Annotated in this window: 51 protein-coding genes and 1 pseudogene (2 of these 52 only partly in view); 24 read left to right on the top strand and 28 right to left on the bottom strand. The window is 63.2% G+C overall.

Translation table 11 applies throughout. The features are described 5' to 3' along the window. The 6 genes in view from LDZ26_RS23120 to LDZ26_RS23095 are tightly spaced (at most 10 nt apart) and all read right to left on the bottom strand, a layout consistent with a single transcriptional unit that may run on beyond the window. Positions 1-261, bottom strand: partial view of a DUF1989 domain-containing protein gene (locus LDZ26_RS23120; protein WP_244851631.1) — the beginning only. The gene continues 438 nt to the left of window position 1, outside the view; only the first 261 of its 699 coding nucleotides appear in the window; its start codon is at positions 259-261; the stop codon falls past the left edge of the window. 10 nt (positions 262-271) lie between these two features. Then, the gene (locus tag LDZ26_RS23115) at positions 272-1,507 is read right to left on the bottom strand and encodes a M20 family metallo-hydrolase (protein WP_244851630.1); all 1,236 of its coding nucleotides are present in this window, start codon (positions 1,505-1,507) and stop codon (positions 272-274) included. Continuing rightward, positions 1,504-2,313, bottom strand: coding sequence for an amino acid ABC transporter ATP-binding protein (locus LDZ26_RS23110; RefSeq protein ID WP_305038327.1), 810 nt, complete (start codon positions 2,311-2,313; stop codon positions 1,504-1,506). Before LDZ26_RS23110 ends, LDZ26_RS23115 begins: the two co-directional genes overlap by 4 nt. Beyond that, the gene (locus LDZ26_RS23105) at positions 2,313-2,963 is read right to left on the bottom strand and encodes an amino acid ABC transporter permease (protein ID WP_244851629.1); all 651 of its coding nucleotides are present in this window, start codon (positions 2,961-2,963) and stop codon (positions 2,313-2,315) included. The genes LDZ26_RS23110 and LDZ26_RS23105 overlap by 1 nt, the downstream gene beginning before the upstream one ends. 9 nt (positions 2,964-2,972) lie before the next feature. Beyond that, the gene (locus LDZ26_RS23100; RefSeq protein WP_244851628.1) at positions 2,973-3,635 is read right to left on the bottom strand and encodes an amino acid ABC transporter permease; all 663 of its coding nucleotides are present in this window, start codon (positions 3,633-3,635) and stop codon (positions 2,973-2,975) included. 7 nt (positions 3,636-3,642) lie between these two features. Continuing rightward, positions 3,643-4,497: a transporter substrate-binding domain-containing protein gene (locus tag LDZ26_RS23095; RefSeq protein ID WP_244851627.1), complete on the bottom strand. Its 855-nt coding sequence runs from the start codon at positions 4,495-4,497 to the stop codon at positions 3,643-3,645. Between the two features lie 534 nt (positions 4,498-5,031). On the opposite strand from LDZ26_RS23095, the gene LDZ26_RS23090 reads away from it, so the two are divergent. The 20 genes and pseudogenes from LDZ26_RS23090 to LDZ26_RS22995 all read left to right on the top strand — a co-directional run bounded on the left by LDZ26_RS23090 (position 5,032) and on the right by LDZ26_RS22995 (position 26,536). After that, positions 5,032-6,159: a sugar ABC transporter substrate-binding protein gene (locus LDZ26_RS23090; protein ID WP_370650774.1), complete on the top strand. Its 1,128-nt coding sequence runs from the start codon at positions 5,032-5,034 to the stop codon at positions 6,157-6,159. A 36-nt stretch (positions 6,160-6,195) separates the two neighbouring features. Next, complete coding sequence (locus LDZ26_RS23085; RefSeq protein ID WP_244851625.1) at positions 6,196-7,767, top strand: sugar ABC transporter ATP-binding protein; 1,572 nt, start codon at positions 6,196-6,198, stop codon at positions 7,765-7,767. Next, positions 7,764-8,744, top strand: coding sequence for an ABC transporter permease (locus LDZ26_RS23080; protein ID WP_244851624.1), 981 nt, complete (start codon positions 7,764-7,766; stop codon positions 8,742-8,744). The genes LDZ26_RS23085 and LDZ26_RS23080 overlap by 4 nt, the downstream gene beginning before the upstream one ends. Then, positions 8,741-9,726, top strand: a pseudogene (locus tag LDZ26_RS25705) (ABC transporter permease). Before LDZ26_RS23080 ends, LDZ26_RS25705 begins: the two are co-directional and overlap by 4 nt. 264 nt (positions 9,727-9,990) lie before the next feature. Further along, the gene (locus LDZ26_RS23070) at positions 9,991-11,082 is read left to right on the top strand and encodes an ABC transporter ATP-binding protein (RefSeq protein WP_244851623.1); all 1,092 of its coding nucleotides are present in this window, start codon (positions 9,991-9,993) and stop codon (positions 11,080-11,082) included. Beyond that, a complete protein-coding gene (locus LDZ26_RS23065) occupies positions 11,069-12,193 on the top strand; it encodes an ABC transporter ATP-binding protein (protein ID WP_244851622.1) in 1,125 nt (374 codons plus the stop codon). The genes LDZ26_RS23070 and LDZ26_RS23065 overlap by 14 nt, the downstream gene beginning before the upstream one ends. Next, the gene (locus LDZ26_RS23060) at positions 12,190-13,086 is read left to right on the top strand and encodes a carbohydrate ABC transporter permease (protein WP_244851621.1); all 897 of its coding nucleotides are present in this window, start codon (positions 12,190-12,192) and stop codon (positions 13,084-13,086) included. Before LDZ26_RS23065 ends, LDZ26_RS23060 begins: the two co-directional genes overlap by 4 nt. After that, positions 13,076-13,888 (top strand): carbohydrate ABC transporter permease, encoded by an 813-nt coding sequence (locus LDZ26_RS23055; RefSeq protein WP_244851620.1) that lies wholly within the window; start codon positions 13,076-13,078, stop codon positions 13,886-13,888. The genes LDZ26_RS23060 and LDZ26_RS23055 overlap by 11 nt, the downstream gene beginning before the upstream one ends. Next, on the top strand, positions 13,888-14,169 hold the full coding sequence (locus LDZ26_RS23050) for a DUF2160 domain-containing protein (protein ID WP_244851619.1): 282 nt from the start codon (positions 13,888-13,890) through the stop codon (positions 14,167-14,169). The genes LDZ26_RS23055 and LDZ26_RS23050 overlap by 1 nt, the downstream gene beginning before the upstream one ends. 102 nt (positions 14,170-14,271) lie before the next feature. Next, positions 14,272-16,011: an ABC transporter substrate-binding protein gene (locus LDZ26_RS23045; RefSeq protein WP_244851618.1), complete on the top strand. Its 1,740-nt coding sequence runs from the start codon at positions 14,272-14,274 to the stop codon at positions 16,009-16,011. A 634-nt stretch (positions 16,012-16,645) separates the two neighbouring features. Continuing rightward, a complete protein-coding gene (locus tag LDZ26_RS23040; RefSeq protein WP_244851617.1) occupies positions 16,646-17,743 on the top strand; it encodes a BMP family ABC transporter substrate-binding protein in 1,098 nt (365 codons plus the stop codon). 24 nt (positions 17,744-17,767) lie between these two features. Next, positions 17,768-18,883: an ABC transporter permease gene (locus LDZ26_RS23035; protein ID WP_244851616.1), complete on the top strand. Its 1,116-nt coding sequence runs from the start codon at positions 17,768-17,770 to the stop codon at positions 18,881-18,883. Then, positions 18,876-19,802, top strand: coding sequence for an ABC transporter permease (locus LDZ26_RS23030; protein WP_244851615.1), 927 nt, complete (start codon positions 18,876-18,878; stop codon positions 19,800-19,802). The genes LDZ26_RS23035 and LDZ26_RS23030 overlap by 8 nt, the downstream gene beginning before the upstream one ends. Before the next feature lie 32 nt (positions 19,803-19,834). Next, the gene (locus LDZ26_RS23025; protein WP_244851614.1) at positions 19,835-20,533 is read left to right on the top strand and encodes a cysteine hydrolase family protein; all 699 of its coding nucleotides are present in this window, start codon (positions 19,835-19,837) and stop codon (positions 20,531-20,533) included. Next, positions 20,530-22,122: an ABC transporter ATP-binding protein gene (locus LDZ26_RS23020; protein ID WP_244851613.1), complete on the top strand. Its 1,593-nt coding sequence runs from the start codon at positions 20,530-20,532 to the stop codon at positions 22,120-22,122. The genes LDZ26_RS23025 and LDZ26_RS23020 overlap by 4 nt, the downstream gene beginning before the upstream one ends. A gap of 18 nt (positions 22,123-22,140) precedes the next feature. Beyond that, positions 22,141-23,139, top strand: a complete 999-nt coding sequence (locus tag LDZ26_RS23015) for a formamidase (protein ID WP_244851612.1) — start codon at positions 22,141-22,143, stop codon at positions 23,137-23,139. Between the two features lie 4 nt (positions 23,140-23,143). Further along, on the top strand, positions 23,144-23,803 hold the full coding sequence (locus LDZ26_RS23010) for a cysteine hydrolase family protein (protein WP_244851611.1): 660 nt from the start codon (positions 23,144-23,146) through the stop codon (positions 23,801-23,803). Between the two features lie 9 nt (positions 23,804-23,812). Then, complete coding sequence (gene hpxZ / locus LDZ26_RS23005) at positions 23,813-24,211, top strand: oxalurate catabolism protein HpxZ (RefSeq protein ID WP_244851801.1); 399 nt, start codon at positions 23,813-23,815, stop codon at positions 24,209-24,211. Positions 24,212-24,265: 54 nt separating this feature from the next. Then, positions 24,266-24,976: a GntR family transcriptional regulator gene (locus LDZ26_RS23000; protein ID WP_244851610.1), complete on the top strand. Its 711-nt coding sequence runs from the start codon at positions 24,266-24,268 to the stop codon at positions 24,974-24,976. 327 nt (positions 24,977-25,303) lie between these two features. Then, positions 25,304-26,536: an FAD-binding oxidoreductase gene (locus LDZ26_RS22995; protein WP_244851609.1), complete on the top strand. Its 1,233-nt coding sequence runs from the start codon at positions 25,304-25,306 to the stop codon at positions 26,534-26,536. Between the two features lie 46 nt (positions 26,537-26,582). On the opposite strand, the gene LDZ26_RS22990 is transcribed toward LDZ26_RS22995, so the two are convergent. The 17 genes from LDZ26_RS22990 to LDZ26_RS22910 all read right to left on the bottom strand — a co-directional run bounded on the left by LDZ26_RS22990 (position 26,583) and on the right by LDZ26_RS22910 (position 45,698). Then, positions 26,583-28,079 carry an amidase gene (locus tag LDZ26_RS22990; RefSeq protein ID WP_244851608.1) on the bottom strand — a complete coding sequence of 499 codons (1,497 nt, stop codon included), beginning with the start codon at positions 28,077-28,079 and terminating at the stop codon, positions 26,583-26,585. Between the two features lie 27 nt (positions 28,080-28,106). After that, positions 28,107-28,772 (bottom strand): GntR family transcriptional regulator, encoded by a 666-nt coding sequence (locus tag LDZ26_RS22985; protein ID WP_244851607.1) that lies wholly within the window; start codon positions 28,770-28,772, stop codon positions 28,107-28,109. Between the two features lie 47 nt (positions 28,773-28,819). Continuing rightward, positions 28,820-30,130 (bottom strand): amidase, encoded by a 1,311-nt coding sequence (locus LDZ26_RS22980; protein ID WP_244851606.1) that lies wholly within the window; start codon positions 30,128-30,130, stop codon positions 28,820-28,822. 2 nt (positions 30,131-30,132) lie between these two features. Continuing rightward, positions 30,133-31,110, bottom strand: coding sequence for an ABC transporter substrate-binding protein (locus LDZ26_RS22975; RefSeq protein ID WP_244851605.1), 978 nt, complete (start codon positions 31,108-31,110; stop codon positions 30,133-30,135). Continuing rightward, positions 31,107-31,919, bottom strand: a complete 813-nt coding sequence (locus tag LDZ26_RS22970) for an ABC transporter permease (protein WP_244851604.1) — start codon at positions 31,917-31,919, stop codon at positions 31,107-31,109. Before LDZ26_RS22970 ends, LDZ26_RS22975 begins: the two co-directional genes overlap by 4 nt. Then, positions 31,912-32,775 (bottom strand): ABC transporter ATP-binding protein, encoded by an 864-nt coding sequence (locus LDZ26_RS22965; protein WP_244851603.1) that lies wholly within the window; start codon positions 32,773-32,775, stop codon positions 31,912-31,914. The genes LDZ26_RS22970 and LDZ26_RS22965 overlap by 8 nt, the downstream gene beginning before the upstream one ends. Positions 32,776-33,169: 394 nt before the next feature. Then, positions 33,170-33,901, bottom strand: a complete 732-nt coding sequence (locus LDZ26_RS22960) for a class II aldolase and adducin N-terminal domain-containing protein (protein WP_244851602.1) — start codon at positions 33,899-33,901, stop codon at positions 33,170-33,172. A 125-nt stretch (positions 33,902-34,026) separates the two neighbouring features. After that, entirely contained in the window at positions 34,027-34,869 is an 843-nt protein-coding gene (locus tag LDZ26_RS22955; protein ID WP_244851601.1) for an amino acid ABC transporter ATP-binding protein, read from the bottom strand. A 16-nt stretch (positions 34,870-34,885) separates the two neighbouring features. Continuing rightward, positions 34,886-35,548: an amino acid ABC transporter permease gene (locus LDZ26_RS22950; RefSeq protein WP_244851600.1), complete on the bottom strand. Its 663-nt coding sequence runs from the start codon at positions 35,546-35,548 to the stop codon at positions 34,886-34,888. A 28-nt stretch (positions 35,549-35,576) separates the two neighbouring features. Continuing rightward, complete coding sequence (locus tag LDZ26_RS22945) at positions 35,577-36,224, bottom strand: amino acid ABC transporter permease (RefSeq protein ID WP_244851599.1); 648 nt, start codon at positions 36,222-36,224, stop codon at positions 35,577-35,579. 10 nt (positions 36,225-36,234) lie between these two features. Beyond that, entirely contained in the window at positions 36,235-37,062 is an 828-nt protein-coding gene (locus LDZ26_RS22940; RefSeq protein ID WP_370650773.1) for a transporter substrate-binding domain-containing protein, read from the bottom strand. Positions 37,063-37,418: 356 nt separating this feature from the next. Then, entirely contained in the window at positions 37,419-37,742 is a 324-nt protein-coding gene (locus LDZ26_RS22935) for a hypothetical protein (protein ID WP_244851598.1), read from the bottom strand. 886 nt (positions 37,743-38,628) lie between these two features. After that, a complete protein-coding gene (gene hydA / locus LDZ26_RS22930; protein WP_244851597.1) occupies positions 38,629-40,092 on the bottom strand; it encodes a dihydropyrimidinase in 1,464 nt (487 codons plus the stop codon). Positions 40,093-40,112: 20 nt separating this feature from the next. Beyond that, positions 40,113-41,600, bottom strand: coding sequence for an NCS1 family nucleobase:cation symporter-1 (locus LDZ26_RS22925; protein WP_244851596.1), 1,488 nt, complete (start codon positions 41,598-41,600; stop codon positions 40,113-40,115). An 89-nt stretch (positions 41,601-41,689) separates the two neighbouring features. Next, the gene (preA, locus tag LDZ26_RS22920; protein WP_244851595.1) at positions 41,690-42,976 is read right to left on the bottom strand and encodes an NAD-dependent dihydropyrimidine dehydrogenase subunit PreA; all 1,287 of its coding nucleotides are present in this window, start codon (positions 42,974-42,976) and stop codon (positions 41,690-41,692) included. A 20-nt stretch (positions 42,977-42,996) separates the two neighbouring features. Then, the gene (locus tag LDZ26_RS22915; protein ID WP_244851594.1) at positions 42,997-44,331 is read right to left on the bottom strand and encodes an NAD(P)-dependent oxidoreductase; all 1,335 of its coding nucleotides are present in this window, start codon (positions 44,329-44,331) and stop codon (positions 42,997-42,999) included. 86 nt (positions 44,332-44,417) lie between these two features. Beyond that, positions 44,418-45,698 (bottom strand): Zn-dependent hydrolase, encoded by a 1,281-nt coding sequence (locus LDZ26_RS22910; protein ID WP_244851593.1) that lies wholly within the window; start codon positions 45,696-45,698, stop codon positions 44,418-44,420. Between the two features lie 378 nt (positions 45,699-46,076). Here LDZ26_RS22910 and LDZ26_RS22905 point away from each other — a divergent pair, with 378 nt between their 5' ends. Further along, on the top strand, positions 46,077-46,790 hold the full coding sequence (locus LDZ26_RS22905; RefSeq protein WP_244851592.1) for a TetR/AcrR family transcriptional regulator: 714 nt from the start codon (positions 46,077-46,079) through the stop codon (positions 46,788-46,790). Between the two features lie 181 nt (positions 46,791-46,971). Here LDZ26_RS22905 and LDZ26_RS22900 read toward each other — a convergent pair whose 3' ends face one another. Together LDZ26_RS22900 and LDZ26_RS22895 are read right to left on the bottom strand one after the other, a co-directional pair. Further along, entirely contained in the window at positions 46,972-47,115 is a 144-nt protein-coding gene (locus LDZ26_RS22900) for a hypothetical protein (RefSeq protein WP_244851591.1), read from the bottom strand. Next, entirely contained in the window at positions 47,112-47,822 is a 711-nt protein-coding gene (locus LDZ26_RS22895) for an MFS transporter (RefSeq protein ID WP_244851590.1), read from the bottom strand. Before LDZ26_RS22895 ends, LDZ26_RS22900 begins: the two co-directional genes overlap by 4 nt. Before the next feature lie 126 nt (positions 47,823-47,948). Here LDZ26_RS22895 and LDZ26_RS22890 point away from each other — a divergent pair, with 126 nt between their 5' ends. Next, positions 47,949-48,350, top strand: a complete 402-nt coding sequence (locus tag LDZ26_RS22890) for a heme-binding protein (protein WP_244851589.1) — start codon at positions 47,949-47,951, stop codon at positions 48,348-48,350. A 369-nt stretch (positions 48,351-48,719) separates the two neighbouring features. Continuing rightward, positions 48,720-49,202, top strand: coding sequence for a ProQ/FinO family protein (locus LDZ26_RS22885; RefSeq protein WP_244851588.1), 483 nt, complete (start codon positions 48,720-48,722; stop codon positions 49,200-49,202). Between the two features lie 128 nt (positions 49,203-49,330). Here LDZ26_RS22885 and LDZ26_RS22880 read toward each other — a convergent pair whose 3' ends face one another. From LDZ26_RS22880 to adhP, 3 genes are all read right to left on the bottom strand, one after another. Next, positions 49,331-51,364, bottom strand: coding sequence for a glycogen-debranching protein (locus tag LDZ26_RS22880; RefSeq protein ID WP_244851799.1), 2,034 nt, complete (start codon positions 51,362-51,364; stop codon positions 49,331-49,333). A gap of 49 nt (positions 51,365-51,413) precedes the next feature. Then, complete coding sequence (locus LDZ26_RS22875; protein WP_244851587.1) at positions 51,414-53,912, bottom strand: glycogen/starch/alpha-glucan phosphorylase; 2,499 nt, start codon at positions 53,910-53,912, stop codon at positions 51,414-51,416. Between the two features lie 119 nt (positions 53,913-54,031). Beyond that, positions 54,032-55,057, bottom strand: coding sequence for an alcohol dehydrogenase AdhP (adhP, locus tag LDZ26_RS22870; protein WP_244851586.1), 1,026 nt, complete (start codon positions 55,055-55,057; stop codon positions 54,032-54,034). A gap of 673 nt (positions 55,058-55,730) precedes the next feature. Between adhP and LDZ26_RS22865 the strand changes: the two genes are divergently transcribed. Next, positions 55,731-57,671, top strand: the 5' portion of a protein-coding gene (locus LDZ26_RS22865) for a type VI secretion system Vgr family protein (RefSeq protein WP_244851585.1). The gene runs 186 nt beyond the window's last position; the window shows 1,941 of its 2,127 coding nt (coding positions 1-1,941); it begins with the start codon at positions 55,731-55,733; its stop codon lies off the right edge, out of view.

Here is a 57,671-nt window from a genome sequence, read left to right as displayed (position 1 = left end):
ATGTTCGAACGACAGGAACTCGTTCAGATGCTGCGCGTTGAAGATCCACGTATCGCACACTTGCGTGCCGTGCGGATTGGCGATGCGGATAGTCTGACCCGCCTTCACGCGAACCGCGCGGCCGCAACGGGCGGGCACCGTGTAGGTCGTGCCGATTTCCGGCGTGCCGTCCGGCGAGATCGGTTCGTTCAGCGTGGCGTTCACGCCGGTTTCATGGCCGTTGTCGTCGGTGCTTGCGAGGGTGGTGCCGAGGGCATTCATGTCGGTTCCTTTAGTCGTTGCAGAGTGTGGTGAGGCAATGGGCGAGCACGCGTGCGCCGAGTACGAGATGTCCGGCGTCCGTTGCTTCGGCGGGGTTGTGGCTAATTCCGTCGATGCTCGGCACGAAGATCATTCCGGTCGGGCAATGCGTTGCGAGATACATCGCGTCGTGAAACGCGCCCGAGGTCAGATGCAGCGCGCGGGCATCGAGCGCGCGGCACGCTTGGTCGATGCACGACAACACCGACGCATCGAACGCGACAGGCGCATGCGTGAACAACGCTTCGATGCGCGCGCCATGACGTTGCGCGATGGCGTGCGCGTGCTGATCGAACGCGGCGAGCACGGTCGCGTCCGGATGACGAAAGTCGATGGTGAAGCTCACCGCCGACGGGATCGTGTTGATCGAATTCGGTTCGATGCTCCAGCGCCCGAACGTGACGCGCGTATCGGCGCGGCCGAGTTCGTGGGCGATCGCATCGAGTTCCTGACGCAGCGCGATGGCGAGCGTCATGGCGTCGCGACGTAGCGGCATCGGCGTGGTGCCCGCGTGGGCCGCGATGCCTTGCACGTGAAACGCATACCAGCGCACGCCCTGAATGCCGCTGACGACGGCAAGCGGCACATCGGCGTCTTCGAGTTGCGGACCCTGTTCGATGTGAAGTTCGACGAAAGCGTGTGCCGCTTCATCCTGCGCGCGTCGAGGCAACTCGGGAAACGCGCTGCTGTGATGGTCCAGCGCCGCGCTCAAGGTCATGCCGCTCGAATCTCGCGCATCCGCATAACGCGCCATGCGCGACGGCTCGACGAACGCGCTCGACCCCATCGCGCCCGGAGAAAAGCGTGTGCCTTCCTCGTTCGTCCAGATCGCGACTTCGAGCGGGCGGCGCGTGCGCACGTTCGCATCGTTCAATGCAGCGAGCACTTCGAAGCCCGCCAGCACACCGTAACAGCCGTCGAGCTTGCCGCCGGTCGGCTGGGTGTCGATGTGGCTTCCGGTCATCACCGGCGCGAGCGCCGCATCGCCTTCGCGGCGGAAGAACAGATTTGCGCACGCATCGACATGCACGCTGCATCCGAGCGCACGCGCACGGTCGATCAGAAAGCGCCGTGCTTCGATATCCCGTTCGCCGAGCGCGGGCCGGTCCACGCCGCCGTCGCCGCGCGCGCCGAAGGTGGCGAGCGTGTCGATCGATTCGAGCAGACGGTCCTGGTTCACGGTGTGCGCTATCTTTCTTGCGATCACGACGTCGCTCCTTCGCTTGCAATCGTCAAGCTGCGTTCGAGCCACGGTTTCAGGAACTGCTGCAACCGCGGCGTGCGGGTATTGCCGAACAACTGCGCGGGCGATCCGGCTTCGACGATCTTTCCCGCTTCCATGAACACGACCTTGTCGGAGATCTTCGCGGCGAAGCTCATCTCATGCGTGACCATCACCATCGTCATGCCCTCCTGCGCGAGCGAGCGAATCACGTTGAGCACTTCCTCGACGAGTTCGGGATCGAGTGCGGACGTAGGCTCATCGAGCAGAATCACTTCCGGTTCGATAGCCAGCGCCCGCGCAATCCCCACACGCTGTTGCTGTCCGCCGCTCAGTCGCGCCGGATATGCATCGGCCTTGTGTTCCAGACCCACGCGCTTGAGCGCAGCCTGCGCCATTTCGCGCGCTTCACGTCTCTTCATTTTTTTGGCGAGCACGAGCGGCGTCGCGACGTTGTCGAGCGCGGTCATGTGCGGCCAGAGGTTGAATTTCTGAAAGACCATCGATATGGGACGGCGCACCTCGGCGATGGTCGCTTCGCTGTCGCGGTCCTTCGCCGTGCGTCCTTCCGATCGATAGCCCAGCAGCTGGCCTTTGATCCAAACTTCGCCTTCGTCGTAGGCTTCGAGAAAGTTCATGCAGCGCAACGCGGTGGTCTTGCCGGAACCGGACGGCCCGATCAGCGTGACGATCTCGCCGCGCATCACGTCCAGGTCGATGCCCTTGAGCACGCGGTTCTCGCCGTACGACTTGCCGACGGCGCGCAGCTTGAGAATCGGAAGGTCGCTCATCATGTCTTCTTCAGAAACGAGATTCGGGATGTGGCCGCCTGCGCGATCAGCGAGACGGCTTGCGTGAGCAGCCAGTAACACGCGATCAAGAGCGCATAAGGTCCGATATACGTGTAGCTCGATGCGACGATATCGCTTGCCGTCAACGTCAATTCGGGCACCGTGATGATCGACGCGACCGCGCTCTCCTTGATGACGAGAATGGTCTGGTTCGCGATCAGCGGGGCGGCGAACGCGAGCGCCTGCGGTAACTCGATGGCGCGAAACGCATCGCGCCGGCTCACGCCGAATGCGGCGGCGGCTTCGAGCTGGCCGCGTGGAACGCTCGCCCATGCAGCGCGAAAGAGTTCTGCAAAATAGGCGCTCGAGTAGAACGCGAGCGAAAGAATCGTGGCCTGAACGGCCGTCAGCGTCATGCCGATGACCGGCAGCCCGAAATAGACGATCACGAGCTGAGACAGATAAGGCGTGCCGCGCACCAGCCAGACGAACGCGCCATATACGAGCCTGAACGGACGGCCGAGCGCGAGACGCATCGCGTTCAAGGCGAACCCCGCGACGATGCCGATAAGCGCCGCAAGCATGCTCACTTCGAGCGTAACGCCCATTGCTTCGATGAAGCGCGGAAAGAGCGCGATGAAGTCATGCATGCCGATTCCTCACGCACGCCGAGTTGCACGCAGCGCGTACACATGACCCGCGCCCGCAAGCAGCGACGTGATCGCCAGATAAAACACCGCGGCCAGTGCATACACCTCCAGCGGCCGGTACGTGGACGACGAAAGCTGCTGTCCCACGCGCATCAGATCCGTCACGGAAATGACCGACACCACCGCCGACGCCTTGACGATATCGATCATCTCGGACACCAGCGCCGGCAGCGTCGCACGCACGACCTGCGGCACTTCGATATGCCACAAGGTCTGACGCCGCGTGAGATTGAACGTCGATGCCGCCTCGATCTGCCCGGTCGCGATCGAGCGAAAGCCCGCGCCCAGAATCTGCGATTGATATGCGCCGGTATTGAGCGACAGCCCGATCACCGCTGCCGCGAGCCCCGGCAACGCAAGCCCGAGCGCGGACGGCACGTAATAGAACACCAGCAGTTGCGCGAGCACGGGCGTGCCGCGCAGCACGCTGACATACACGCGCGCCGTTGCGCGCATCAGGCGGCTGTCGCTGACCGACATCGTGTAGACGAACACGCCGACGAAGAAGCCGCAGCACACGGCGACCGCCGATAGCAGAAGCGTCGTCAGCGCGCCGTCGAGCAATTGCGGCAAGTAGCCGATTGAGCGCGTGAGCAGATCGGGACCGTTCATGGCGATGTCAGATGGAAGGCGCGGGGAGCGTCGCCGGAACGTCCATCGTCGAGCCGAACCATTTCTCCTGCAGCTTCTTCATGGTGCCGTCGCTGTTCGCTTTCGCGATGCCATCGCTGAAGAGCTTCAGCAGCGCGGCGCTGTCGGTGTCCTTGCGCGCGACCCACGCAAAGTAGCTCTTCGGACCGATGGTCTGCGGCAGCACCGCGAACACACCCGGACGCGACTTCATCAGCGGCCCGAGATTGGCGACGGATTGTGCGACGGCATCGAGCCGGCCGACGGCGAGGTCCGCATACGCTTCGTCGAACGCGACGTATTGCTTGATCTGCTTGAGACCCGGACCGCCCGCGTCCTTGAGCTTCTTGTCGAGCGCCATCAGCGCCTGCAACTGCGCGGAGCCGGTCTGCGAGCCGACCACCTTGCCGTTCAGATCGTTGGGCGCTTTGATCGATGCATCGGAGGCGCGGGTGAGCACGCCGGTCGTTGCATCGGCGACGGGCACGGTGAACGCGAAGTGATCCGCGCGGTCCTTGTTGACAGTCACCGCAGTCACGACGATGTCGAAGCGCTTCGCATCGAGACCGGGCAGCAAACCCTGAAAGGGCAAGTCGAGTTGCTTGACCTTTACGTCCGGTAGGGACTTGAGGACGTAGGCCATCAGATCGGCGTCATAGCCGACGATCTTGCCGTTATCGACGTATTCGAAAGGCGCGTAACGCGCTTCCGTCGCAATCGTGATTTCCTTGTTGGATTTGATGCGGCCGAGCAGATCGTCCGCGTGCGCGAATGACGGCGAAGCGGCGTTGAGGGCGAGCGCGCCCGTGAGCACGGTCAGCAAATGGCGAAGATGTTTGTTCATGACACTCCCGTTGCGGATAAACGATTTTGAAAACACCAGGAAGGATATTCAAGTAACGTGAATGGAATTCATTAGGCATGAAGCGTGCCAACGTGACACCCCAGGACGCACGGGCCTTCGCCTGCCGACATGCACTGGAAGAGGGGAGAAAGGGCTCGGCGGATGCACCGCCGCGTACCTCGTGCACCGGTTTGGAGTGGGCGGCGCGGTAATGCCTCGCCGGTACGAGCGAGAGCGGCTGCGGCTGCGGCTGCCGCGGTCCTGCGGAGCATCATCGAATGGACACGCCGATTCATGTGCAACGCAGCATTCCTTCAGCGCGGATGGATGTGAATCCACCACGGCTTCGGCAAGCATTGCGCACGCTCGTAAACCACTATCGCGCGTGGCTAGGTAAGTCAGTACTGTCAGACGCGAACGCGTACGCGCGTGCCGTTCTGGCCTCTCGCACGGGCCTCGCACACCGTGCCGCGCATCACGACGTGCCATGTGCGCCAGCAGCCGGTAAGTCCATTCCAACAAAGAGGAGACGCCATGCTTGCAGGAATCCAGGTGCTTCGAGTGGCAGTGACTACGGCGCTCGCGCTAGGCGCAAGCGCGGCCTTCGCGCAGGCATCGATTGTTTCGGGCCCGGCCAGCGACCCCACGTGCATGGTCCCGTGGAAGAGCGACACGAAGTTCATCAAGTATCCGAAGAAGAACGCGCCGTACCGCATCGCGCTCGTGAACGGCTATATCGCGAACACCTGGCGCATTCAAATGATCAAGACGGCCAAGGCCTACACCGCGCAACCGGCAGTCGCCGCGAAGCTGAAAGAGTTCAAGGTCGTCTCGACAGGCGAGGACGTGCCGGCGCAGATCTCGGCCGTCAACAACTTCATCGACGCGGGCTACGACGCGATCATCGTGGATGCGCAGAACCCGTCCTCGTTCGGACCGGCGATTCGCCGCGCGAAGAAGGCCGGGGTCGTGCTGATCGCATTCGACAACACGCTCGACAGCGAAGACGCGATCAACGTCGACGTCGATCAATACGGGCTCGGCGTGCTGTGGGCCAAGTGGCTCGCGGATCACGTGCCGAACGGCGGCAAGGTGCTCGAAGTTCGCGGCGTGGCAGGCACATCGGTCGATACCGACCGGCACAACGGCTTCCAGAAGACGCTGGACCAGACAGGCAAGAAGTGGAACATCGTCCAGGTCTATGGCAAATGGGACGACGGCGTCGCGCAGAAGGCCGCCGCCGACGCCATCGCGGTACAGGGCCATTTCGATGGCATCTCGGCGCAAGGCGGCGACACGGGTGTCGTGCGCGCGATGCTGGACGCGAAGCATCCGTTCGTGCCGTTCGGCGGCGAGACGGAAAACGGCTTTCGCAAGTTCTGCGCGCAGTATGGCAGCCAGGGCCTGAAATGCACGTCGGCGGGAAGCGGTCCCGCGCAGGTGGCCGTCGCGATCAAGACAGCGCTCGCCGCGCTCGACGGCCAGACGATACCGGTCGCGATCAAGCTGCCGCTCGACATCACGGACGACTCGAAGCTCAAGGCTGGCGTCAACTACTTCCCGAACGAGTCCGACAACTTCTTCGTCGGCAACTCGTTTCCGACGTGCGGCATCAACTTCTCGGCGCAAGAAATCATGAAGCAGAGTCAGGGTAATCAATAAGCGGATCATCGCCGACGAGAAGACGGGAGACGAAGCATGCGGCGGGATGCAGAGCAGCCGTTCTTTCAGATGTCCGGGATTTCGAAGAGCTATGGCGGCGCCGTCGCGCTGGATAACGCGGAGCTCGCGGTGCGCAGGGGACGCATCCACGCGGTCCTCGGCGAAAACGGCGCGGGCAAGTCCACGCTTTTGAAGGTGATGTCGGGCGTCGTGCAGCCGGACAAGGGCACGATGCATCTCGACGGCCGCGAAGTCTCGTTCGCGTCGCCGGCCGAAGCCAACGCGGCCGGCATCGTCTGCGTGTATCAGGAGCTGTCGCTGGTCCCCGATCTCAGCGTGGCGGACAACATCTTCGCGTCGAATCCGCCGCGCCGCTTCGGCATGATCGATCGCCGGGCGCAGCGCCGCCAGGCCGAGGCCGCGCTCGCTCGCGCGGGCGCGCACGACATCAATCCGCTCGCGAAAGTGCGCGACCTGCCGCTGTCGCGCCAGCAAATGGTCGAACTCGCGAAGGGGCTCGCGCACGAACCGCGCATCCTGATTCTGGACGAGGCGACTTCGGCGCTGACCGCAGCCGACGTGGCGCGCGTGATCGAAGTGCTCAAGCGCCTGCGCGAGGAAGGGCTCGCGCTGCTCTTTATCTCGCACCGGATGCACGAGGTGAAAGCGCTCGCGGACGAATGCACCGTCTACCGAAACGGCCGTCATGTGATGAGTTTCGAGGCGGGCACGCGCACCGACAACGAGGTCGTCGAGATGATGATCGGGCGGAAGTATCAGCACGTTTTCCCCGACAAGCCCGAACGCGAACCCGACGAAGCTACGCCAAACAGCGCAGCCAAGCCCGTGCTTGCCTGCCGCGATCTCGCATGGAACGACACGCTTCGAGGCGTCAGCTTTTCGTTGCGGCGCGGCGAGATCCTCGGGCTGGGCGGCCTCGACGGACAAGGCCAGCGCGAGTTGTTGCTCGCGTTGTTCGGCGTTCTGCGCGGTTGCGCGGGCGAGATCGAGATCGATGGCCGTGCTGTTTCCGTTGCGAGCCCCCGCGCGGCGCGCGCCGACCGGATCGGCATGGCGCTCATTCCCGAGGATCGCAAGACCGAAGGGCTGATGCTGCCGATGTCCTTGCGCGAGAACCTGTCGTTTGCCGCGCTCGATCGCATGTCCACGGCGGGCGTGATCGATCGCGGCCGCCAGCAGTCGTTCGTCGACCGGATGATGAGCCTGCTCGCGATCAAGTCGTTCAGCCTCGATGCCGCCGTGGACTCGCTATCGGGCGGCAACCAGCAGAAGGTGGTCATCGCCAAATGGCTGATCCGGCAGCCGAGAATCCTGCTGCTCTGCGATCCGACGCGCGGCATCGACGTCGGCACGAAACAGGAGATCTATCAGTTGCTCAGGCGCCTCGCCGACGAAGGCGCCGCCATCGTCTTCTATTCGACCGACTACGACGAGCTGATCGGCTGCTGCGACCGCGTGCTCGTGCTCTACGAAGGCAGGATCAAGAAGGAACTCGCAGGTTCGGCCATCACCGAGCAGAGCCTCATTGCGAGCGCGCTGGACTTGCCGGTCGGTCAAACTTCGGCTTCAGAAGGAGTCGCGCCATGAGCGGCTTGCGTTACTGGTATGCGGAAAATCGCGGGTCGGCGTTCGCATTCGGCCTCTTCGTGCTGATGTTCGCGATCTACCTCATCAACTATCCGTCGAGCCTGTCGGCGAACGTCGTGCAGACGGCGGCGAACAAGGCCGTGTTGCTCGCGCTGGTGTCGATGGGCCAGACGCTCGTCGTGCTGACGGCGGGCATCGACCTCTCCATCGGCATGATGCTCGTGCTCACGAACTGCCTTGCATCGTGGATGGTGACGGGCGACGCGTCGCACAGCGCGCTCGGCATCGCCGGCGTGCTCGCGGCGGGCGCGCTGTGCGGCGCGCTCAACGGCGTCATCATCATCTTCGGCCGTCTGCAGCCCATCGTCACGACCATCGCCACGGGCGCCGTCTATTACGGATTGGCGCTGCTGCTGCGCCCGGTGCCCGGCGGATCGATCAACGAGGATCTCGCCGACGCACTGACCGGCAAAGTCGCGGGCGTGGTGCCGGCGAGCCTGCTGATTCTTCTTGCGGCCGTGGTGATCGTCTGGGTGCCTTTCAAGCGTTCGGCCCTCGGGCGCGCGGCTTACGCAACCGGCTCCTCCGAGCCAGCGGCCTTTCTGTCGGGCATGCCTATCCGCCGGGCGAAGCTGGCGAGCTACACGCTCGCCGGACTGCTCGCCGCGATCGGAGGGCTGTTTCTGACGTTCTTCACGGACACCGGCGAAGCGAGCCTCGGCAGCGCTAATTCGTACACCTTATTTTCTATCGCGGCCGTGGTGATCGGCGGCGTGTCGCTGCTCGGCGGCCGGGGCAGCGCCATCGGCGCGATCTTCGGCGCATTCGCCTTCCGCTCGATCGGTGACTTGCTGTTCGTGTTCAACGTCGATGCGCTGTGGCAGCCGCTCTTTCAGGGCATCATCCTGTTGCTCGCCGTTTCTATCGGCGCGTGCGGGCTGTTCAGGGTCCGCAACCGCCTGGAGTGGTTCCAATGAGCGACGTTTCCGCAAACGGCCGGACGACGTTCGTGTCGAGGCTCGCGCGCAGAATCGACAAGCCGATCTTGATTGCGTTCGGATGCATCGTCGCGCTGCTGCTCGTCGGCGGCATGTTCTCGCGCAGCTTCACGTCGCCGGAGTACATCCTGTTGCAGCTGAAGGTCGGCGCGTTTCTCGGCATTATCGCGACCGGGCTGATGATGGTGATCCTGCTCGGCCATATCGACTTGTCGCTGCCGTGGACGATCACGGTAGGCGCAATGATGGCGTGCGCCGTCGCGGGACACGGCGAGCTCGGACGCGTGCTCGCGATTCCGGCCGGCATCGCTTGCGGCGTGCTGATCGGCATGGTCAACGGCGTGCTCGTCGCGCTGCTGCGCATTCCGTCGATGATCGCGACGCTCGCGACCAATGCCGTCGCGCAGGGCATCATGATCGTCTACACGGGGGGATCTCGCCGCAGGATTCCGCGCCTGACGTGATGCGATGGCTCGCGGCAGGCTGGCTCGTGCCGGGCGTGCCGAACGCGGTGGCGCTGTGGGTCGTGATCGGCGCGGCCACGATGTTCCTGCTGTCGCGCACGACCTTCGGCCGGACGTTGTACGCCATCGGCAACACGGAACGCGCGGCCTATCTTTCGGGCATCAACACGCGACTGGTCACCGTGGCCGCGTTTGCCGTGTGCAGCGGGTTCGCAGCCTTCGGCGGCGTGCTGCTGGCGGGGTACGCATCGAAGGCCGCGCAGTCGATGGGCGATGCCTACCTGTTGCCCGCCATCGCGGCGGTCGTGCTGGGCGGCACGTCGATTCTGGGCGGCAGGGGATCGTACCTCGGAACCGTGGCCGGCGCGATTCTCATCACGCTTCTACAGTCGATCCTTTCCGTCGCGCAGATGCCGGAGGCAGGGCGCCAGATCATCTACGGCGTGGTGATCGCGGCGATGCTGCTGCTGTACGGGCGCAGCAAGCGGCAGGCGTAGAAAGCGGGGCAATCGCTCGTCGCTGTAGGTCCGCAAATGCGAGTCCGTGCCGAGCCGGCGGTGCCTTTCTTCCGGCATCCAATGTCCGTGCCTCGTCCCTCGGCGTGTCCTTTTCTTCCTGTCGTAAGGTTTACCCCGATTTAAACGGAATCCAACAAAAGGGACATTCTGCCTGCTGCACGTAATCCAAGCGAAATCCAATCGACGCCGCACTGAAGCGCCGCCTCTGCGACTGGCGTCGCGCACGCCGCAAAGGAGAGCGATTTGGTTCTGGAACTGGAGCGAGTCAGTGTCGTTTCTGGCGGGCAACCGTATCTGTACGGCGTGGATTTGCGCCTCGTCCCAGGCGCCATCAATGTGCTTCTCGGACCCACGCAGGCGGGTAAAACCACGCTGATGCGGGTGATGGCGGGTCTCGACAGGCCGAACGAAGGCCGAGTGCTCGTTGACGGCCAGGACGTGACCGGCGTCAGCGTGCGCCGGCGCAATCTCGCGATGGTCTATCAGCAGTTCATCAACTACCCGGCGATGACGGTTTTCGAAAACATCGCCTCGCCTCTGCGCCTGCAAAAGACCGACGCTGCCGAAATCCGCCGGCGCGTGCACGAAGTCGCAGCCAAACTGCATATCGATCATTTGCTTGAGCGGCGGCCCGGCGAACTGTCGGGCGGACAACAGCAGCGCTGCGCGCTCGCGCGTGCGCTCGTGAAGCGTACGTCGCTGGTGCTGCTCGACGAGCCGCTCGTCAATCTCGATTACAAGCTGCGCGAGGAATTGCGCATGGAACTGACTACGCTCTTCGCCGACGGCAACACCACTGTCGTCTACGCGACCACCGAACCTCTCGAAGCGTTACTGCTGGGCGGCTATACGGCGATCGTCGATAAAGGCCGCGTCCTGCAGTTCGGTCCGACTCTCGACGTCTATAACGCCCCGATCGACGTCGCCGCCGCGGCTGTTTTCAACGACCCGCCGATGAACATGCTGACGAGCGACTGCGCCAACGGCCGCGCGCGTCTGCCGATCGGCGTGGAGGTTCCGGTCCGGCACGGTGACGCTGTGAACGGCGCGTGCCGCATCGGCATCCGGCCGGGGCATCTGCGTCTTCAGCCGAACGCCTCCCATGCGATCGCCGTTCGCTGCCGGCTCGAACTCGCTGAACTGAGCGGCTCGGAAACGTATCTGCATGTGCGCACGCTGACCGGCGCGGTCAATCTCGTTGCGCAGTTGCAAGGCGTGCATCAGATCGAGCTCGGCACCGAGCTCGACGTTTTCATCGACCCGCGAGAACTGTTCGTGTTCGGCGCGGATACCCGGCTGGTGTCCCGCCCGGAGGCCGCTCATGGCGCGCATTGAGTTTTCGAATCTCGCGCACGCTTACGGACCAGGACCCGCGACGCGCGACGACTACGCGCTTCAACCCATGAGCATGGTCTGGGACGACGGCGGCGCTTATGCGTTGCTCGGTCCATCGGGGTGCGGCAAGACCACGCTATTGAACATCGTGTCGGGGCTCGTCACGCCGTCCGAGGGGAAGGTGTTGTTCGACGGACGCGATGTGACGGCGCTTGGCGCACGTCAGCGCAACATCGCCCAGGTGTTCCAGTTCCCCGTGGTCTACGACACGATGACCGTCTTCGAGAACCTCGCGTTTCCGCTACAGAATCGCAAGCTGCCGGCCGCCGAGGTCAAGAAGCGCGTGCACGAAGTCGCGGACATTCTCGATATGACGCGCGATCTGCCGATGAAGGCAAGCAATCTGGCCGCCGACGCCAAGCAGAAAATCTCGCTCGGGCGCGGCCTCGTGCGCAAGGACGTCGCGGCGATTCTCTTCGACGAACCGTTGACCGTGATCGACCCGGCGATGAAGTGGATGCTGCGCCGTCAGCTGAAGAAGATCCACCAGCAACTCAAGCTCACGCTGATCTACGTGACGCACGATCAGGTCGAAGCGCTGACTTTCGCCGACGAAGTCGTGGTCATGACCAATGGCCGCGTCGTTCAGAAGGGAGGAGCCGATGCGCTCTTTCTGCGGCCGGATCACGCTTTTATAGGCTACTTCATCGGCAGTCCGGGCATGAACCTGTGTCCGATCGAACTCGACTCCGAAGGCGCCAGAATCGGCTCGCAGCGCTTGCCGCTCGACGCCCACACGCTTGCAACGCTACGGGCCGCGCATCAGCAGTCGAGCGGCGCGCTCAAGCTGGGGATTCGCCCGGAGTTCGTCCGCCTCTCGCAGCAAGGAGAAGCCGGCGCGGTCGCCGCGCAAGTGCTGCGCGCGCAACAGCTCGGCAACTATCAACTGGTCACTCTGCAATGCGACGGCCATGTTTTCAATGCCAAGCTGGAGCCGCATCTAAGGGTTGTCGACGGCCCTGCCTGGCTTCATCTCATCGCGCCTGAAACCGTGTTCTTCTGCAACGACGAAAGAATCGAAACCCGCATTCCGGAAGGGGCCGCGCGATGAACAAGCCCGTCAATCAGAAAGCATGGCTGCTGGTCATTCCGGTATTCATCTGCGTCGCGTTCTCCGCGATCCTGCCGCTGATGACGGTGGTCAATTATTCGGTGCAGGACATCATCGGGCCGACTCAGCACGTGTTCGTCGGTACCGAATGGTTTCGCAACATCATGACCGATCCAGATTTGCGCGAGGCGCTCGGCAGGCAGGTCATATTCTCCGCGTGCGTCCTGCTGTTCGAGATTCCATTGGGCGTGGGTCTCGCATTGTCGATGCCGGCTTCCGGATGGCGCGCATCGGCGACGCTCATCGTGCTTGCCATGCCGTTGCTGATTCCATGGAACGTGGTGGGCACGATCTGGCAGATCTTCGGTCGGCCGGATATCGGACTGCTCGGCTACTGGCTGAATAGTCTCGGCTTCGACTACAACTACACGGCGAGTCCCACGGCCGCATGGATCACCGTGCTCGTGATGGACATCTGGCACTGGACCCCGCTCGTCGCGCTGCTGTGCTATGCGGGCTTGCGCGCGATTCCGGACGCCTTCTATCAGGCCGCGGAAATAGATGGCGCGAGCCGCTTCGCGGTATTTCGCTACATCGAACTGCCGAAGATGCGCGGCGTGCTGATGATCGCCGTGTTGCTGCGCTTCATGGACAGCTTCATGATCTACACCGAGCCGTTCGTGCTGACAGGCGGCGGCCCCGGCAATTCCACTACATTCCTCAGTCAGTATCTGACTCAGAAAGCGGTCGGTCAGTTCGACCTCGGCCCGGCGGCGGCTTTCTCGCTGATCTATTTCCTCATCATTCTGCTGCTTTGCTTCATTCTCTATAGCTGGATGAGCCGCGTAGGCAAAGGCGGGATCGCCGCCCAAGGAGCCGACCATGCAGGATAAGCGCCGCTGGATGCGGACGTCGATGCTCGTCGTCTATGTGCTGTTCGCGCTCATTCCGCTTTACTGGATGGTTTCCATCTCGCTGCGCACGAACGAGGAAACCATGGCGACCTTCGCCACGCTGCCGCAGCACGCGACGTTGGCGAACTACAAGGTGATCTTCACCGATCCTTCGTGGTACTGGGGCTACATCAATTCGATCATCTACGTGTTGATGAACACGGTGATGTCGGTGCTGGTCGCGTTGCCCGCCGCGTACGCGTTCTCGCGATATCGCTTTCTGGGCGACAAGCACATGTTCTTCTGGCTGCTGACCAACCGCATGACGCCGCCCGCCGTATTCCTGCTGCCATTCTTCCAACTTTATTCGAGCGTCGGCCTCACCGACACGTACATTGCCGTCGCGCTCGCGCACATGCTGTTCAACGTGCCGCTTGCCGTGTGGATTCTCGAAGGCTTCATGTCGGGCGTCTCCCGTGAAATAGACGAAACCGCGTACATAGACGGTTATACGTTTCCCGCTTTCTTCGTGAAGATCTTTCTGCCGCTCATCAAGTCGGGCGTCGGCGTGACGGCATTCTTCTGCTTCATGTTCAGCTGGGTGGAACTGCTGCTCGCGCGCACGCTGACGTCGGTCAACGCGAAACCTATCGCTGCCGTGATGACGCGGACCGTGTCGGCGGCCGGCATGGATTGGGGCGTACTCTCGGCGGCGGGCGTGCTGACTATCGTTCCCGGCGCGCTGGTGATCTACTTCGTGCGCAACTACATCGCGAAGGGCTTCGCGATGGGGAGAGTGTGATGTTCACCTGGATGTACTGGACCCCCGAGGTCGCGATCTTCTTCGCCTGCATCGTCGTGATGCTGGGCGGCATGACCGTATGGGAACTGCGCTCGCCCACGCATGAACGCAAGGGCTTTCTGCCTATCCCGACGACTCGCGGTGACCGGCTGTTCATCGGCCTCTTGACTGCGGCGTATATCAATCTCGCGTGGCTCGCAATCAGCGCCGAGGGCTCCAGTTCATGGCCGGGCTTCGCGGCCTCCGTGCTGATATTGCTCGCGATCATGTGGAAGGGCTAGATAGCGGACGCATGCGATGAAGACGGGCAACTGCCGGTTCCGCTGATGCCCCCAGCGGGCGCCGACACGGTCGAAGGGGCACGGAAGAGACAGGAGAAGACCATGCATCAGAGGAGACGGATCGTCACGCTGGCATTGGCGAGCATCGTGTCAGGCGCCTTCGCGAATCAGGCGCTCGCGGGCACGCCCGAGGCGCAAAAATGGGTGGACAGCGAGTTTCAACCGAGCACGCTTTCGAAACAGCAGCAGATGGACGAGATGAAATGGTTCATCGACACCGCTGCGAAACTCAAATCGCAGGGCGTCAAGGAGATTCATGTCGTGTCGGAAACCATCGACACGCATACCTACGAATCCAAGACGCTTGCGGCCGCATTCAGTGAGATCACCGGCATTCAGGTGAAGCACGACATCATTCAGGAAGGCGACGTCGTCGAGAAATTGCAGACCTCGATGCAATCCGGGCAAAGCATCTACGACGGCTGGATTTCGGACTCCGACCTGATCGGCACGCACTATCGCTATGGCGTGATCGTCCCGCTGTCCGATTACATGGCAGGGGAGGGCAAGGAATATACGAACCCCGGGCTCGACCTGAAAGACTTCATCGGCACGAGCTTTACGACCGCGCCCGACAAGAAGCTCTATCAGCTTCCCGACCAACAGTTCGCGAATCTCTACTGGTTCCGCGCGGACTGGTTCGCACGCAAGGATCTGCAAGACAAGTTCAAGGCCAAGTATGGCTACGATCTCGGCGTGCCGGTCAACTGGTCCGCGTACGAAGACATCGCCGAGTTCTTTACGAACGATGTGAAAAACATCGACGGAGAGAAAGTCTACGGCCATATGGATTACGGCAAGAAGGACCCTTCGCTTGGCTGGCGCTTCACGGACGCGTGGCTTTCCATGGCGGGCGCAGCGGACAAGGGCATTCCGAACGGCATGCCCGTCGACGAATGGGGCATTCGCGTGACGCCGGACGGTTGTCATCCGGTGGGTGCGTCGGTGTCGCGCGGGGGCGGCACCAACAGCCCGGCAGCCGTTTACGCGACGACCAAATACATCGACTGGCTCAAGAAATACGCGCCGCCAGAAGCGTCGGGCATGACCTTCAGCGAGGCCGGCCCGGTGCCCGCGCAAGGCCGGATTGCGCAACAGGTGTTCTGGTACACCGCGTTCACGGCCTCGATGCTCAAGCCGGGCAACGTCACGAATGCGGACGGCACGCCGAAGTGGCGCATGGCGCCTTCGCCGCACGGCGCTTACTGGAAGGACGGCATGCAGAACGGCTATCAGGATGTCGGCTCGTGGACGTTCTTCAAGTCGACGCCGCCGAAGCAGCGAGCCGCCGCGTGGCTGTACGCGCAGTTCGTCACGTCGAAGAGCGTGTCGCTGAAGAAGTCGATTGTCGGTCTCACGTTCATTCGCGACTCCGATATTCATAGCGACTACTTCACGAAAAACGCGGACAAGTACGGCGGCCTGATCGAGTTCTATCGCAGTCCGGCGCGCGTCGCGTGGACGCCGACCGGCAACAACGTGCCCGATTATCCGAAGATGGCGCAGCTCTGGTGGAAGAACGTGGGCACCGCGGTCGCGGGTGAAAAGACTCCGCAAGCTGCAATGGACAACCTCGCGAAGGAAATGGATCAGGTGTTGGCCCGTTTGCAGCGAGCCGGAATGAAGGTTTGCGCGCCGGAATTGAATCCGCAAAGCGATCCGTCCAAGTGGCTGTCCGACGAGCACGCGCCCTGGAAGCGGCTTTCCAACGAGAAGCCGAAGGGCGAGACCGTGAAGTATGAGCAGTTGCTGTCGGCTTGGAAGGCGGGCAAGGTGCGGTAGCGGTTCTGCGGTGGTCGGTGCTTATGGATGGGCGGCGCTTGACGGTGCCGCCTTTTTTTTTGCGCTCTTGGTAACGGCGACCGCGCCGGAGGTACCGGTCACTAGACGGTCGAGTGTTCCTTCACGCCCGACTACTTCGACGCCGCGTGGCCCATATCTGCCTCAGTGCACCCTCAACGGGATTCGACGCACCATCGCTGGCCGCTTCGTGACCTCGAATGAGTCAGCGCGCGTCGACCTGTTTCGACTTGACTCCGGCAAGTCCTTGATTCGAAACCGACAACCTCGCTTGGCATGGACAGTGCGTTGCGAGTTCGACTTGTATTCAAGATTGAACTCATGCAGGCATCTGTGGCCGCTATGCCGATCACTGTCCGTTCGCTCGTCGAGACGTACGCACGCGCACTCGCTGTCGACCTTCGCGCACGACGTCGCCGATGCGGGACTCGATGCGCTCGACGGTTACGCGCGCCGTATCTCACCGCCCGGCATCTGCACGACCGCGACCGACGATGGCCGCGAGGTCGAGCCTGAAAGCGGCACACGCGACATCACTTCATTCGGCGGCTGGCGCACGTACCGGCACAGCGTCGCATCCCCACTCCGACCATCCATTCACACAGGAAGCCACACCATGACCAATCGCCGCCAGTTCATCAAAGGCGCGGGCGCGCTCGCGCTCGGCAGCGCCTTGCCGTTCGATCTCGCGTTCGGCGCGAGCAACCTCACCGTCGGCGTGATCTACGTCGGCGCCAAGGGCGATTACGGCTACAACCAGGCGCAGGCACAGGCCGCGGCGGTCATCCGCAAGATGCCGGGCGTGAAAGTGGTCGAGGAAGAGAACGTGCCCGAGACCGTCGCCGTGCAAAAGACGATGGAAGCGATGATCGAGCAGGACGGCGCGACGCTGATCTTCGCGACCTCGTTCGGCTATTTCGATCCGCACGTGCTCAAGATGGCGGCGAAGTATCCGAAGGTCCGGTTCGCGCATTGCGGCGGTCTGTGGAAGCAGGGCGACCCGGCGAATATCGCGAGTTACTTCGGCTATATCGACGAATGCCAGTACCTCAACGGCGTCGTGGCCGGTCACGTGAGCAAGAGCAAGAAGCTCGGCTTCGTCGCCGCCAAGCCGATTCCTCAGGTACTGCGAAACATCAACGCCTTCACGCTCGGCGCGCAATCGGTCGATCCGTCGATCACGACGCATGTCATCTTCACCGGCGACTGGTCGATGCCGGTCAAGGAGGCCGAAGCGGCCAACAGTCTCGTCGATCAGGGATGCGACGTGCTCACCTGCCACGTCGATGGCCCGAAGGTCGTCATCGAAACGGCGGAGAAACGCGGCGCGATGAGCTGCGGTTATCACGCGAGCCAGGCCGCGCTTGCGCCGAAGGGTTATCTGACCGGAGCGGAATGGGACTGGCAGACGCCGTTCAGGGAAATCGTCACCGATGCGCAGACCGGCAAGCCGCAACCGAACATTCTGCGCGGCGGTCTCAAGCAAGGCTTCGTGAAGATGTCGCCCTATGGCGCGAAGGTCACGCCGGACGCCAAGACCAATGCCGATGCGATCAAGACGAAGATGGCGGCGGGCGAATACGTCATCTTCAAAGGCCCGTTGAAGGACAACAAGGGCGGCAGCGCCATCGCGTCCGGCACCGCTTACGCGCAGACGGATATCAAGCTGGAGAGCATGAACTATCTCGTCTCGGGCGTCGTCGGGCAGATCTGACGGGGTTCGCTAAGCGGAGCTGACATGCCATCTTCTTCCTTGTTGTCGCGCGCAGCCGTCGGCGCATTGCCCGCATTGCCCACGCTGTGCGCGCTCGCCGGCACGCTGGCGCTGTTCTCGTTGTTTCTCCTCGTGCAGGGCCAACCCGCCTACGATGCGCTCGTGCTCATCGGGCAGGGCGCGTTCGGCTCGTCGTTCGCATGGCAGAGCACGTTATTGCGCGCCGCACCGTTGATGCTCACCGCGTTGTGCGTCGCGCTGCCCGCGCAGGTCGGGCTGATCGTGATCGGGGGCGAAGGCGCGCTCGCGCTCGGCGGACTGGCCGCGGCCGTCGTGGCGGCGCACGTGCCCGCCGCGTTGCCCTGGTTCGCGGCGGCCCCGCTGATGGCGCTTGCCGGCATGCTTGCTGGCGGCGTATGGATCGGCGCGGTCGGCGCGATGCGCCAATTGCGCGGCGTCAACGAGACCATCAGCAGCCTGTTGATGTCGTATATCGCGATCGCCCTGTTCAAACATCTCGTCGAAGGCCCGTTGCGCGATCCCGCGAGCCTCAACAAGCCGTCGACGCCACCGGTCCCCGATGCGCTCGCCATCGGTTCGCTGCCCGGCCTCGACGTGCACTGGGGCCTGCTGTGGGGCGCGCTCGCGTGCATCGCGGCATGGGTCTTCGTGCGACACAGCACCAAGGGTTTCGCGATGCGCGTCGCGGGCGGCAACAATCATGCGGCGAAGCTCGTCGGCCTGCCGGTGAACCGGCTCGCCATTGCCGCATGCGCGATGGGCGGCGCGGCGGCGGGCCTCGCCGGCATGTTCGAAGTCGCGGCGGTGCAGGGCAGCGCGAACGCCTCGCTGCTCGCGGGCTATGGCTATGCAGGCATCCTCGTCGCGTTCGCGGCGCGCCAGAATCCGCTCGCCATCGTGTTGTGCGCGGTCCTCGTCGGCGGCATCGAAGCGAGTGGGTCGCTCCTGCAACGCCGTCTTGGCTTGCCCGACGCCACGACGCTCGTCTTGCAGGGCCTGCTGTTCGCCAACCTGCTCGCGTGGGAAGCAATGGGCGGCCGCCTCGCGGCATGGCGCATCCGCTTGCAGGCGATCTCGGCCGCGCGTTCAGCCGCAGGACTGGAGGGCACGCATGTTTGATGCACATTCACCCGTCGCCGTGCTCTTGCTGTCGCTCTTTGCGGGCGCCATTCGCGTCAGCACACCCTATCTGTTCGTGAGCATTGGTGAATGCCTCACGGAGAAGGGCGGCCGCGTCAATCTCGGGCTCGAAGGCATTCTCGTTTCAGGCGCGATGACCGGTTACGCCGCCGCATATCTCTCCGGTTCGCCGTGGCTCGGGGTGCTCGCCGCCGGATGCGCCGGGCTGCTGCTCGGCTGCCTGCACGGTCTCGTGTGCTCGCTGCCGCGCGTGTCGGATATCGCATTCGGCATTGCGCTGATGCTCGCCGGCACCGGCCTCGCGTTCTATCTCGGCAAGCCGTTCATCGAGCCGCAGGCGCCGATGCTGCCGTCGATCGATCTCGGCGCATGGGCGTCGTCGCCGCAGTTGCACAACGCGCTGCATGTGAATCCGCTGTTCATCGCGGGGGTGCTGCTGGCTTTCGCATTGCAATGGGGCTTGCGTCATACGCGCTGGGGTCTGGCGCTGCGTCTCGTCGGCGAGAACGCGGAAAGCGCCCGCGCGATGGGTTATCCGATCACGCGCGTGCGCATTCTCGCGACGACCGCCGGCGGCTTCTTCGCGGGTGTCGGCGGCGCGTATCTGTCGCTGGTGTATCCGGGCAGCTGGAACGAAGGCCTGTCGAGCGGACAAGGCCTGATGGCCGTCGCGCTCGTGATCTTCGCGCGCTGGCAGCCGTTGCGGTGCCTGTGGGCCGCGTTGATCTTCGGGGCCGCGGGCGCGCTGGGGCCGGCGCTTCAGGCTATCGGCGTCACGAGCGGCTATTACCTCTTCAACGCCGCGCCCTATGTGCTGACGCTCGCGATCATGCTCATCAACTGCCGGCCGGACCGCACGCTCGCCGGCGCGCCCGGCGAACTCAGCCTCACTCGTTGATTCACTCGTCGATCAAATCACGGAGCGAACCCATGACCCGCTTCATCGAAGCACGGCCCTATCCCTGGCCTTACGACGGCAACCTGCTCCCTGAGAACACCGCGCTCGTCATCATCGACATGCAGACGGATTTCTGCGGCGTCGGCGGGTATGTCGACAAGATGGGCTACGACCTTTCGATGACGCGCGCGCCCATCGAGCCGATCAGGAACGTCCTCACGCTGATGCGCGAGCAGGGCTTCACGATCATCCATACGCGCGAAGGGCATCGGCCCGACCTTTCCGACTTGCCCGCCAACAAGCGATGGCGAAGCCGCCGCGCGGGAACGCAAGGCGTGGGCATCGGCGATGAAGGACCGTGCGGCAAGATTCTCGTGCGCGGCGAACCGGGCTGGGAGATCATCGACGAACTGAAGCCGGTGGATGGCGAGATTGTCATCGACAAGCCGGGCAAAGGCTCGTTCTGCGCCACCGACCTCGAAATGGTGCTGCGCACGCGCGGCATCGTCAATCTGGTGCTGACGGGCATCACGACGGACGTCTGCGTCCACACGACGATGCGCGAAGCGAACGACCGCGGCTTCGAATGCACGATTCTCGCGGACTGCTGCGGCGCGACCGACCGCGGCAACCACGACGCCGCGCTCAACATGGTGCTGATGCAGGGCGGCGTGTTCGGCACCGTGTCCGATTCGAAGGCGCTGCTCGCCGCGCTGGGAAGCCGGCCATGAATGCTTCGATCAAGGCGATGAGCGTCGAAGTGCTCGGCGCGACCAAGCGCTTCGGCGCCTTTACCGCGCTCGACGGCGTGACGCTCAAAGTGCGCGCGGGCACCGTCCATGCGCTGCTCGGCGAGAACGGCGCGGGCAAGAGCACGCTCGTGAAAGGACTCGTCGGCTATGGCGTGCTGGACGACGGCGAGATCGTCGCGGATGCGCGGCAGGTGAAGATCGCGTCGCCGCGCGATGCGCAGGCGCTCGGCATCGGCATGGTCTATCAGCACTTCACGCTGGCGGCGGGCTTGTCGGTGGAAGAGAACCTGCTGCTCGCGCGAGGACGTCTGCCGTGGAAGATCGACTGGGCGAAGGAACGCGCCGCGCTTCGAGCGTTCATGCAGTCGATGCCCTTCCGGCTGCCGCTCGACGCCCCTGTCGCCGGCCTTGCCGCAGGCGAGAAGCAGAAGCTCGAAATCCTGAAGCAGTTGTATCTGCAGCAGCGTTTTCTGATTCTCGACGAACCGACTTCCGTGCTGACGCCGCAGGAAGCCGATGAAGTGCTCGGCCTCATGCGCGATCTCGCCGCGCGCGGCGAACTGACGGTGCTGATGATCACGCACAAGTTCCGCGAAGTGATGGCCTATGCCGACGACGTCACCGTGCTGCGCAAAGGCAGGCTCGTCGGCACGAGCGCGGTGGCGGACACGAGCCGCGACCGGCTCGCGGCATGGATGATGGGCGGCGAAGCGCCATCGGACGATCCGGAGCTGGCGCAGACGCGCCCTGCGCGCAAGCCTTGTCCGTCGGATGCGCCGGTGCGCCTCGCGTTGCGAAACCTGAGCGTGATCGACGATCGCGGGCATGCGGCCGTGCGCGAAGTTTCCCTCGCGGTGAAGTCGGGCGAGATCCTCGGTATCGCGGGCGTATCGGGCAACGGACAAAAGGAACTGATCGAGGCGCTCGTCGGCCAGCGGCGCGTCGAGGCGGGCGAGATGCGCATGCACGGCGAGCAGTATCGCGCGACGCGGGAGGAAATGACGCGGCTGCGCGTGTTCGCGCTGCCCGAGGAACCGTTGCGCAACGCATGCGTCGCGAACATGAGCGTTGCCGAGAACCTCGCGTTGCGCGACTTCGATCGCCCGCCGATGAAGCGCCACGGCTGGCGGCTCGATCGCCGCGCAATGCGCGAGCGGGCCGAACGGCTCATCGCCGAATTCAACGTCAGGCCGCCGGTGCCTGCACGCGCCATCGGCACGCTGTCGGGCGGCAACGTGCAACGCGCGGTGCTCGCGCGCGAACTCGGACAGGCGGTCGATGTGCTGATCGTCGCGAATCCGGTGTTCGGGCTCGACTTCGCGTCGGTGGCGGACATTCACGCGCGCATTCTCGCCGCACGCGATAGCGGCGCGGCTGTGCTGCTCGTCAGCGAAGACCTCGATGAACTGCTGGAACTGGCAGACCGCATCGCGGTGATCGCGGAAGGCCGGATCGTTCATGAAACGGCTGCAAGCGGCGCGGATCGCGTCGCGTTGGGAAGACACATGGCGGGCCACGTCGAAAGCGCCACGCGCGATACGTCTGAGCCGGTCACCGTCCACGCATAAGGAAAGGAGCAAGGAAGAATGAGTTCGAGCGGTCTCGGTGGGTTGAACAAGTCGCCGCAAGGCATCGTCGTGGGACTCGTGCAGTTGCAGAATCCGGATGTGGCGACGCCTGCGCAGCTCGCCGCGCAAACGCGTCGCATCGTCGACATGGTGGGCAAGGCGCGGCGCAACAATCCGGCGATGGATCTCGTCGTGTTCCCCGAATACATGCTGCACGGCCTGTCGATGAGCACCGACGACGCCATCATGTGCTCGCTCGACGGCCCCGAAGTGGCGGCATTCAAGGCTGCCTGCGTCGAGCATCGCATCTGGGGATGCTTCTCCATCATGGAGCGCAATCCGGGCGGCAATCCGTATAACAGCGGCATCATCATCGACGATCAGGGCGAGATCGCGCTGTACTACCGCAAGATGCATCCGTGGGTGCCGGTCGAGCCGTGGGAGCCGGGCAATGTCGGCGTGCCGGTGTGCATCGGGCCGAAGGGCGCGAAGCTCTCGCTCATCATCTGTCACGACGGCATGTTTCCGGAGATGGCGCGCGAAGCCGCGTACAAGGGCGCGGAGATCATTCTGCGCACGGCCGGTTATACCGCGCCGATCCGGCATGCATGGAAGATCACCAATCAGTCGAACGCGTTCCAGAATCTCGCGCAGACCGCGAGCGTGTGTCTGTGCGGCAGCGACGGCACGTTCGACTCGATGGGCGAGGGCATGTTCTGCGATTTCGACGGCGCGGTGATGGTGGAAGGCAGCCATCGTCCCGACGAAATCATCACGTGCGAAATGCGGCCCGATCTCGTGCGCGAAGCGCGCATTCACTGGGGCGTCGAGAACAACATCTACCAGTTCGGGCATCGCGGCTACGTGGCCGTGAAGGGCGGCGCGCAGGATTGCCCGTACACGTTCATGCAGGACATGGTGCGCGGAGAATATCGCTTGCCCTGGGATGAGGATGTCGTCGTCAAAGACGGTACGTCATGCGGCTTTCCGGCGCCCGAACGCCGCTACAAAGGGTGATGCGATGCCGACCATCTCGCGCGCGCGGCCGTCGCCGTTCACCTTCGAGGCATCGCATACCGCGTTGATCGTCATCGACATGCAGCGCGATTTCATCGAACCCGGCGGCTTCGGCGAAAGCCTCGGCAACGATGTGTCGCTGCTCGCGTCGATCGTGCCGACGGTGGCGCGGCTCGTCGATCACGCGCGCAACGAGGGCTGGCTCGTCGTGCATACGCGCGAGTCGCATGCGCCGGATCTTTCGGATTGCCCCGCTGCGAAGCGGCTGCGCGGCGCACCGCAGGCGCGCATCGGCGACATGGGACCGATGGGCCGCATTCTCATACGCGGCGAACCGGGCAATGCCATCGTCGATGAGCTCGCGCCCGTCGCGGGCGAGCTCGTGATCGACAAGCCGGGCAAAGGCGCTTTCTATGCGACGCGTCTCGGCGAAGAGTTGGCGCAACGCGGCATCACGCATCTGGTGTTCGCGGGCGTGACGACCGAAGTGTGCGTGCAGACGAGCATGCGGGAAGCGAACGACCGCGGCTACGAATGCGTGCTGATCGAGGATGCGACGGCGAGTTACATCCCCGCGTTCAAGACCGCGACCATCGAGATGATTCGCTCGCAGGGCGGTATCGTCGGATGGACGGCGACGCTTGGCGATCTACAGGAAGCCTGACCTATGACGATGGAAGTGAACCGCCCCGATATCGTGGCCGAAGTGGAGCGGGCGTTCATTGCGTATGAACGGGCGCTCGTCGATAACGACGTCGCCACCATGAACGCGCTCTTCTGGCACGCGCCGCAAACCGTGCGCTACGGCATCGCGGAAGTGCAGCATGGCGGCGATGCCATTCGCCGGTGGCGCGGGACCTGTGCGCCGGTGCCTCGTTTGCGCCGGTTGCATCGCACGGTCGTGACGACGTTCGGCGCGGATCATGCCACGGTCAGCACAGAGTTCACCAGCGACGCGACGCCTCTGCTCGGCCGCCAGATGCAGACATGGGCGCGGCTTTCGGACAAGACGAACGCATTCGCGGGATGGATGATCGTCGCTGCCCACGTGAGCTTGATCGAAGCGCCCTGAGGAAGCCCTTTAAGCAACCCTCGCAGGAGACACCGAATCGACTCGCCCAAAGCCATGGAGCGCCCTTCCGTGCGCGCCATTCAGGAAGCGAACCCGCTCGCTGAACAGGTGTATCAGCAGCTGAAGCAGGACATCTTCAGCTTTCGTCTCTTTCCCGGCGACCGCTTCTCGGAGACGGACATCGCGCAATACTACGGCGTGTCCCGCACGCCGATGCGCGATGCCCTGTTTCGCCTGTTGCGCGAAGGTTATCTGGAGGTGGGGTTCAGGCGCGGCTGGAAGGTGTCCGAGATCGACTTCGCGCAACTCGACCAGCTCTATGACTTGCGCATCGTTCTCGAGACCGCTTCGCTCGACAAGCTCGCGTCGGCTGTGCCGCCACATCCGCACATCAGTGCCCTCAAGGCCGTTTGGTGCGTGCCGCCGGAGGCGCGCGAAACGGACCCCGTCGCGATGTTCACCATGGACGAGGACTTTCATCGCGGACTCGTTCGCGCGAGCGGCAACGGCGAGATGCTGCGTGTGCACGACGAGGTCACGGAGCGCATCCGCATCGTGCGGCGGCTGGATTTCCTGAAGCCGCATCGGACCAGCGCAACGTACGAGGAACACGCGAAGATGCTTCGCTGCATCGACCGTGGCAAGTGCGGTGAAGCGGCCATGCTGCTGCGTTCGCATATCACGCAGAGCAAGCTGGAGGTACGGAAGATCACCGTATCGATGCTGGCGCAAGCGCGTGAGCGCAAGCTGCCGTTCGTGGGTTGAGGGCTTGGACAGGTACGTCTGGCTATAAGGGATAAATTCTTAAGACAGCAGTCTCAACGCGAAGAACATGGCGGAGTGTGAAGTGCGCCCGACTTCTCATTGGCGGATTGCATGAACGCACTCTCGGGCACGTCCTCACGCGCTTACCAAAGTGCAGCCGCTGCACGCTCCGGGCAGAGGTATAAACTCACTCGCTAGAGTCTTTGAAAGATTCTCTGAAACAACTAGAGAGAGTTTCCTTAGCGAGTTGGGCAGTTCAAGCACACGAATCCGGGCGGCCCGAGCGATGGAGCCCTTTGCGTGGTGGATAAAGCAAGGAGTGAGAACATGAAGTTCGACGCAATGGTCCTCGGCGCCGGCATTGTCGGAACATCGGTCGCTTTGCAACTGCAGCGTCGAGGCCTCGACGTGGCGCTGATCGACCGCAAAGCGCCCGGGAACGAAACGTCGCTCGGAAATGCAGGCCTCATTCAGCGCGAAGGCGTGTATCCGTACGCCTTGCCTCGCGACTTTGCGTCCCTTGCGCACTACGCACGCAATCGCGCGACGGACGTGCGCTATCACCCGATGGCGATGCCAAGGCTGGCGCCGTTCCTGGTGAAGTATTGGCAGCACTCCCGAGCTGACCGTCACGCAAAGATCGCGAGAGCCTATTCGACGCTCATAGAGCATTGCGTTTCGGAACACCGGGAGCTGATCGAAGCGGCGGGCGCACAGGCGCTATTGCGAAAGAACGGTTGGATGAAGGCATTTCGTACAGGCAGAGCTTTCGAAGCCGCCGTCGCGGAGGCGGCACGCTGGCGAGAAGAATACGGAATCGACTTCGACGTATTGGACGGAGATGCGCTGCATCGCACCGAGCCTTCTTTGAGTTCCGTCCTGCGGGCTGCCGTACGCTACTCGTCGTCGGATTCGGTGAGTGACCCCGCCGGCCTTGTCGGTGCGTACGCGAAGCTCTTCGAGAAGCTCGGCGGCAAAGTGCTCGTGGGAGACGCATCCACGCTCGAGAAGGGCTGGCGCGTTCGAACGGATTTCGGCGATGTGCGGGCGGATGTCGCGGTCATCGCGATGGGCCCGTGGTCCGGCGACCTGACCACGAAGCTCGGGTATTGCCTGCCGCTAGAGGTGAAACGCGGCTACCACATGCATTACGCAAGCAAGGCCGGCGCGACGCTGAATCAGCCGGTTCTCGACGCGGAAATCGGCTACATGATTACGCCCATGGTGAGAGGCATTCGCTTGACCACGGGCGTGGAACTCGGCTTTCGGGACTCACCGAAGACGCCCGTGCAACTCGAAGCCATCGAACCCCTGGCCCGCGAAGTATTTCCCTTGGGGGAGCGACTCGATTCCGAGCCCTGGCTCGGCCGTCGTCCCTGCACGCCGGACATGTTGCCCGTCATCGGACCCGCGCCGCATCACCGGAACCTATGGTTCGCCTTTGGCCACGCGCATCATGGACTGACGCTTGGGCCCATCACCGGGCGTTTGATTGCAGAAGCGATTACAGGCACCCCTCCGGCGGTCGACCTGACGCCGTTCCGTGCGGAGCGATTCTGAGCGCGGGATGGCTCGGATGGGTTCGATCCGGAAACCGACGACCCATCTAAGCGATGATCGGCGGCGACGACACGATGGCCCGCAACTCAGGCACGGGCCGCGACAGTGCATCGAGATCGGGCTCATGGCGCCGCAACGCGTCTTCCGATTTGAATGCGTCTTCCAGCGCCTGCGAAATGTCGAGCAAGCGCCCGTCGCCACGCGCGGGTCCGATCACCTGCACACCGAACGGCATGCCGGCATGGTCAACGCCGCACGGCAGCGATAGCGCCGGATTGGTCATCAGCGAAACCAGATAAGTCAGCCCGAGCCAGCGATAGTAAGTATCGAGCGGCTTGCCGTTGATCGCTTCGAGGTGCCATTGCGACCATGGAAAGGGCGTGATGGACACGGTAGGCGAAATGATCGCGTCATAGTGCTGCATGAGCGACTGAAAGCGCCTATACAAGGTGGTCTGCAACTTGTGCGCCGAGACCGCGTCGCCGAGCGTCATCGACGCGCCCATCTCGAAGTTCGCGCGCGTATTCGGCCCGAGCTGCGAAGGATCGCGCTCATACGTTTCCTTGAACTGCGCGACGAAGTTCTGCGCTCGCACTACGTCGAAGCACCAGTCGATGCCGGTCATGTCGATGCTCACCGGTTCGCACGCGGCAACGTAGCGTGAGATCTTGTCGACCTTCGCGTGGAACGTCGCCCGCGATGCGTCGTCGAGCGCGCAGACGCCGAAGTCATCGGTAAAGCCGATGCGCAGTTTCGCGACATCCGTTGGCCGGTGCTGCGCCAGCGCGGCGGAGCCGACGTCGTATGCCAGCGGATCGCGCGCGTCGAAGCCGGCTTGCGCCGCGAGAAGCAAGCGCGCGTCGGCGACGGTCCGGCCCATCGGGCCGCTGACGGTGATCGGCGCCCATCCAAGCTCGCGCCGGTCGGCTGGCACGAGTCCCGGCGATGGCCGCAGCCCCACGACTCCGCATAGCGCGGCAGGAATCCGCAGCGAGCCGCCGGTGTCTGAACCGGTGCAGAGCGGCATCATGCCGGTGGCAAGCGCCGCTGCCGATCCGCCCGACGATCCGCCCGCGTTCAGCAGCGGCGCAAACGGGTTTCCCGTCGCGCCCCAGACGTCATTGCGCGTGTTCGCACCCGCGCCCATTTCAGGCGTGTTGGTCTTCGCCATCACAATGGCGCCCGCCGCGCGAATGCGCGCGACCATCGCGTTGTCTTCGTCGGGCACGTTCGAGCGATACATTGTCGAGCCGTAAGTCGTCAGCACGCCCGCTGTCTCTTCCAGATCCTTCACCCCGACAGGCAAGCCGTGCAGCAAACCGAGCCGCCCGCCGCGCATGACCTCTGCTTCGGCACGGCGCGCCTCGGCGCGGGCGCGCTCGAATGAGGTCGCAGCCAACGCGTTCACGGCAGGATTGATGGCCTCCGCGCGAGCGATGCATGCTTCGAGCAGTTCGACGGGCGAGATGCTGCGCTCTTCGATCAGGCGGCGCGCATCGACGGCGGAAAGGGAGGCGAGGGAGGCGAGGGAGTCGTGCGTCATGGGCATCGGACAGGAAAAGATGAGCGATCAGGCCGCCGCTTGCGGACGCAGGCCCTGGGCGACGCACGCGATAACCGCATCGCGCGTGTTTTCCAGGTGTGCGCGCGTTTGCTCACGGACGGCGCGCGTATCGCGTGCGCGGTACGCATGGAGCAAGTCTGCATGCTCGCGGTTGTTGCTGTCCAGAATGTCACGCTTGACGTGCATCGAGAGCGATACGTAAGGCCGCGCAACCAGCGAAAGGTTCTCGACAACTTCGGCGAGGCGCGTGCCGGATGCAGCCTTCATCAGATGCTGGTGGAAGTCCTCGTTGAGGACAGCCCACGTCTCGGACCACGATGTCGCGCACATCTCGCCGTGGACCTTCTCCGCAGCCGCGAGATCGTCGTCGCTGACATGCGCGCAGGCGCGTTCGGCCAGCATCGGCTCCAGCACCATCCGCAGTTCGTAGATTTCGATCACGTCCGCGGCCGTGAGCGCGCGCGTGACGACGCCCTTGTTGGGATCGATCGAGACCAGTCCTTCCGCACGCAGATCGCGGAACGCTTCGCGTACCGGCGTCGTGCTGACGCTCATGCGCCTGGCGATTTCTTCCTGACGAAGCCGCGTATTCGGCGGATAGACGCCATTCAGGATCTCTGCGCGCAAGGTGCCGAGCACGTATTGTTGGATCGTGCGAAAGGGCCGGTTCATGCTCGTCTCCATGAGCTATCGTTATCGCGTGCGGTGCGGCACGTCGTTCAGACGGGCAGGGCGCGTCTCTCGAAGTTCAGCAGGTTCTCGATGCGCGCGGCGATGCGCAGCAGCCTCGCGTCGTCGGCGAATGCGCCGATCACCTGACAGCCGAGCGGCAGGTTGGCATCGCTCCAGCCGGATGGCACGTTGATGGCGGGCGCGCCCATGAGGCTCCAGGGCGCACAGAAGCGGGCGTCGCCTGTATCCGCATAGCCCCGGGGCGCCTCGCCGCTGGCCGGTATGGTCACGAGCGCGTCGCAGCCTTGCATGAGCGCGGCGGATTGCGAGCGTACCTGCGCCTGCAACAGCAACGCCTGCTGATAGCGTTCGAGCGGCATGGCCCGGCCTTCGGACAACAGCAGGCGCATGTGCTCGCTTATCAGCGCCGGCGCGCGTGCCGCCACTTCGCCGATGGCGCGATACGCCTCCACCGCGAGAATCGTCAGCGTCGCTTCGCGCATCTGCCGCAGGTCCGCGCCATAGTCGAGTTCGACGATGCGCACGCCGCCTTCGCTCAGCGTGCGCAGCGAGGCATCGAAGTTGTCGCGCTGATCCGGCGCGATCATGTCATCCCAGAACGGCGTACGAACGACGCCGAGCGTCAGCGTGGACGAGTCGCGCGCAAAGCGGTCGCGCCACGCCGATTCGCTTTCGACCGCCTGTGCCGCGCCATCGACGAACAACGCGTGGGCGATCGCGACATCCTCGACGGATCGCGCGAAGAAGCCGACGTGATCGAGCGACGCGGCGAGCGGATGCAAGCCTTCTGTCGGCACCGCCCGATACGACGGCTTGTAGCCGACGACGCCGCAATAGGCGGCCGGCCGAATGATCGAGCCGACCGTCTGCGTGCCGATGGCGAGCGGCACGATGCCTGCCGCGACAGCCGCCGCCGATCCGCTCGACGAGCCGCCCGGCGTGTGCGCGCGGTTCCACGGGTTGACGGTGGCGGCCGGTCCGCGCCAGGCGAACTCGGTCGTCGCGGTCTTGCCGAAAATCGTGCCGCCGAGTTCACGGATGGTCGAAACGATGCGTGCGTCGCGCTCCGGCCGGTGCCCGCCGTAGGCCGGCGAGCCGTAACTCGTCGGCATATCGGCGGTATCGGCGAGATCCTTGACGCCGATCGGCACGCCCGCAAGCGGGCGCGCAACGGCATCGCTCAGATCGTATGCGCGCGGCCGATGGACGAAGGCGCGCAGCCACGGATCGACCGCATCGGCGCGGGCCTGCGCGTCGAGCAGCGTCGCACGCGCGGCGGCATCGTCGTTACGGTTCGCGATCAGTGTCGCGAGCAGTGACTCGTTGGATCGATTCATTGCTACTTGCTCACGGCGGCGGCGAACGTGTTGTCCACGCCGTTGGCATAGGTGATCGCGCCCGGCTTGATGTTGCCGATCGACTCCTGCAGATCGAGCGCGTTGCGGAACGCCTGCTCGGAAATGTCGGGCGTGGCCGCATAGATCTTCTGATCGATCAGCCGCTGCACCGCCGAATCGACGATCGCGGGATCGAGCGACGGAAACTCCGCGCGCGCCACGCTCTTCGCGGTATCGTGCGACTGCTGGATCAGCGCCTCGGCCTCGCCGATGGACTTCACGAACGCGGCCACCATCTTGGGCTTGGTCTTGACGGTCGAGGCGAGCGTGTCGATGGTGGAAAAAGCATAGCCCCCCGGATACGCCTTGGGAAACGCATAAACGATGCGATAACCCTGCGCGAGTCCCGTCTCCGCTTGCGGCATGTAAAGCGCGGCGGCTTCCGAGCGGCCCGCAGTCACGGGCGCCAGTTCGGTGCCGATTTGCACCGTGTTCATTTTGACATCGGCCAGCTTCTGTTCGGCGATGAGCCGTTGCAGCAAATACGTGCTCGTCGAGGGCGGAAGCGCGGTGGACACGCTCTTGCCTGCCAGATCGCCGACGCCTTTGACCTTCGAGTCCTTCGGCGTGATCACCCAGACCGGCACGCCCGCGACCACGTTGGCCACGTTCACGAGCGACGCACCCTTGAGGTTGGCCAGCATGGCGGTCATCGGGTCTTGCAGCGAAAAGTCCGCATGACCTCCGATCACCGCCGCGACGCCCGCCGCGCCGCTGCCAGCGGTAACTTTCTGCACCGCGAGACCGTTCTTCTCGAAGATGCCCTTGTCGATGGCCACGTAGAGCGGCAGATATTGAATGGACTGAAACGCCTGATAGATGACGACCGGTTCGGCGGCCCGGACGCTGGTCGCGCCGATCCCGAATGCGACCAGACATGCGGCCGCGATACCGTTGAGCAGAGCGTGGGTCTTCTTCATTTTTTCTTCCAGGAGATGATTTTCGCTTCCGCGAGTTGAACGATCCAGCTCAGAACCGAAGCCATCACGGTCAGCACGATGATGCCGAGCCAGACGGTATTGAGGTCGAAAAGCGAGCCTGCGACGAAAACCGCGTGACCCAGACCCGACTGCGACGCGATGTATTCGCCGACCACCGCGCCGATGAGCGCGAAGCCGATGTTCACGCGCAGCGTCGAGAAGATCCACGGCAGTGCGCTCGGAACGATGAGCTTGGTGAAGATCATCGAAGGCCTGGCCTTGAACGAATGAAAGAGGTTGAGCAAGTCCTTGTCGACTTCGCGCGCGGCGGCGCAGGACGAGATCATCGCGACGGCGAACGTCGAAATCCCGGCGAGCCAGATCTTCGACGAAGCATCGGAGCCGAACCAGATGACGATGAGCGGACCGAGCGCGATCTTCGGAATACTATTTAGGATCACTGATAGACCTTCCGCCACCCCCGATACGGCCGGCAGAAACCATAGCAGCAGGCCGAGCGCAATGCCGAGGCCGCTGCCGATGGCGAGACCCGCGAGCGTCTCATAGAGCGTGACCCAGGTATCGGAAACGAGCGTACCCTGCGTCAGTCCGATGACGGCGGCTTCATAGATACCCGACGGCGAGCCGAGCAGCTTGCCGTTGATCCAGCCGGCGCTGACGGCGAGCTGCCAGGCGACGACGAGCGCGACAACGATACCGACGACAGCGCCTGTCGTGCCGAGCTTGCGCGGTACGCGGCGTACGGCTTTCTTTTGCGCGACGCCAGTGGACAGAACGGCTTCAGTCATGCATGGCTCCTGCAAGGGTGTTGGATTGGGCGAGGTCTTGCGTGTCGCGCGACGTGACGTTTCCGCGCAGACCGTTCCACACGCGCGCGTGATAGCCGCGGAACTCCGGCGCCTCGCGCGCCGAGACGGCGTTGCGCGGACCGTGCGTAGTGAGTTCGACCAGAACCTGATCCTCGATGCGCGCGGGACGTCCGCCCAGCAGAATGACGCGATCGCTCATTGCGATGGCTTCTTCGATGTCGTGTGTCACGAGCACGACGCTCGTGCCGCTTTGCGCACGCAGCGAAATGATGTCGTCCTCGAGTGCGAGGCGCGTTTCGTAATCGAGAGCGGAGAAGGGCTCGTCGAGCAGGACGAGCGTCGGATCGACGAGGAGCGTGCGCGTGAGCGCAACGCGTTGCCTCATGCCGCCCGACAGCGAATGCGGATACGCATCGGCGACCGCGCCGAGGCCGTAGCGCGCGAGCATCTGCCGCGCACGCGCGATATCGTCGGGCCTAACCTTGCGATACAACTCGATGCCGAGCAGCGCATTTTGCAGTACCGTGCGCCACGGCATCATCAGGTCCTTCTGCAACATATAGGCGATGCGCCCCGGGCCACCGTCCGGACGCCTACCGACCGATATCTCGCCGGACTGCGGCGTGAGCAGCCCCGAGATCAGATTGAACAGCGTGCTTTTGCCGGCGCCGCTTCGTCCGACGATCGACACGATCTCCCCCTGACCCACGCAGAAGTCGAGTTTGTCGAAGATGGTCACTGTCGAGCCATCGGGCGTCTTGAAGCCGTGACTGAGTTGTCGCACACGCAGCGGGGCTTGCGATGTGTTCTCTGCCACTGAGTTCGATGTCTTCATGTTGATCCTCGCAAGGTCTCGCGGGAATTAGGCGTTTGCTACAATGCATAATGCACAATCAAAAAAGAAAGCTGTCCTCGCCAAAATTCTTTTTCGCAGTGGGGGTGTCCGTGTCCTTCTTCGGTGCTCGCGTGCACGTTTCTTGAATTGCTTTCACGAAGGCGGCGAGCGAAAGGCGGGGCGTATGGACAGTGAGAAGACGACGTGACGCTGATGGCTGCAGTACGTCGTTCGAATTTCGAGGAAGGGCAGGGACGAGATTTGATCGAGAGAGATTTGCCTCGGTCGCTCTAACGCGAGCGGGCCGCGTATCGGCCGCGCGGCCTCCGGCGAATGAGGCAAAATGCGGCGAATGCGGCAGTGTGAACACCTGCGCCGACTCGCGCGATTCATGTCAGTCCGCGTAGGACGGGTCCTCCTTGTCCAGAACGCGCTTCATCTCTTCGAAGTGCGCGAGGGAAAAGTCAACGATGCCTTCCCAGTCGCGCGCGGTTCTTTCGGCAACTTCGGGCGACAGCACCTTCAGAGGCTGGCCCGTGCCGTATGCGATGCACAGAATCTGGCACGCGCGTTCCAGCGTGTACATATCGTCGAACGCCTCGCCGATGCTCGCCGCAGTCACCATGACGCCGTGATTGCCCATCATCAGGCGCGACTTGTCACCGAGCGCTGCAAGAAGACGCGCACCCTCGGCGGCCGTATCCGCCATGCCGCCGAACTCGCTGTCGAGCGCGACGCGGCCGTAGTAACGCGCCGTGTTCTGCTCGATAGGCTTGATCTCCGGGTCCGCGAGGCACGCGATGGCAGTCGCATGAACGGGATGCAGATGCATCGCCACACGGATATGCGGCGCGCGCCGGTGAAGCTGGCCGTGAATCGCCCACGCGGTGGCATCGACATCGCGGCGGCCCGCGAGATCTTCGCTGTCTTCGGCATCGAGGAGCAGCAGATCGCTGGCCCGGATGCGCGAGAAGTGAACCCACTTCGGGTTCATCAGAAACTTGCGTCCGTCCGGCGACACCGCCGCGCTGAAATGATTGGCGACCGCTTCATGCATGCCGAGCTTTGCGAAGCAACGGAAGGCGGCGGCGAGGTCGATGCGCAACTGGCGCTCATTCGTGTTCATGGCTGTGTATTGTGAAGAGGGAGGAAATGCGCGACCCGATGGGCGTTTGCCGCGAGCGTCGGCGTCATCGAACCTATGCATGCGTGTCGATGCGCGTGTCGATGCGCGTGTCGATGCAGTCGGCATCACGCGCCGTCGCCCGACCAGAACGCGTTGCGGTCCAGATAGTTTTGCAGGAACTGAGTGAGGCGCGGGTTCTTCGACTCGCGAAACACCTGTCGCGGCGCGCCCGACACGGTGATACGGCCTGCATCGATGAAGGCGACCGTATCCGCCACTTGCGCGGCGAAGCCCATTTCATGCGTCACGACGGCCATCGTCATGCCGTCGCGCGCGAGCTGCTTCATCACCTGCAGCACTTCGCCGACGAGTTCGGGATCGAGCGCGGATGTGGGTTCGTCGAACAGCATGATGTGCGGCTCCATGGCGAGTGCGCGGGCAATCGCGACGCGCTGCTGCTGTCCACCCGACAGGCGCGACGGATACGCGTCCGCCTTGCCCGACAGACCGACCAGCTCCAGCATGCGGCCCGCCTGCGCGGCGGCCTTCGCCTTCGGAAAACCGCGAACGCGCTGCAACGCTTCCATGACGTTGCCGAGCACGGTCATATGCGGCCATAGGTTGAACTGCTGAAACACCATGCCGACATTGCGCCGCGTGTGTTGCAACTCGCTGGCGGTGGCGCGCACGCGCTTGCCGCCGCGCTCGGTATAGCCGAGCAATTGGCCTTCGATACGCACCTCGCCATGATCGTAGCTTTCGAGCCCGGCGAGACAGCGCAGCAGCGTGCTCTTGCCCGACCCCGACGGCCCGATGATGCACAGGACTTCGGACTTGCGGATGGTCAGATCGATGCCGCGAAGAATGTCGGTGGAAGCGAAGCGCTTGTACAAGCCCTTCGCGTCGACGAGCGGCTCGGCGGCTGCGCCGCTGAGAACAGGCGCGGGTTCGGCGATGATGAGCGTCATGAATTCCTCGATACCTTCAGGCGAGAAAGCGCGTCATGCGCTTTTCGGCCCAGTTACCCGCCGCGGTCGCCAGCTCGACGAGCAGCAGATAGCAGGCGCACAGCACGAGCAGCGTTTGAACATAGGCGAACGTCGCGGAGCCGATACCCGTCAGCACGAAGGTCAGCTCGGGCACGGTCACGACCGACAGCACGGCCGTTTCCTTGCTCAGCACGATGGTCATATTCGAAAGCGCGGGAAGAATCAGCGCCAGCATCTGCGGCAACTGAATGCGCCAGACCGCCTGCATGCGCGTGAGTCCGAGACACGCCGCCGCTTCGAGATGCCCCTTCGGCACCGACGCGAAGCCGCCGCGAAACACTTCGGCGAAGTATGCGCCGCCATACACGGTGAGAGCGAGGACGCCGGCCATCGCAGGCGTGAGCGTCAGTCCGAATGACGGGCCGCCGTAGTAGAGCAAAAAGAGTTGCACGAGAAACGGCGTGCCGCGAAACAGCTCGACATACACGCGCAGCAACGCTCGCACGAAGCGCCCGCCGAGTTGCTGCGTGAGCGCCACGACGAAGCCGAGCATCGCGCCCAGCAGCACGCTGACGAGCCACATCCACAGCGTGGTCGCGAAGCCCGCGCCGATCTGCGACAGGTTATGCGTGATGGCGGAGAGGTCGAAAGGAGGCACGGAACGAATCCTGTCGTCGATGTGGCGGTCAGGCTGCGAGACGCCGTTCGGCGGAATGCGCGACCCATGCCAGCCCGCCGCAGATGCAGAAATAGATCAGGCCGGCGGCGGCATATGCTTCCATCGGCTGATAGGTGCTGGCGGCGACGTTCTGCGCCGTGCGCGTGACTTCAGCGACACCCACCACCGAAATCAGCGACGACGCCTTGATGAGCAGCACCATTTCGTTGACGAGCGAGGGCAGCGTCGAGCGCACGACCTGCGGAATCTGGATGCGCACGAGCCGGTCGAACGGCGACAGGCCGAGCATGACCGCCGCTTCGTTCTGACCCGGCGGCAGACTGGCGAAGCCGCCCCGCAGAATTTCCGCGATATACGCCGCCGCGCATAACGACACCGCGCTGATGGCCGCGATCAACGGCGGCGCGTTGATGCCGATGAACGGCAGCAGGTAATACACGAGCAGCAGTTGCACGAGGAGGGGCACGCCGCGAAACACGCGCACGTACACGACCGCGGCGACATGCAACCCGTGCTTCGCGGAGAGATTCGCCGCACACACGGCCAGCGCAATGACGAAGCCGATGACCAGGCCCGCCGCCGATACCCCCAGCGTCGTCAGCGCCGCGTGCTGCAGCAGCGCAAGGGCTGTGGTGAAGGCCTCGATGCTGAACATGTCGCGCGCTTCAGTACGCGGGCGTGGGCATCGCGGCGGGCAGATCCACGGCCACGCCGAACCATTTCTTCTGCAGGCTCGCGAGCTCGCCGTTCTTGCCGAGCGTCGCGAGGGCATCGTTGAATGCGGCGTTGAGCGACTGACTGTCGGCGTCCTTGCGCATGCAATACGCGAAGTACACCGCCGAGCCGAACGGCGGCTGCACGACGGCGAAAACGTTCGGGCGTTGCTTCGCGACGTATGCGATGTTCGTCAGCGAGTTGGCGACCGCGTTCAGACGACCGGAAGCGAGGTCCGCATAGGCCTGATTGTTATCGACGTACTCGCGCACGGTGACGCCCGGCTTGAGCGTCTCTGCATAGGTCTTGAGTTGTGCGTTCTGTGCGCTGCTCTTCTGCGCGCCGACGGTCTTGCCCGCGATGTCCGCGCTCTTCGTGATACTCGCGTCGTTCGCGCGCTTAAGAAGGGCATCGGTGGCATCGGCGATAGGCGAAGTGAAGGCGTAGCGCTCCATGCGCGCCTTTGTGACGGTGAGCGGGCCCGCGACCATGTCGAACTTGCCCGCGTCCAGCCCCGGTAACACGCTGTCCCACGGCAGATCGATGAAGCGCACCTTCACGCCGATGATCTTGCCGACCGCGGCGAACAGGTCCTTGTTGAAGCCCGCCTGTTGACCGTTCTCGATGAAGTCGAACGGCGCGAACTGCATCTCGGTGCCGACGGCAAGTTCGCCCTGTTTCTTGACACGCGAAAGCAGGTCGTCCGCATGCGCGGACACGCTGCCTGCGGCGAACATGACTGCGAGGAGATAGCGTTTCCAGTGTTTGATCGCGTTCATCGATATGCCCTGTGAAGATGTTTCGCGCCGTCCTGCAGCGCCACGAGGCATAAGTTATCTCGCCGATTAACTCGGAAAAATATTGTTTATCGATGTAATGCAAAGGCATTGGCTATCGACGGGCGGATGGTGAGTCATCGATGTGCATGATGCGCCGGTGTGGCGACCCTTTGCACCAGTGCGGCGTCGATTACGATTGGTCCGCTCAGTTCGAGAGTTCGGTCCTGCGTTGATTGTTATTGACATAATATAAATTAGCGTCGCTCAGACTTATTGTCTGAACATTTGACTTCAAGCCGCTCGTGGCTGACGCCTCTCTGCATTCGCTCATGCACGACCCTGGCTCTGTTGAATATCTAGTCGTTTCCCGAGACGCTCCTGTTATCTGCAGCGTCCCAATCTACCATCGGTCCCGGTGTATCGAACTGGAATCGTGATCGCAATTCAGGATGGGCCATTCCTTGGTTCAATACAGCCATGCCGCCTATTTGCTGCAAGACTTCGTTAGTAATGGGCGAGGAATCCTCGTCATCCGCACCAAGCGGCAGGTTCATCGCAAAACCACGCGTTGTCTGTCGGTCAATCGCACTTCGGACTTCAGCAAATGGCACGGTGCATAACTGGAGTTGACGAGTGGTTTCGTTATAAAACACGATCGTGGCGCGGGGCAATTTGGACATCAGAATCCTCTACAGCGTTGATAGTTCAGAAACGCATGCTCCTTGCAAACGGCCAACGCGCGCAAGTTCTGCGTCATGGCTCCAACCGCATCGCATTGATCTAGCTCATACTCGTAAGTCGAGTAACACTCCGCTTCATCGAACTCACTGACACCTCGGTCGCATGCTTCTCATGTGCCCGCGTACCGAGAATTACGTTCTGCTAATCAATGCGAGGCCATCCATTGCGCTTGCTGCGCCGAATCGAAAGCGCAACCGCTCTCCACGAACTTTCCTGGACCCTCTTCAGAAACCATACTCGATGGCATATCGAGCTCGTTTCGATGCTGGGCTGTTAGCTCTGACTAAGGAATACGCAAAGTCCGAGATGTTGTCGGCGAACGAGAAGGAGGCCGCTGAGTCGCGTATGTGAAGGCGAAAGACCGTTAGTTGCCTCTCTTTGACTCGATCGTGTCGGCAGGCGCAACGGGTTCGGCTGGGTCCGGACAAACGCATGGAACTGCGCGCCAGGCACGAGCAAGCCGCGCAGATTAACCCACCAGGACATCGAGGCGACCCGGTTGGCGCTGCAGCAGCAGAAGCGCCGCGTGCAGTCGATCAAAAGCGAGGCAGCGGCCCACAACCGGTAGCGCGCCATGCTTCCGCGCCCTGCCCGTTCAGATGCCTTGCTTCAACGCTGCGTTGCGATTGCTCGCATATCTCAATCGGACACTTCTAATGAGTCAGACATCGGACATTTGTATTTGGCCGTGGCATTCCGCATGTAGCGTCTATGTCGCAATGTCGTGTTCTGGCTATTGACAGACGCTGGCGCCCGAAACGCCGCGCGCGACCACGCGACAAAGCCCCGCGCAACATGACCGCCGGGCTTCCCGATCGACCCGATTCACGCCGACCCCGCTCGCTCCACCGGACGCGGTTCCCTCAACTTGTTCGCCACGCGCGCGGCTTCGAAATACGATGCGTTCGGCGGACGCTTCAGATACTGCCCCGCGCCGCGCACCGCGCGCAGATCGCCATCGGTCCATGCAAGCGCGCCGCGCGTGAGCGTGTGCGTCGCCACGCCCTGCACCGTCATGCCCTCGAAGACATTGAAGTCCACTTGCTGATGATGCGTCTTCACCGAGATCGTGCGCGATGCCTGCGGATCCCAGACCACCAGGTCCGCGTCGGCCCCGACCTGCACCGCGCCCTTGCGCGGATACAGATTGAAAATCTGCGCCGCGTTCGTCGATGTCACGCGCACGAACTCGTTCGGTGTGAGACGCCCCATGTTCACGCCGTGATGCCACAGCACGGCCATGCGATCTTCCACGCCGCCGCAACCGTTCGGAATCTTGGTGAAGTCTTCGCGTCCCATCGCCTTCTGCGACGCGCAGAAAACGCAGTGATCCGTCGCCGTGGTATGCAACTGGCCCGATTGCAGCCCGCGCCACAACGCCTCGCGATGCTCGCTCGTGCGGAACGGCGGGCTCATCACGTGCGCAGCGGCGCGCGTCCAGTCTGGATCGCGGTACACGGATTCATCGATCACGAGATGGCCCGGCAGCACTTCGCCGAACACACGCAGGCCGTCGTTGCGCGCCTTCGCAATCACATCGACCGCATCTTTCGCCGACACGTGCACGATGTAAAGCGGCACGCCCAGCACCTGTGCAATGCGGATCGCGCGATTGGCCGCCTCGCCCTCCACTTCGGGCGGACGCGAGAGCGGATGCGCCTCCGGTCCCCTGAAGCCCTTCGCCAGCAACTGCTTCTGCAACTGGAAGACGAGTTCGCCATTCTCCGCATGCACGGTAGGCAGCGCGCCCAGTTCGAGCGAGCGCGTGAAGCTGTTCACCAGCACTTCGTCGTCGGCCATGATCGCGTTCTTGTAGGCCATGAAGTGCTTGAAGCTCGACACGCCGTGTTCGTGCACCAGCAGCCCCATGTCGCGATGCACGGAATCATCCCACCATGTCACGGCCACATGAAAGCCGTAATCCGCCGATGCCTTCTCCGCCCAGCCGCGCCATTCCCTGAACGCGTCCATGAGCGGCTGCTTCGGGCTCGGAATCACGAAGTCGATGATGCTCGTCGTGCCGCCCGACAATCCCGCCGCAGTGCCGCTGTAGAAGTCGTCGCTGGCGGTCGTGCCCATGAACGGCAGTTCCATGTGCGTATGCGGATCGATGCCGCCGGGCATCACGTACTGGCCGCCTGCATCGACGATCTGCGTGTCGGCGGGAACATCGAGGTCCTGGCCGATGGCGAGTATCGTGCCTCCTGACTGCGGATCGGCGCACAGCACATCGGCGCGATAAGTGCGGTCCGCGTCGATGACGGTGCCGCCGCGAATGAGAATAGGCATGTGTCGTCCTCCGTTGATTTTCAAGCACTCAGCATGTCGGCACGCGGGCTGCCGCGCAGTTTCATCCACGATCCATACACGAGCGCCGCCAGCACGAGGCCGACGAACCACGCATACGTGTAGACCGTGTTGAAGAACGCGGGCACGTTGGGAAAGGAAGCGGGGAATGCGGTGTGCAGGAACCCAGGCAGATTCGGCAAAACGCCGACGAGCAGCGCGACGACTGCGGCGATATTCCAGCCGCCGTGATACGAGTACTCGCCGTCTTCCTCGAACAACTCGCGATGATCGAGCCGCGTGCCGCGAATGAAGAAGTAATCGACCATCATGATGCCCGCCACCGGACCGAGCAACGCCGAGTAGCCGACGAGCCACGTGAAGATATAGCCTTGCGTGGTGGCGAGAATCTTCCACGGCATCATGACGATGGCGATGGTCGCCGTGATCATGCCGCCCGCGCGATACGAGATGCCCTTCGGCCATAGGCTCGAAAAGTCATAAGCGGGTCCGACGAGGTTGGCCGCGAGATTGCAGCACATCGTATCGAGCGTGAGAATGACGAGCGCGACGCCCACGCCGATGCCCGTCATGCGGCTCGTGAGATCGATCGGGTCCCAGATCGCCTTGCCGTAGATCACCACCGTCGCGGACGTCACGACCACGGAGATGACGGACAGCAGCGCCATCGGCAGCGGCAGGCCGATCGATTGCCCGACCATCTGATCGCGCTGCGTGCGTGCGAAGCGCGTGAAGTCGGGAATGTTGAGCGCGAGCGTCGCCCAGAAGCCGACCATTGCGGTGAGGCCGGGCCAGAACGTCGCCCAGAACATGCCCTCCTTCTTGCCGCCGGCGACGAACTGCGACGGAGCCGAGAGCATCGAACCGATGCCGCCCGCCTTCGAGGTCGCCCACCATACGAGCGCCACGCACATCACCACCTTGATCGGCGCTGACCAGCTTTCGAGCCAGCGGATCGAATCGGTGCCATGCCAGATGAAGTAGAGTTGCAGCGCCCAGAAGAACAGAAAGCAGCCGAGTTGCCCGACGGAGATGTCGATCAGCGGCAACGCCGCGCCGTGCAGCGCATTACCCGTGAGGATGTTCAGCAGCGTATAGATCGCGCTGCCGCCCAGCCAAGTCTGAATGCCGTACCAGCCGCACGCGACGATCGCGCGCAAGAGCGCCGGCAGCTTCGCGCCCTGTGTGCCGAAAGAGGAACGCACGAGCACCGCGTACGGAATGCCGTGCTTCGCGCCGGCATGGCCGATCAGAAGCATCGGCACCAGCACGATCACGTTGCCGAGCAGCACGGTCATCACGGCCTGCCACGGCGACATGCCCTGATCGGTGAGTCCCGCAGCCAGCATGTACGACGCGATGTTCATCACCATGCCGACCCACAACGCCGCGAAGTGATACCACTTCCACGTGCGTTGCGCCGGGCCGGTCGGCGCCAGATCGTCGTTGTAAAGGCTGCTCGCTTCGACGTTACGCGCGGTCTGATTCATCGGATGCACTCCGCTTAAGTGTTCGCCGCACCATCGCATCTTCGCGCGATGTGGCGCGGCGGGGGTCAATGACGAGCGCTGCGTGTGATTCAGGCCGCTTTCGCGGGCTCCTCGACGTTCTCGCGAGCCGGATTGTTCGGGTGCGTGGTCCAGTTCGCGTATTCGCCGGCATCGACGCGTTCCATCGTGATGCACTGCTCGACGGGACACACGTGCATGCACAGGTTGCAGCCGACGCATTGCGCATCCACTACTTCGAAGTGACGCTTGCCGTCCTTCTCCTTCAGGATTGCCTGATGCGAGGTGTCCTCGCACGCGATATGGCACAGTCCGCACTTGATGCACTTGTCCTGATCGATGCGCGCCTTGATGTCGTACTTGAGATTGAGGTACTTCCAGTCGGTGACGTTCTGCACGGCGCGGCCGCGAATGTCGTCGAGGCTCGCGTAGCCCTTCTCGTCCATCCAGTTCGAAAGGCCATCGGCCAGATCGGTGACGATGCGAAAGCCATAATGCATCGCCGCCGTGCACACCTGCACGCTGCCTGCGCCGAGCACCATGAACTCCGCCGCGTCGCGCCACGACGAAATGCCGCCGATGCCCGAGATCGGCAGATCCGGAGTCTCGGGATCGCGCCCGATTTCCGCGACCATGTTGAGCGCGATCGGCTTCACGGCCGGTCCGCAATAGCCGCCGTGCGTGCCCTTGCCGTCGACGGTCGGCATGGGCGCCATCTGGTCGAGGTCGACAGCGACGATCGAGTTGATCGTGTTGATGAGCGACACGCCGTCCGCGCCGCCCTTGAACGCGGCGCGCGAGCCCATGCGAATGTCGCTGATATTGGGCGTCAGCTTGACGAGGCACGGCAGTCTCGTGCCTTCCTTGACCCAGCGCGTCACCATCTCCACGTACTCGGGAACCTGTCCCACGGCTGCGCCCATTCCGCGTTCGCTCATGCCGTGCGGGCAGCCGAAGTTGAGTTCGACTGCATCCGCGCCGGTGTCCTCCACTTGCGTCAGGATCCACTTCCAGTCTTTCTCGTTGCACGGAACCATCAATGAAACGATCAATGCGCGATCAGGCCAGTCACGTTTCACTTGCTCGATCTCGCGAAGATTCACGTCGAGCGGCCGATCGGTGATCAACTCTATGTTGTTCAGGCCCGCCATGCGTTGCCCGTTCCATTGCACGGCGCCGTAGCGCGAGCTCACGTTCACCACATGCGGATCGAGCCCGAGCGTCTTCCACACGACGCCGCCCCAGCCCGCCTCGAACGCGCGGTTGACGTTGTAGGCCTTGTCGGTAGGCGGCGCCGAAGCGAGCCAGAAAGGATTCGGCGACGAGATGCCGGCGATGTTGCAGCGAAGATCGGCCATGTTCGTGTCTCCTCTTCGAATCAGGCGGCTTTGATTGCAGTCAGCTCGAACGACGCGTCGATCGACGCCGCCGCGAGCTTGCCGTCCTGCACGGCCTGCACGGTGAGATCGAGTCCTTCGTGGGTGGCGCAATCGCCGCCGGCCCACACTTTGGCGAGCGTCGTCTGACGATTTTCGTCGGTCACGATGCGCCCGCCGTCGAGCGTCAGCAGTTCGCGCCCGATGCCCACAGGCACGAGCGTCTGACCGATCGCCTTCAGGACCATGTCGGCTTCGATCACGAAGCGCTCGGCGTCGCGCTGGAACTCGACGCCTGTCACCTGACCGTTCTCGCCGATCAGACGCACGGGCTGCGCATGCGTGACGATGTGCACGCCATTGCTTTGCGCGAACTCGCGCTCGGCCCATGTCGCGCTCATGTTCTCGACGCCGCGCCGGTAAGCCATCGTCACGCTCGTCGCGCCGAGCTTGCGGCTCTGCACGCACGCATCGACGGCCGTGTTCCCGCCGCCGATCACGAGCACCCGACGGCCGACCGGCACGCTCGCGAGGTCATCGGCCTGACGCACTTGCTCGATGAAATCGACGGCGTTCACCACGCCGTTCAGCGACTCGCCTTCGAGCGCCAGTTCGCGCACGCCTGCGAGGCCCAACGCGATAAACACCGCGTCGTATTGCTTGCGCAACTCGTCGAGCGTGAAGTCGCGTCCGAGCGCCTGAGCGGTGCGGATCTCGATGCCGCCTATCGAATGAAGCCACTCGATCTCGCGCTGCGCGTAGTCGTCGACCGTCTTGTAGGCCGCGATGCCGTACTCGTTGAGACCGCCCGGCTTGTTGCGCGCATCGAAGATGACGGCGCGATGGCCCGCGAGCGCCAGTCGATAGGCGCACGCGAGCCCCGCCGGTCCCGCGCCCACAATCGCAATGCGCCTTTCGGTTTCCGGCGCGCGGCTGAACAACGCAACGTCATTCGACATCGCCCAGTCGGTCGCGTGACGTTGCAGCGCGCCGATCTGCACAGGCTCGTCGCCCGGATGATTGCGCACGCAACTTCCTTCGCAAAGAATCTCGGTTGGACACACGCGCGCGCACATGCCGCCGAGCGGATTGGCCGAGAGAATGTCGGTGGCCGCGCCCTTCAGATTGCCGTTGCCGATCTTGCGGATAAATCCCGGTATGTCGATGCGCGTCGGACACGCTTGCACGCATGGCGCGTCGTAGCAGTAGTGGCAGCGGCTCGCGGCGGCGGCCGCAGCGGTCGCGTCGAGCAGCGGCGCGACGTCCGAGAATTCGCACGCGAGATGTTCGTGCGTCTGACGATGGCTCGCGATATCGCCGATGGTCTTCATGGTCATGCGCGTTCCTTGTCGAAGGCGTGACGGTGCCTTCCGTCCGCAGGGCAAGCGGACGGCCGGAAATAATCAACGAGAAAAGGCGCGGCTCAGGGAGCCGGTTCGGACGCGCGTTCGAGCATCGCGTGCAGCAACACGTTCGCTCCCGCTTCGATCCACTCCTGCGTGGCGTCTTCTATTTCGTTATGACTGATGCCGTCGACGCACGGCACGAACACCATCGATGTAGGCGCCACCTGCGCGAGATAGCACGCATCATGGCCCGCGCCCGAGACCATATCGCGGTGCGAGTAGCCGAAGCGTTGCGCTGCCGCGCGCACCGATGCCACGCAGGCCGCATCGAACTTGACTGGTTCGTAGTAGAAGATCTGTTCGAGCTCGGTTTGCAAGCCGATCTCGCCGGCAATGCGCGCGACGCCTTCGCGCAAGGCGGCATCCATGCGCGCGAGCACGGCATCGTCGGGATGACGGAAATCGACGGTGAAGAACACGCGGCCGGGAATCACGTTGCGCGAGTTCGGATGTACCTGCATCATGCCGACCGTCGCGCACGCGAGCGGCGCATGGTCGAGACCGATGCGGTTGACGAGATCGACCACGCGCGAGGCGCCGAGCAGCGCGTCCTTGCGGCGCGGCATCGGCGTTGGGCCGGCGTGCGCTTCCTGTCCCGTCAGCGTGATTTCGTACCAGCGCTGGCCTTGCGCATCGGTGACGACGCCGATCGTCTTGTCTTCGGCTTCGAGGATCGGCCCCTGTTCGATATGCAGCTCGAATGCCGCATGCAGCTTGCGGCCGCCGCACGGAACATCGCCCGCATAGCCGATACGCCTGAGTTCCTCGCCGATGGTCTTGCCGTCGACGTCCTTGCGCGAAAGCCCGTAATCCAGCGAGAAAACGCCCGCGAACACGCCGGACGCGACCATCGCGGGCGCGAAACGCGAGCCCTCTTCGTTGGTCCAGATGACCACTTCGATCGGATGCTCGGTCTCGATGCCGCGATCGTTCAACGTGCGGATCACTTCCAGCCCGCCGAGCACGCCGTAGATGCCGTCGAAACGGCCGCCCGTAGGCTGGGAGTCAGCATGCGAGCCGGTCACGACCGGCAATGCATCGAGATTGCGGCCCGCCCGTCGCATGAACACGTTGCCCATCTGATCGACGTGCACCGTGCAGCCCTCCGCCTTCGCCCAACTGACGATGAGATCGCGACCCTCGCGATCGAGATCGGTGAGCGCGAGGCGGCAGACGCCGCCCTTCGGCGTCGCGCCGATCTTGGCCATCGTCATCAGGCTTTCCCACAACCGCGCGCCGTTCACGCGGATGGACGTATCGAGACCGGCCTCTGTGACTGCATCCGTTAGGACGTTCATGCGCCTCGCTCCTTGCGATGGGACTTCGTATGTGAGTGACCTCGGTTCGTGCGCGTCGAGCGCTTGCAGTGCGTGATCGCACCCGCGCGGTGCACGACTCTTCGTTCTACGATGGATCATGCAAAGAGCGCGCTTCGCCAATGACCGACGCGCTCCTCGAATCCTGTCCGGTTGGACAGGTTTTAGCCGATTAAAATAAGCAAATCAACGTATTTCGTGTGCGGGCAAACACGGAGACGGTAAAAGCGATAACCATGCCATTGCGTCGCAGCATCGCTGCATGCGAGGTTTGCCCATGCTTTCGACGCGATGCAGCGCGGCGTGCACGAACGGCGCGATTCAGGCACGATGCGGCACAGACGGCACCAGAGTGCGACGATGAGACACGACGAAGCCACGAACGGCATCACCGGAAACGAAGACGCGGCGCCACCCTTGCGGCGACGCCGCGCGCAGATTCGCGAAAGCAACGAAGTGCATCTGCTTGCGTGTGCGGAGGCGGTCTTCGCCGAGAAAGGATTAGAAGGCGCGAGCACGGCGATGATCGCCGAGCGCGCCGGATTGCCGAAGGCCAATCTGCATTACTACTTCCCGACGAAGCTCGCGCTCTATCGCCGCGTGCTGGAAGACATATTCGAGGACTGGCATCGCGCGGCGGATACCTTCGAGTGCAGCGACGACCCGGTGGAAGCGATAGGCGGTTATGTGCGCGCGAAAATGGAGTTGTCGAGAAGACGGCCGCTCGGCTCGAAGGTGTGGGCGAGCGAAATCATTCACGGCGCGCACCACATGCAGGACATCCTCAGCGAGCGCGTGAAGCCGTGGCTCGATACGCGCGTGACGGTCATCGAAAGCTGGATTGCGCGCGGCCTGCTCGCGCCGGTCGAAGCCGATACGTTCATGTTCATGATCTGGGCGATCACCCAGCATTACGCCGACTTCGATGCGCAGATTCGCGCGCTGAAAGGCAAGCGGGCGCTGACGCAAAAAGCCTTCGACGAACAGACCGAAGAAGTCGTGAGGCTCGTCATTCGCGCGTGTGGGGCAGTGTCGCCGCGGGCCGTGGGAGCATCGCGAACAGTGCACGCTTGATGTGACACGGTGGTCGCTCGAAAGCGGTTGTTCGTTCAACCGCTTGCACCGGATGAAGACGCCGACCATGTTCTGTGTCATGCGCTTTCTGCTGGGCGTGGCTGAAGCGCGGCGCTGCATCGTACCGATGGTCAACGCTCACCCAGCGACTCGCCGGGAAGCGCTTTATCGCGCGGCCCGTTTACAGGAGGGCGAGCACGGCCCCGAAAATAAGCGCGCCCGATACGCAGTAGATGCCGGCGTTCGTGCTATGCGTGACGTCCTTCAGCCAGCCGATGATCGACGCGCTCGCGAAGCCGGCCAGATTGCCGATGGAGCTGATCATGCCGATGGCTGCCGCTGCCGATCCGCCCGCGAGAATGGCGCTGGGATGGTCCAAAACACCGGCATGGTCGCGAGCATGCCGGCGGTCCCGACGGTGAGCGCGAGCATCGCGACGGGAACATTGCCCGTCATCTGCGTGCTGACGAAGAGCCCGATTCCCGCAAGCGCCGCAGGAATGGCGAAGTGCCAGCGACGCTCGCCCGTGCGGTCCGAACTGCGCGCGACGAAGAACATGCTCGCCACCGCGCACGCGTAGGGAACGGCCGTCAGCATCCCGACTTCGAGCGCGCTTTCTGCGCCCGTCGCTTTCACGAGAGTCGGCAAGCAGAAGCTGATGCCATAGAGTCCCACCATGCAGCAGAAGCAGATCGGAGCCATCTTCCAGATGCGCAGGTCGGCGCGGACGCCAGCGAGCGGGCCGTGGGTCTTGCCTGCATCGTCGCGCTGAATGTGCGCTTCCAGCACGCGCTTTTCGTCTTCGGTGAGCCACTTCGCCGCCCGGATGTCGTTCGGCAGGCAGGCCGGCGTGACGATGCCGAGTACCGCGGACGGGATCGCTTCGAGCAAGAAGAGCCACTGCCAGTTCGACCAGCCGCTTACGTCCCGGAACGTCGCCATAATCATGAACATGGCGTTCATGCGCGAGCGCCGCGCCGCCGGGAACCAGTACGTCAGATACAGCACGATGCCTGGAAAGAAGACGCGCATGAGTTCGGCGCCTCTCGCTCGCGACGCTGCGCCCCTCTGACGCCTGGAACCCCCGATTCAACATGCCGCCGGGTAAGAGGTATGCTCGACGATGCGGTATCCAACTTTCCACGACGAGATAATGAAATGCAGACGAAACCCGTGATGTCCATCGACGACGTGACCACCGTTCTCTCCGCTGCGCGGGCCGAGGCAGACAGGCAAAACTGGCCCGTCGCCATCGCAGTGGTCGACGACGGCGGACACTTGCTCGGCCTGTTGCGTCTCGACGGTTGCGCACCGATTGGCGCCGAGATTTCGATAGGCAAGGCGCGCACTGCAGCCTTGGGCCGCCGCGAATCCAAGGCGTACGAAGACATGGTCAACGGCGGACGCACCGCCTTTACGACCGCCCCTATCGTGACAGCTTTGGAGGGCGGCGTTCCCCTGTTATCGCAAGGTCATGTCGTCGGCGCAATCGGCGTCTCCGGGATGAAGCCGGCCGAAGACTCGTGCGTCGCGAAAGCCGGTGCCGCCGCGCTCGCGTAGATCGTCGGGTGCAGAAGCGCTTTATCGTTTATTCGGCCAAGATCACGACGAAAAAAGGCCCGCGCGGGGGGACGGGCGGGCCGAGATCCACGTCCGAGAGAGAGGGGAAGGACGCGGAGGAGACAGCCTATAGTTGCAATCGTCATACCTGAAACACTGGCTGCGGTCAGCCACGCGAAGGCGCTTAGTTGAGTGCCGAGAACTCGGCCCGCGCGCCGTTGAATTGAAGAATCGGCGGCGAATTGAGCGCCGCAAGGATCGAAGAAATTACAACGACGGTTGCTAGGCGGGGAAAGCGTGCGGGGCAACGAAAACGCAGGTGTCTCCAGCGACTGTTAAAATCGGCCCTTATATCTCAGGTATACGCACATGGGCTTTGAACAACTCGCCGCTTTGAAACAGCAGCTCGCGCAACAGGCAAAAAGTACCCGCACGCAGAAGCCTCCCAAGAAGCAGGCTACGCAGGCGGACCGGGCGCCGCGCAAGACCGCCGGTGCGCCGGTCGACGACGTCGTGTACACCATCGGGAAGCTGCAAAAGCGTTTTCCGAACGCCTTTCCGAAAAACCCCGCCCCCAAGGTGCCGCTAAAGGTAGGCATCCTCAAGGATCTTCTCGCTGAGAAAGCGGACCTTTCTCTTTCCGAGCAGGAGCTGAAGGACGCAATCAAGGTCTGGTGTCGTGGGAATCGGTACTGGAGCAGCCTTGTCGAAGGCGCGCCGAGAGTGGACCTGGCGGGTCAGCCGACCGGGCAAGTATCTTCCGCAGACGCGGGTCGCGCGCGCCAGTTGCAGGCGAGAAGGTCGGCACGCCCCACCCCGCCGGCTCCGAGTTCCGAAACTCCGGGCGCTTGAGGCCGGCTTCCCGGATTCAATGCATCCGCAAAGGCAAGGCCACGCGAATTTGAACGGCCGTGCGCGCCCGGCTTGAGGCAAGCAATCGAGGCAAGCAATCCAGCGCTTCCTCAAGAACCTGGGCAATCTCAGTCTGCGCCCGATTCAAGGACGACCACACTCCGGCGTTCGACGCGGCATGTGTCACGCTCAATCCGCGCTAACTCCTTGTCCGGCTCAATGTCCAACGGTGATTCGGCCCACGTATCGACAATGCGGTGCCAGCTTCCGCTGCCAAGGCCAGGAAGCGCGACGATACGCGCATCGTCATTCATGTTCAGCACGATATGCAGCATGGCTTCTTCCGCTGATTGACCCGCGAGCGTGAACGCGACGAGGCGCGCACCAGGGTCATGCCACGGCGGCTCGCCGAGCCGCTCGCCGTGCCAGGCGACGTCCGGTTCAGAGCCGCCCTTCGCGGGCCGGCCCGTAAGGAAACGACGACGGCGCAGGCTCGCGTGACGTTTGCGCAGCGCGATCATTTCCCGAACGAAGCGCGCCATGGCGAGCGCGTCGCTGGACATGCGCCAGTCCATCCATGAAAGCTCGTTGTTCTGGCAGAACGCGTTGTTGTTGCCGCGCTGGGTACGCAGCCTTTCGTCGCCTGCGAGAATCATGGGTACGCCCTGACTCAACAGCAGGATCGCCATGAAGTTGCGCGCCTGCGAGAGACGCAGACGCATGATCGAGCGATCTTGCGTCTCGCCTTCTGCGCCGCAGTTCCACGACAAGTTGTCGTTCGTGCCGTCGCGGTTGTCCTCGCCGTTCGCCTCGTTGTGCTTGGTGTCATAGCTCACCAGGTCGAGCAGGGTGAAGCCGTCGTGACACGTCACGAAGTTGATGCTGCTGGCAGGCAGCCGCCCATCAGCCTCATAGAGGTCCGCGCTTCCCGCCATGCATGTGCATACTTGCCCGACGAGGCCCGGATCGCCGCGCACGAAGCGTCGTATCACGTCACGGTAGCGTCCGTTCCACTCGGCCCACGCCATGCCGGGAAAAGCGCCGACGTGATAAAGACCCGCGGCGTCCCACGCTTCGGCAATCAAAGGCACACGCGAGAGCACTTCCGACGATTCGATCGCCCAAGGCAACGGCGGGTTGCTCAGCAGCGCGCCGCCCTCGCCGCGCGTGAAGACGCTCGCGAGATCGAACCGGAAACCATCCACGCCGAGGTCGCGCACCCAGTACTCGAGGCATCGCAAGATGAAGGCGGATACCAGCGGGTGATTGCAATTGATCGTGTTGCCGCAGCCCGTGTAATCGCGGTAACGCCCGGCATCGGTGGGATCGACGTGATAGAAGATCTCGTTGGCGAGCACCTTGAAGTTGATCACCGGCCCCGTTACGCCCGCCTCCGCCGTGTGATTGAACACCACGTCCAGCAATACGCGAATGCCCGCCGCGTGCATGGCGTCGATGAGCGCGCGAAATTCCTGCGGCGCCCGAGCCGGTTCCACGCAGTAGCCCGAGTGCGGACTATGGAAGCTGTGCGTGCTGTAACCCCAATAGTTGGTGAGTCCTCTCGCAGCCGCGGTGCGCGGGACGTCCTGCTCGTCGAAGGCCATCACGGGAAGCAGCTCGACGTGGGTGACACCAAGCTCCTTCAAATAAGGGATCTTCTCGATCAGCGCATCGAAGGTGCCGGGATTGCGGACATTGCTCGACGGATGCCGCGTAAAACCGGCTACGTGCAACTCGTAGATGACGGCGTCGTCGAGCGTGCGGACGTCATTGTCGTAGGTCGTCTCCAGCGGCTCCGTGACGATGGCCCTGATGCATGCGTTAGACGGTCCTTGCGCTTCGCTCGCCTGTTGCCGGTCCCAGAAGCGCTCGGTCACCGCGCGCGCGTTCGGATCGAGCAGTTCCTTGCGGCTGGCGGCTTCGTCGTCCATCTGCGGCATGCCGTGCGGACCGTGGGCACGCCACGTATAGCAACAGTGAACCGGAAGGTCTTCGACGAAGACATGCCAGAAGTAGAACGTTCTGTTTTCCTCGCGGACGAGCGGGATGATCTGAAACGGCTCGACGCTGTCCGTCGATGCGTAAAGACGCAGTTCCATGCCCGTCGCATGGCGGCAGAACACGCAGAAGTTGACGCCGCCCGGCGAGACGGTCGCGCCCATGGGAAAACGCGAACCCGGCTGCACGCGGTAGCGGCGTGCGCTTTCGATGTTAGCCTTGAGCAAGGTCGACTCTCACTGCCGCAGTATTCCAGATGCGCTCGCAGTATTCGCGGATCGCCCGGTCCGATGAGAACTTGCCCGACTGCGCCGTGTTCATGATCGACATGCGCGTCCATTGCCTCACGTCGCGCCATGCGTCGCTCACGCGCTCCTGGCAGGCAGCGTAATCCGCGAAGTCGGCCAGCACGAGGAAAGGATCGGACTGCATGAGGTTGTCGATCAGCGGCCGAAACACATTCGTATCGCCGCCCGAGAAGCGCCCTTGCGCGATCTGGTCCAGTGCGTCGCGCAACTCGTCGTTCGACTCCACGTATTCCGCAGGACGATAACCTGCGCGCTTTGTCTCCTCGACCTGCTGGGCGGTCAGCCCGAAAAGGAAGAAGTTGTCCGCGCCCGCCTCTTCGCGAATCTCCACGTTGGCCCCGTCGAGCGTGCCGATCGTCACCGCTCCGTTCATCATGAACTTCATGTTGCCGGTGCCCGACGCTTCTTTCCCCGCCGTGGATATCTGCTCCGACAGGTCGGCTGCCGGATAAATCCACTGGCCGTTCTTCACGTTGAAGTCGGGATAAAACACCACTTTCAACCGGTCCCTGATGGCGGCATCGTTGTTCACCACCTCCGCAATGCCCGTAATCAACCGGATAATGAGTTTGGCCATTGCGTAGCCCGGCGCGGCCTTGCCTCCGAAAACGAAGCAGCGCGGCGCGCAGGCAAGATCCGGGTTCGCGCATAACCGGCGGTACAAGCTGACGATGTAGAGCGCATTCAGATGCTGGCGCTTGTATTCGTGTATCCGCTTGACCTGTATGTCGAAGAGCGCGTCGGGATCGACCACGATGCCTGTTACGTCCCGGATGCGGTCGGCCAGCGCGCCTTTATTCATGCGCCGTATCAAACGCCATGCGCCATGGAATTCCGCATCGTCGGCGAGCGCCGCGAGTGCGTGAAGTCTCGACAGATCCGTGGTCCATCCGTCGCCGATGGTCGTATCCAGAAGACGCGCGAGACCGGGATTGCTCAGCAGCAGAAACCGGCGGGGAGTCACGCCGTTGGTCACGTTGAGGAAACGCTCCGGGAACATGTCGGCGAAGTCGCGCATCACGGTCTGTTTCAACAGTTCGAAATGCAGCGCGGCGACGCCGTTGACCGCATGGCTGCCGACCGTCGCGAGATGCGCCATGCGCACTTTCTTCTCGCCGGTTTCGTCGATCAGCGACATCCGCACAACGCGCGCTTCGTCGCCCGGAAAGGCGCGGCGCACATCGCTCAGGAAGCGGCTATTTATTTCATAAATGATTTCGAGCGCACGCGGCAGCATGCTCTGAAAAAGCGGTAAGCCCCACGTTTCCAGTGCTTCAGGCAACAAGGTATGGTTCGTATAGGCGAAGGTTCGCTGTGTGATGTCCCACGCCATATCCCACGCGAGCCCGTGCACGTCCAGCAGCAGACGCATCAACTCGGCCACCGCGATGGACGGGTGCGTATCGTTGAGTTGCGCGGCGAACAGATCGGGGAAATGCTCGATGGACGTGCCCTTGTATTCCATCAGCCACAGCATGTTCTGCAGCGAACAGGACACGAAGAAGTACTGCTGGGCGAGCCGAAGGCGCTTGCCTATTTCGGGCTCGTCGTTCGGATACAGTACCTTCGATATGGTTTCGGACAAGACCTTTTCCTGCACCGCCTCGTAATATTGGCCTGCATTGAAGTCTTCGAAATCGAATGACTCCACGGCCTCGCTCTTCCACAAGCGCAGCAGATTGCAGGTGCCTACGCGATAGCCTTGCACCGGGAAATCGCACGCAACGCCTTTCACTTGCCGCGCCGGTATCCAGGTGACGCGCAGACGGCCCTCGTCGTCGGTCCGCTGCGTGGTGTATCCGCCAAAGCCGACGTAGTGACACACGTCCGGTCGCACGATCTCCCATGGGTTGCCGTTCTGTAGCCACTTGTCGGTGACCTCGACTTGCCAGCCTCCCCGTATCTCCTGATCGAAGATGCCGAATTCATAGCGGATGCCGTACCCGAGCGCCGGTACCTCCAGCGTCGAAAGAGAATCCATGTAACACGCGGCCAGCCGGCCTAGTCCACCATTGCCGAGCCCAGGCTCCTCCTCGATGGCGAGCAGCGCATCGAGGTTCTGGCCGAGCGAAGTCATCGCCTCTCGCGCTTCGTCCTGCATGCCCAGACTCAGCAGGTTATTACCGAGCTGCGGACCGATGAGGAATTCCGCCGACAGGTAACAGGCTATCTTCACGTCTCTTGCGGCATAGATCTTCGTCGACGCGGCCCAGCGCGCCAGCATCCGGTCCCTGACGCTGAAGGCAAGCGCCATATACCAGTCTTGCGCGGTGGCAATGTCGGGATAGCGCGCTTGCCGGCAGATCAGATTCCTGACGACGTCATGCAGCAGGGGAGAGCCGGCAACGTCACTCGCTGCCGTCCGGATGCGGCAGGCTACATCTGCCACGGGAGCATTGTTCATCATCGCCTCCTCGCCTTGCATATCGTCGAAAGGACATGTGAAGAGACGCGGACTTCACGGCCTTTCCCCGCGCGTCGCATATGCCCGTGCCGTTCGTGGACACGCGCAGTTCGCGGCATTCACTCCAGCGTGAGCACGACGCGGCCGTCCACCTTCCCGCTTTTCAGATCGGCGATGACGGAATTGATGTTCTCCAGCCGCTCTCGACGAATGTGCGCGCGCACCTTGCCTTCGGCGGCGAAGTCGAGTGCTTCCTGAAGGTCGCGCCGCGTGCCGACGATAGAGCCGCGCACCGTGATGCCGTTCAGCACAGTCGAGAAGATGGGCAGCGGAAAGTCGCCCGGCGGCAGGCCGTTCAGCGAGACCGTGCCGCCCCGGCGCACCATGCCGAGCGCCTGCGCGAACGCGCCGCGCGACACGGCCGTGACCAGCACGCCATGCACCCCGCCGATCTCCTTCTGGATGACGGCGGCGGGATCGTCGACGGATGCATCGATTGCCAGCTTCGCCCCGAGATCGCGCGCGAGGGCGAGCTTGCCCGGTTCGACATCCACCGCGACCACATGCAGTCCCATCGCGATGGCGTATTGCACCGCCACGTGCCCGAGCCCGCCGATGCCGGAAATGGCGAGCCATTGTCCGGGCCGCGTGTCCGTCACGCGAATCCCCTTGTAGACGGTCACGCCCGCGCACAGGATCGGCGCGATCTGATCGAAGGCGACTTGCTTCGGCAGATGGCCGACATAGTTTGGATCGGCGAGCACGTATTCGGCATAGCCGCCGTTGACCGAGTAGCCCGTGTTCTTCTGCGCATGGCAAAGCGTTTCCCAGCCGGAGAGGCAATGCTCGCAATAACCGCACGCTGTATAAAGCCACGGCACGCCGACGCGGTCGCCTTCCTTCACGTGCGTGACGTCCGCTCCGGCGGCGGCGACGTAACCGACGCCTTCATGACCCGGAATGAACGGCAGCGCGGGCTTCACGGGCCAGTCGCCTTCGGCTGCGTGAATATCCGTATGACAGACACCGGACGCGGCGATCTTGACGAGTATCTCGTTGCGGCCCGGCGTCGGAACCGGCACTTCTTCGATGCACAAAGGTTCGCCGAACGCGTGAACGACAGCAGCTTTCATCGACCTGCTCATGAACCACTCCCCTGGACGGTGTGAGGCGACTCGTGCGACGAGGCACCGAATGAGCGGTCAGTATGCGCGGCTGAATCACGCGGCCTTTGACTCGCGTCAAGCGAAGCGCGGAACTGGATGACGGCGTGGCATTGCTGGTCGAATCCGGGGTGATTGGGTAGTGTGCTGCACGATGTGCAAAAACGCCGAGGCGTAAGTAGCGCAGAGGCGGGGGTGCCCGTGGTGTGAGTTGATTAATGTCCAGTTCGTCAACCTGCCCTCGGGAGAGCTACGCCATGGCCACGACCAAGCGTAGTACGAACACGAGACGGTCACCGCCTGCATTTCCGCCACGGTTGAGCGCAGCTGATCCGCCGCGTAGGGCCAACACGGCCTCGTCCAAGCGCTGCGCGCCCGATATCCTCGCGCACACGAGCGCGCCCTCTTCGGTCGCACGCCGCTCAGGCCGATCACCACGAAGCGCAGCTGATTTGATTGCCGATCGGCAAGCTCAAAGGCTCGAGGCTCTGCGTCGAATCCTCGCTGGTCAAAATAAGGGACACGTTCGGATTTTTCTGGTATCGAAAGGCTCGCCGGTCAGGATACTGACGCACGGGCGACATCGCCTGATGTCTGTCCGCGCTTCACGACTTGACTTCGCTTCGCACGAAGCCTTTCGGGGAACTCATTATTCATGCCGCGTCAATCCGACTTGCGCTTTAGTTTCGAGACCGCGAGCGGCCTCACGCTCGATGTCCGAAGATTTGACTTAGTGGAGGGGCTCTCAGAGCCGTTTGAGCTTAATCTGGAGCTCGCTAGCCACGATCCCGCCGTCGATTTCGGCGATGTGCTTGACCAAGGCGCGCTGCTCACCATCTGGCAAAACGACGCGCCGGTGCGCTACGTCCACGGCATCGTCAGCGCCTTCGAGCAAGGCGAGACGGGCTTTCGGCGCACCGTGTATCACGCGACGGTGACGCCTGCGCTTGCCCGGGCCGACTTGCGCAGCGACTGGCGCGTGTTTCAGCAGAAGAGCATTCCTCAGATCCTGCAGACGCTGATGACCGAGCAAGGCATCACCGACTACGAACAAATGGCGTTTAGCAGCCATTTGCCCCGTGAGTATTGTGTGCAAGCAGGGGAATCGACACTCGAATGGGTGCAGCGCATTGGCGCGGAAGAAGGCATCTACTATGCCTTCCAGTTCTCCGCGAACGGCCACCGCCTGATCCACGGCGACAAGCTCATCGTGCATGGCGCGATCGCGGGCGGCCCGGTCTCCTATAACCCGAACCCCGGCGGCGATGCGCCCGAGCCGGGCTTGCGCAGTTTCCGCTACGCCGAACGCGTACGCACGGCCCGCCAGACGCAACGCGACTATACGTTCAAGAACCCGCGCTACGGCCAGCAGCACAGCCAAGACGGGGCGAGCCTCGACCACCAGGGCCGGGATTACGAACGCTACGGCTACCCCGGACGCTACAAGGAAGATGCGGCCGGTGTTCCCTTCACGCAGACGCGCCTCTTGGCGCTGCGGCGCGATGCGCAGGTCGCAATCGCCGAGGGCGACGATGCGCGTCTCGTCCCGGGCTTGCGCTTCGATCTCGTCGACCATCCGCGCGAGGAATGGAATCGCGGATGGCGGCCCGTGCGCATCACGCATCGCGGCACCCAGCACGTGAGCCAGGAAGAAGAAGCCGCGGATGCTCAGCAAGGCACGCACTACAGCTACACCGCCGAGCTGGTGCCCGACGATGTCGAATGGAAAGCCCCGCTGCTTGCCAAGCCGCGTATCGACGGCCCGCTGATCGCGACCGTCACCGGTCCTGCGGGCGAGGAGATCTATTGCGATGAGTTCGGCCGCGTCAAGATTTGCTTTCCGTGGCAGCGCAACGACCCGCCCGACGAGCAAAGCTCCTGCTGGGTGCGCGTGGCGCAGAACTGGGCGGGCGCGACCTGGGGCCATATGGCGATTCCCCGCATCGGTCAGGAAGTGATCGTCGCATTTCTAGATGGCGACCCCGACCAGCCGATCATCATCGGGCGCACGTATCACGCGGCTAATCTGCCGCCCTACGAGCTGCCGCGTCATAAGACGCGCATGACGATCAAGAGCCAGACGCACAAGGGCGATGGCTTCAACGAACTGCGCTTCGAGGACGAGAAGGACCAGGAGGAGATCTACGTTCACGCGCAGAAGGATCAGAACATCCACGTCAACCACGACGAGACGATCTTCGTCGGCAACGACCGCAGTGAGAATGTCGAGCACGATGAAACCATCGGCATCGGGCACGACCGCAAGGAAAGCGTCGGCAACGATGAACAGGTCAACATCGGCCACGACCAGCGGCACACCGTCGGGCAGGACGCGTTCCTGAGCGTCGAGCGCAATCACACGATCAACGTCGGCAAGGACCGCGTCGAAACGGTCGGCAATCACCGCAAGGAACAGACGACGGCGAACCACATCATCGATGTGGGCGGGCATGTCCAACATACCGTGCAGGGGCATCACAGGCTCAGTGCCGGGCAGAGCATCGAGCGGCAGACGCAAAAGTATCAGTTGCAGGCGAGCGATCGTGCGGTGATTCGGGGACCCGGCGGCACCATTACGATTGATGCGAGTGGCGTC

The sequence above is a fragment of the Caballeronia sp. SL2Y3 genome, from assembly GCF_022879575.1.
GTDB lineage: Bacteria > Pseudomonadota > Gammaproteobacteria > Burkholderiales > Burkholderiaceae > Caballeronia.
Note: the sequence above shows the minus strand (reverse complement) of the source record. Positions and strands in the feature narration are given on the sequence as shown.

What these genes read in the sequence shown, in the direction of transcription:
- LDZ26_RS23040 (WP_244851617.1), top strand. Translation starts at nt 16,646, where the DNA reads ATGACCAATCGCCGCCAGTTCATCAAAGGCGCGGGCGCGCTCGCGCTC.
- LDZ26_RS22880 (WP_244851799.1), bottom strand. Translation starts at nt 51,364, where the DNA reads ATGGGCGCGACCGTCTCGCCGGGCGGCGTCAACTTCTGCGTGTTCTGC.
- LDZ26_RS23100 (WP_244851628.1), bottom strand. Translation starts at nt 3,635, where the DNA reads ATGAACGGTCCCGATCTGCTCACGCGCTCAATCGGCTACTTGCCGCAA.
- LDZ26_RS23060 (WP_244851621.1), top strand. Translation starts at nt 12,190, where the DNA reads ATGAACAAGCCCGTCAATCAGAAAGCATGGCTGCTGGTCATTCCGGTA.
- LDZ26_RS23035 (WP_244851616.1), top strand. Translation starts at nt 17,768, where the DNA reads ATGCCATCTTCTTCCTTGTTGTCGCGCGCAGCCGTCGGCGCATTGCCC.
- LDZ26_RS22975 (WP_244851605.1), bottom strand. Translation starts at nt 31,110, where the DNA reads ATGAAGAAGACCCACGCTCTGCTCAACGGTATCGCGGCCGCATGTCTG.
- LDZ26_RS23000 (WP_244851610.1), top strand. Translation starts at nt 24,266, where the DNA reads ATGGAGCGCCCTTCCGTGCGCGCCATTCAGGAAGCGAACCCGCTCGCT.
- LDZ26_RS22940 (WP_370650773.1), bottom strand. Translation starts at nt 37,062, where the DNA reads ATGAACGCGATCAAACACTGGAAACGCTATCTCCTCGCAGTCATGTTC.
- LDZ26_RS23090 (WP_370650774.1), top strand. Translation starts at nt 5,032, where the DNA reads ATGCTTGCAGGAATCCAGGTGCTTCGAGTGGCAGTGACTACGGCGCTC.
- LDZ26_RS23050 (WP_244851619.1), top strand. Translation starts at nt 13,888, where the DNA reads ATGTTCACCTGGATGTACTGGACCCCCGAGGTCGCGATCTTCTTCGCC.
- LDZ26_RS22905 (WP_244851592.1), top strand. Translation starts at nt 46,077, where the DNA reads ATGAGACACGACGAAGCCACGAACGGCATCACCGGAAACGAAGACGCG.
- LDZ26_RS23080 (WP_244851624.1), top strand. Translation starts at nt 7,764, where the DNA reads ATGAGCGGCTTGCGTTACTGGTATGCGGAAAATCGCGGGTCGGCGTTC.
- LDZ26_RS22895 (WP_244851590.1), bottom strand. Translation starts at nt 47,822, where the DNA reads ATGCGCGTCTTCTTTCCAGGCATCGTGCTGTATCTGACGTACTGGTTC.
- LDZ26_RS22935 (WP_244851598.1), bottom strand. Translation starts at nt 37,742, where the DNA reads ATGTCCAAATTGCCCCGCGCCACGATCGTGTTTTATAACGAAACCACT.
- LDZ26_RS23020 (WP_244851613.1), top strand. Translation starts at nt 20,530, where the DNA reads ATGAATGCTTCGATCAAGGCGATGAGCGTCGAAGTGCTCGGCGCGACC.
- LDZ26_RS22875 (WP_244851587.1), bottom strand. Translation starts at nt 53,912, where the DNA reads ATGAACAATGCTCCCGTGGCAGATGTAGCCTGCCGCATCCGGACGGCA.
- LDZ26_RS23085 (WP_244851625.1), top strand. Translation starts at nt 6,196, where the DNA reads ATGCGGCGGGATGCAGAGCAGCCGTTCTTTCAGATGTCCGGGATTTCG.
- LDZ26_RS23065 (WP_244851622.1), top strand. Translation starts at nt 11,069, where the DNA reads ATGGCGCGCATTGAGTTTTCGAATCTCGCGCACGCTTACGGACCAGGA.
- LDZ26_RS23010 (WP_244851611.1), top strand. Translation starts at nt 23,144, where the DNA reads ATGCCGACCATCTCGCGCGCGCGGCCGTCGCCGTTCACCTTCGAGGCA.
- LDZ26_RS22995 (WP_244851609.1), top strand. Translation starts at nt 25,304, where the DNA reads ATGAAGTTCGACGCAATGGTCCTCGGCGCCGGCATTGTCGGAACATCG.
- LDZ26_RS22890 (WP_244851589.1), top strand. Translation starts at nt 47,949, where the DNA reads ATGCAGACGAAACCCGTGATGTCCATCGACGACGTGACCACCGTTCTC.
- LDZ26_RS22915 (WP_244851594.1), bottom strand. Translation starts at nt 44,331, where the DNA reads ATGACCATGAAGACCATCGGCGATATCGCGAGCCATCGTCAGACGCAC.
- LDZ26_RS22965 (WP_244851603.1), bottom strand. Translation starts at nt 32,775, where the DNA reads ATGAAGACATCGAACTCAGTGGCAGAGAACACATCGCAAGCCCCGCTG.
- LDZ26_RS22945 (WP_244851599.1), bottom strand. Translation starts at nt 36,224, where the DNA reads ATGTTCAGCATCGAGGCCTTCACCACAGCCCTTGCGCTGCTGCAGCAC.
- LDZ26_RS23105 (WP_244851629.1), bottom strand. Translation starts at nt 2,963, where the DNA reads ATGCATGACTTCATCGCGCTCTTTCCGCGCTTCATCGAAGCAATGGGC.
- LDZ26_RS22960 (WP_244851602.1), bottom strand. Translation starts at nt 33,901, where the DNA reads ATGAACACGAATGAGCGCCAGTTGCGCATCGACCTCGCCGCCGCCTTC.
- adhP (WP_244851586.1), bottom strand. Translation starts at nt 55,057, where the DNA reads ATGAGCAGGTCGATGAAAGCTGCTGTCGTTCACGCGTTCGGCGAACCT.
- LDZ26_RS23015 (WP_244851612.1), top strand. Translation starts at nt 22,141, where the DNA reads ATGAGTTCGAGCGGTCTCGGTGGGTTGAACAAGTCGCCGCAAGGCATC.
- LDZ26_RS22985 (WP_244851607.1), bottom strand. Translation starts at nt 28,772, where the DNA reads ATGAACCGGCCCTTTCGCACGATCCAACAATACGTGCTCGGCACCTTG.
- LDZ26_RS22925 (WP_244851596.1), bottom strand. Translation starts at nt 41,600, where the DNA reads ATGAATCAGACCGCGCGTAACGTCGAAGCGAGCAGCCTTTACAACGAC.
- LDZ26_RS22980 (WP_244851606.1), bottom strand. Translation starts at nt 30,130, where the DNA reads ATGAATCGATCCAACGAGTCACTGCTCGCGACACTGATCGCGAACCGT.
- LDZ26_RS22990 (WP_244851608.1), bottom strand. Translation starts at nt 28,079, where the DNA reads ATGACGCACGACTCCCTCGCCTCCCTCGCCTCCCTTTCCGCCGTCGAT.
- LDZ26_RS23045 (WP_244851618.1), top strand. Translation starts at nt 14,272, where the DNA reads ATGCATCAGAGGAGACGGATCGTCACGCTGGCATTGGCGAGCATCGTG.
- hpxZ (WP_244851801.1), top strand. Translation starts at nt 23,813, where the DNA reads ATGGAAGTGAACCGCCCCGATATCGTGGCCGAAGTGGAGCGGGCGTTC.
- hydA (WP_244851597.1), bottom strand. Translation starts at nt 40,092, where the DNA reads ATGCCTATTCTCATTCGCGGCGGCACCGTCATCGACGCGGACCGCACT.
- LDZ26_RS22885 (WP_244851588.1), top strand. Translation starts at nt 48,720, where the DNA reads ATGGGCTTTGAACAACTCGCCGCTTTGAAACAGCAGCTCGCGCAACAG.
- LDZ26_RS23055 (WP_244851620.1), top strand. Translation starts at nt 13,076, where the DNA reads ATGCAGGATAAGCGCCGCTGGATGCGGACGTCGATGCTCGTCGTCTAT.
- LDZ26_RS23025 (WP_244851614.1), top strand. Translation starts at nt 19,835, where the DNA reads ATGACCCGCTTCATCGAAGCACGGCCCTATCCCTGGCCTTACGACGGC.
- LDZ26_RS22910 (WP_244851593.1), bottom strand. Translation starts at nt 45,698, where the DNA reads ATGAACGTCCTAACGGATGCAGTCACAGAGGCCGGTCTCGATACGTCC.
- LDZ26_RS22970 (WP_244851604.1), bottom strand. Translation starts at nt 31,919, where the DNA reads ATGACTGAAGCCGTTCTGTCCACTGGCGTCGCGCAAAAGAAAGCCGTA.
- preA (WP_244851595.1), bottom strand. Translation starts at nt 42,976, where the DNA reads ATGGCCGATCTTCGCTGCAACATCGCCGGCATCTCGTCGCCGAATCCT.
- LDZ26_RS23030 (WP_244851615.1), top strand. Translation starts at nt 18,876, where the DNA reads ATGTTTGATGCACATTCACCCGTCGCCGTGCTCTTGCTGTCGCTCTTT.
- LDZ26_RS23110 (WP_305038327.1), bottom strand. Translation starts at nt 2,313, where the DNA reads ATGAGCGACCTTCCGATTCTCAAGCTGCGCGCCGTCGGCAAGTCGTAC.
- LDZ26_RS22900 (WP_244851591.1), bottom strand. Translation starts at nt 47,115, where the DNA reads ATGATCAGCTCCATCGGCAATCTGGCCGGCTTCGCGAGCGCGTCGATC.
- LDZ26_RS23095 (WP_244851627.1), bottom strand. Translation starts at nt 4,497, where the DNA reads ATGAACAAACATCTTCGCCATTTGCTGACCGTGCTCACGGGCGCGCTC.
- LDZ26_RS22955 (WP_244851601.1), bottom strand. Translation starts at nt 34,869, where the DNA reads ATGACGCTCATCATCGCCGAACCCGCGCCTGTTCTCAGCGGCGCAGCC.